The following is a 57,264-nucleotide window of genomic DNA, read 5'->3' as shown; positions in this document are numbered from 1 at the left end:
TCGGAGCTCGCGCTCTCCCCGGGCGGCAAGGGCGCCAATCAGGCCGTCGCGGCGGCCCGGGCCGGTGCGGACGTCCACCTCGTCGCCGCCCTGGGCACCGATGCCGCGGCGGCGGAACTGCGGGCGCATCTGCGAGCCAACGGCGTCGGCCTGGAGGCGACGGTCGAGGTGCCCGGCCCCAGCGGGACGGCCGCGATCATCGTTGACGGCGACGCCGAGAACTGCATCGTCGTCGCACCGGGGGCCAACGCACATCTGGCGCTCAGCTCGGCCGCCATCCGGTCGGTGATCGCCGACAGTGACGTCGTGCTCATCTCGCTGGAGATCCCGATCGCCACCGCGCTCGCCGCGGCTGGCGTCGGGCGGGAGGCGGGGGCGGTGGTCATCGTCAACGCCTCACCGGCCGTTACCGACCCGGCGGACCGCGGGCGCCTGGCCGACCACGCCGACGTCGTCGTGGTCAACGAGACCGAGGCGCCCGACTGGGCCGAGACCCGCGTCGCGCACCTGGTGACGACCCGCGGCGCCGCGGGCGTCACCTACCGCGGCGACGGCGCCGATCTCGACGTCCCCGCACCCGCGGTCGAGGCGGTGGACACGACGGGAGCCGGCGACGTGTTCGCCGGCGTGCTGGCCGCGGCGTGGACCACCGGGGTCGAGGCTGCGCTGCGGCGCGCCGCGGCAGCGGGGGCACTGGCGACGCTGGTGCACGGCGCCGGCGACTGTGCGCCCTACAGTGAGGCCATCGACGACGTCCTCGGCCAAGACATGTGACGTCCCGACCGTGAGGACGACCGCCGTGACGACCCCACCCCGCCCCCCTGACGGCGACTGGCTCGGCACGCCGTATCTGCGCTTCACCCGGGAGAAGGCGTTCGGGGTGTGCACCCTGGACCGTCCCGAGGCGCGCAACGCGATGACCCCGGCGATGTACTTCGGTATCAAGTACGCGGTCTCGCACGTCGACAGCGATCCGGATCTGGCGGGCCTGCTCATCACCGGCACCGGCGACGTGTTCGCTCCGGGCGGCGACATGGGCGGCGGCGGGGCCGACAACTGGCTGACCTTCGGGTCGGCGCTCGGCATGGACGCGCTGCCGTTCGACACGCTGCGCCAGTCCGCCAAGCCCGTCGTCGCCGCGGTCAACGGGCTCTGCCAGGGCGGCGGTCTGCAGATCGCGTTGTGCGCCGACATGGCCGTCGTGAGCGACCGGGCGACCTTCCGTGTTCCCGAGCTCTACCGCGGCATCGCCGACACGTACTACAGCCAGATGCTCGCGCGTCTGATCGGTCCGGTGCGCACCAGGGACCTGATGTTCACCGGCCGCACGCTCTCGGCGGCCGAGGCGCTGGAGTGGGGCATGGTCGCGCGGGTGGTGCCGCATGACGAGCTGCAGGACGCGGCCCGGGAGGTGCTCGCGCAGTGTTGTCGCACCGCGCCGCATGCCCGGTCGGTGATCAAGGCGAGTCTGGACAGCTATGTCGGGCTCTACGACCGCATCGGCATGCAGGCCAGCCTGGGGGCGCCCGAATCGATCGAGGGATTCCTGGCGTTCAAGGAACGCCGCTCACCCGACTGGGTGCACCCGGATCTGCGCCTCGACGGCCGACTCTGAAAGTTCAGCCTTTTCTGAATACAGAAGTCGATGTACTGTCGGCGGTATGCGGACCGCCGTCGACAGTGACGCCCTCTCCCGGTTCGGGTACGCCCTGTCCGATGCGACGCGTGCCGAGATCCTGCTGATCCTGCGCGACGGACCCGGCTACCCGTCCGACCTGGCCGACCGGATCGGAGTGTCGCGCCAGATCCTGTCCAACCACCTGGCCTGCCTGCGCGGCTGCGGCCTGGTGACCGCGACCCCGGAGGGCCGGCGCAGCCGCTACCAGCTCGCCGATCCGCGGATCGCCCACGCTCTCGGCGACCTGCTGGGCCTGGTGCTCGAGGTCGATCCTGCCTGCTGCCCCACCGCCGACGAGCAGGGGTGCTGCTGATGACGATCTCCGCCGACCGCCGGGCGGTGCTGACCCGCCGCGTACGCCTGCTCGTCGCCGCCACGATCACGTACAACGTCGTCGAAGCGGTGGTGGCGCTCGCCGAAGGAACACGGGTGTCGTCCTCGGCGCTGATCGGCTTCGGGCTCGACTCCGTGATCGAGGTGTCGTCGGCCGCCGCGGTGGCCTGGCAGTTCTCGGCGGCGGATCCCGAGACCCGGGAGAAGGCGGCGCTGCGCTTCATCGCGTTCTCCTTCTTCGCCCTGGCCGCCTACGTCACCGTCGACGCCGCCCTGTCCCTGGCCGGCATCCGCGAGCCGCAGCCCACCCTGCTCGGGATCGCGATCGCCGCGCTGAGCCTCGCGGTGATGCCGGTGCTGTCGCTGGCTCAGCGCCGCGCGGGACGCGAACTGGGCTCGCGCTCGGCGGTCGCGGATTCGAAGCAGACCCTGCTGTGCACGTACCTGTCCGCCGTGCTGCTGGTCGGGCTGGTGCTCAACAGCACCCTCGGCTGGGACTGGGCGGATTCTGTTGCCGCACTGGGTATCGCGGCGATCGCGGTCCGTGAGGGCGTCAACGCGCTGCGTGGGGACCCGTGCTGCGCATGACACCTCCGACCGTCTCCCTCGCGCTGTTCACGGTGTTTCTCGTCGTCGGATTCGGCTGGCGCAGTGTGGAGCAACGGCGCCGCACCGGTTCCACGGGGTTCCGGGGGGTGAGCGGGCGGCCGGGCAGCCTCGAGTGGTGGGCGGGTGTGGGTTTCGTCCTCGCCATCGCCTGCGCGGTGCTGGCACCGGTTCTGCAGATGGTCGGCGTGGTGTCCCCGCTCGCCGTGGCCGACCGGCCCGAGGTCGTGTTCACCGGCGTCCTCGTCGCGGCGGCGGGCATCGCCGCGACCGTGTACGCCCAACTGGCCATGGGTGATTCGTGGCGCATCGGCGTGGACCCCGGCGAGAGGACGACGCTGGTGCGCACCGGGGTGTTCGGTCTGGTGCGCAACCCGATCTTCACGGCGATGATCCTTTTCGGCTTCGGCGTCGTCCTGATCACCCCCAACTGGCCGGCGATCGTCGGGCTCGTCCTGCTGATCGCGACGATCGAACTCCAGGTCCGCATCGTCGAGGAGCCCTACCTGCTGGCCGTGCACGGGGACGACTACCGCGGGTACGCCGCAAGCGTCGGACGCTTCCTGCCGCGAACAGGGCTGCGCCGCTAGCTCTCCGGCACGCAGCGTTCGATCTCGTCGAGCCAGGTGCGTGCCGACATGTCCGACGGTGCGCGCCAGTCGCCGCGCGGCGACAGTGAGCCGCCCGCGGACACCTTGGGCCCGTTGGGCAGCGCGGAGCGCTTGAACTGGCTGAACGAGTAGAAGCGCTGGGCGAACACCTGTAGCCAGTGCCGAATCTCCTTCAGCGTGAAGGACGGTCGCTTCTCCTCGGGAATGCCGAGGGGCCAGTCCCCACGATCGGCATCGCTCCACGCGTGCCAGGCCAGGAACGCCACCCGCGAGGGCCGGAACCCGTAGCGCAGCACCTGGAACAGCGAGAAGTCCTGCAGCACATACGGACCCACCTTGTCCTGACTGCTCTGGATCTCCTCGTCTTCGCCGGCGGGCACCAGCTCCGGACTGATCTCGGTGTCGAGGACGTCGGCGAGCACCTCATTGACCGTGTGGTCGAACTGCTCCGAGGAGATCACCCAGCGGATCAGATGCTGGATCAGCGTCTTCGGCACCCCGCCGTTGACGTTGTAGTGCGACATCTGGTCGCCCACCCCGTAGGTCGACCAGCCCAGCGCGAGCTCCGACAGATCCCCGGTGCCCAGCACGATGCCGCCCCGGAAGTTGGCCAACCGGAACAGGTAGTCGGTGCGCAGGCCGGCCTGCACGTTCTCGAACGTCACGTCGTAGACCTTCTCGCCGCGCGAGAACGGATGGTCCATCTCCTTGAGCATGAGCTCGGCGGTGGCCCTGATGTCGATGGTCTCGAACGTGACACCGAGCGCCTCGGCCAGGCGGGTCGCGTTGTTCTTCGTCCGCTCGCCGGTGGCGAAACCGGGCAGCGTGTAGGCCAGGATGTCGCTGCGCGGACGCTCTTCGCGGTCCATCGCACGCGCCGCGACGATCAGCGCGTGCGTGGAATCCAGACCGCCCGACAGGCCGAGCACCACCTTGGGATAGTGGAGCGCGCGCAGCCGCTGCTCGAGCCCGGAGACCTGGATGTTGTAGGCCTCGTAGCAGTCCTGCTCGAGCCGGGCCGGATCGTTGGGCACGAACGGGAACCGCTCCACCTCGCGCAGCAGCCCGATGTCGCCCCCGGGCGGATCCAGCCGGAATCCGATGCGGCGAAACGCATCGTCATCGATCAGGTGATGACGCCGGTTGTCGTCGAAGGTGCCCATCCGCGTCCGCTCGTTGCGCAGCAGCATCAGGTCGACGTCGGCGACCGAGCGCCGCTCGCCCTTCGGGAACCGTTCGGATTGCGCGAGGCAGATGCCGTTCTCCCAGATCATGGTCTGCCCGTCCCAGGCCAGGTCCGTGGTCGACTCGCCCTCCCCCGCCGCGGCGTAGACGTAGGCCGCCAGGCATCGCGCCGACGCCGAGCGGGCCAGCAGCGCGCGGTCTTCGGCGCGGCCGATCGTGATGGGGCTGCCCGACAGGTTGGCCAGCACCGTGGCGCCGGCCAACGCGGCTTCGGCACTCGGCGGCACGGGCACGAACATGTCCTCGCAGATCTCCACGTGCAGCACGAAGTTCGGCAGGTCCTCGGCGGCGAACAGCAGATCCGGCCCGAACGGCACGTCCGAGTCGCCGATCCGGATCTCCCCGTTCTCGTCGTCGCCGGCGGCGATCTGGCGCTTCTCGTAGAACTCGCGGTAGGTGGGCAGGTAGGACTTGGGCACCACGCCCAGCACGCGGCCCCGGTGGATCACCACGGCGGTGTTGTAGACGCGGTGCCGGTGCCGCAGCGGTGCACCGACGACGAGCACCGGCAGCAGCGCCGCCGAACCGGCCGCCACCTGCAGGACCGCGTCCTCGACGGCCTCGAGCAGCGCGTCCTGCATGACGATGTCCTCGATCGAGTAGCCCGAGAGGGTCAGTTCGGGGAACACCGCCAGACCGATGTTGTCGTCATCGCAGTCACGGGCGATGCGCAGCACCGTCTCGGCGTTCGCGGCGGGGTCGGCCAGCGCGGTGTGATGGGTGCACGCGGCGATACGGACGAAGCCCTGCTGATACGCCGAGTAAAAGTCCATGCCTCATTGTGTCCCCGCGATTTTCCCGGGTATGCACGGCCCCATGAGCGACACGGTCATTCTCGTCATCGACATGATGAACACGTACCGGCACCCGGACGCCGAAACGCTGATCCCCCACGTCGAGCCGATCATCGACCCGCTGAGCCGGCTGGTCTCCGAGGCCCACGATCGTGACGACGTCGAATTGGTCTACGTCAACGACAACTACGGCGACTTCAGCGCCGAGTTCAGCGACATCGTGCGCAGCGCCCTGGACGGGGAGCGGCCCGATCTGGTCGAACCGATCGTGCCGCAGCACGGTCTGCGGTTGATGACGAAGGTCCGCCACAGCGCCTTCTACGCGACCCCGCTGGCCTATCTGCTCACGCAGCTCAAACCGGACCGTCTCGTGCTGACCGGGCAGGTCACCGAGCAGTGCGTCCTCTACACCGCCCTGGACGCCTACGTCCGGCACTTCCCGGTGGTCATCCCCCGAGACGGCGTCGCCCACATCGACCCGGCGCTGGGTGAGGCCGCCCTGCAGATGATGGAGCAGAACATGGGCGCCGAGATCATCGCGGCGGCTGACTGCCTGCCCTGAGCAGCGCGGACGCGCGGGCACCTATCCTCGACAGCGTGGAATCCCCCGAGTTGATCACCGCCCTGCGGGGCCGGCGCGTGGCCGTCCTCACCGGGGCCGGCATGTCGACGGACTCCGGGATTCCGGACTACCGCGGACCGGACTCGCCGCCGGCCAACCCGATGACGATCAGACAGTTCACGTCCGACCCGGTGTTCCGCCAGCGCTACTGGGCCCGTAACCACGTCGGGTGGCGGCACATGGACGAGCGCCGACCCAACGCGGGGCACCGCGCCCTGGCCGCGCTGGAACGCGCGGGCGTCGTGACGGGACTGATCACCCAGAACGTCGACCTGCTGCACACCAAGGCCGGCAGCCGGGCCGTCATCAACCTGCACGGCACATACGTACACGTGGTCTGCCTGGACTGCGGGCACGGCATGTCCCGGGCAGCACTCGACGAACTGCTCGAGGCGGCGAACCCCGGCTTTCGGGAGCGAGTGCGCGGCGTGGACAGCATCGCGGTCGCCCCGGACGCCGACGCGGTGGTCGGCGACACCTCGAGCTTCCGGATCATCGACTGTCCGGCGTGTGGCGGGATGCTCAAACCCGACATCGTCTATTTCGGGGAGAGCGTGCCGAAAAGCCGCGTGGACGAGGCGTATTCGATGGTCGACGACGCCGACGCACTGTTGGTCGCCGGCTCGTCGCTGACGGTGTACTCCGGTTACCGCTTCGTGCGGCACGCCGCCGCCCGGGGCGTCCCGATCGCGATCGTCAACCGCGGCCGGACCCGGGGGGACGATCTGGCGACGGTCACGATCGACAACGGGTGCTCACCGATGCTCGCGCTGCTCGCCGACGAGCTGCCCGCGCTGGCGAGTTCGGCGTAGCCGTGGTGACGTCCGTACTGCCGAGGCTGCGGCTCCCGGCCGGGCCGGTGTCGGGCCGGTGGAGCGCCGGCATCGGCGACGCCGTCGCCGGGCTCACTCGCGCGCCCGCGCCGCTGAGCAATCTGTTGCGTCTGCTCAATCACGTCGGCAGCCTGGGTATCAGCGCTGACGCGGTGGAGTTCGACGGCGACGCGGTGGACTGGAACGACGTCAAGAGCGTCGAGACCCACAGCCTGGTCGGTTACCTGCTCTCCGACGCGCTCGACGCCCAGATCGGGAAGCTGCCGCTGCCCCGCTTCCCCGGGCGAGGGCTGCTGCTCGACCTGGCGTCCGACGCGGTGCTGACGGCGCTCGTCGCGGCCGCCGGGGGCACGGTGGGGGGTCTGCTGGACGTGCGCATCCCGGCGGAGGTCAACTACCGGGGCATGATCCGCAACCGCACACTGTCGGCGGGCGTGCTCGCCACGCTGTTGATGGCCGACCCGGCCGTGCGCGACGCCCTGATCGCGACCGCGCAGGCGCATGGTGTGCCCGTCCGCCGCGCCGACGACGACGCGATCGACGCCGCCGAGCGGCGCGTGCGGCGGTGGAAAGACCGCTAGACGGCGACGAGGTCGTCGGCGTGCACCGCGGGCCGGCGCATCTCGGCGGGCAGGTCCGACGTCGACCGGCCCAGCATCGTGGCCAGTTCCGCCGCGTCGTAGGCCACCACGCCGCGGGCGACCATCGTCGAATCCTGGGCCCGCAGTTCGACGACGTCGCCGCCGTAGAAGCGGCCCGACACCGCCGTGATGCCTGCGGGCAGCAGTGAACGACGTTGCTTGACAACGGCTTTCACCGCGCCATCGTCGAGGGTCAGAGATCCGACCGCTTCGGCGGCGTACCGCACCCAGAACCGGCGTGCCGACATCCGCTCGGCACGCGGTGCGAACACGGTGCCCACCGACGCACCGTCGAGGGCCGCGGCCGCGTCGGAGGCCGCGGCCAGCAGCACCGGCACCCCCGCGTCGGCCGCCAGCAGCGCCGAGGACAGTTTGGAGACCATCCCGCCGGTGCCCAGGTGGCTGCCCCGGCCCGCGGTCACCCCCTCCAGGTCGTCCGGCCCGGCGACCTCGGAGATGTAGCGTGCGTTGCCTTTTCGCGGATCGCTGTCGTACAGACCGTCGACGTCGGAGAGCAGGATCAGCGCATCGGCGCCGACGAGATGCGCCACCAGCGCCGAGAGCCGGTCGTTGTCGCCGAACCGGATCTCGTTGGTGGCCACCGTGTCGTTCTCGTTGACGATCGCCACCGCGTGCAGCGCCCGCAGGCGGTCGAGCGTGCGCTGGGCGTTGGTGTGTTGCACGCGCATCGAGATGTCGTGCGCGGTCAGCAGCACCTGCCCGACGGTGCGCTCATAGCGTCCGAACGCCGCACTCCACGAGTTCACCAGCGCCACCTGCCCCACGCTGGCGGCGGCCTGCTTGGTCGCCAGATCGGTGGGCCGGCGGGTCAGCCGCAGCGGTTCGATTCCCGCGGCGATCGCTCCGGATGACACGATCACCACGTCCGAGCCCGACTTCATCCGCGCTTCGATCGCGTCGGCGAGGTGCTCCAGACGGCTGCGGTCGAATTCGCCTGTCGGAGTGGTCAGTGCGGTGGTACCGATCTTGACGACCACGGAGCGCGCGGTACGGATCGCGTCCCGGTGCCGGCTCATTCGTCGTGACTTTCCCGGCGCGCCTTCCGTGCCGCCTTGCGCTCGTCGGCCGACACCCGCTCGTTCTGCTCGAGTCGGATGTCGGTGCCCCGCCCGGACAGATGCACGTCGACCCCGGCCGGAGTCTGCGGCTCCCAATCGAATGTCATGTCGCCGATCGTCACCGCGCACCCGGGCTTCGCGCCGAGCTTGAGCAGTTCGTCCTCGACGCCGAGCCGGGCCAATCGGTCACCGAGATATCCGACCGCTTCGTCGTTGTCGAAGTTCGTCTGCGCGACCCAGCGCTGCGGGCGGGTACCGCGCACGACGAAGCCGCCCTCGCCGTCGGGTTCCACGGAGAACGCCGTCTCGTCGACGGGCACGGGTCGGATCACCGGCCGGCGCGGCACCACCTCGGGTTGCGCGGCACGGTAGGCCGCCACCATGTCCCAGAGCGCGAACGTCAACGGCCGCAGTCCTTCTCGGGTGACGGTGGAGACCTCGAACACGGGCCAGCCGAACCGGCGATCGATCTCCTCGCGGACGAATTCCGCCAGTTCCCGGGCGTCGGGCACGTCGATCTTGTTGAGCACCACCGCGCGCGGACGCTCCGCGAGGTCACCGAGCGTGGTGTCGCCCTGCAGGGTCGGGGTGTAGGCCGCGATCTCGGCCTCCAGCGCCTCGATGTCGGAGACCGGGTCGCGCCCCGGTTCCAGGGTGGCGCAGTCGACTACGTGCACCAGCACCGCGCAGCGCTCGATGTGGCGCAGGAAGTCCAGACCCAGGCCACGGCCCTCCGAGGCGCCGGGAATCAGACCGGGCACGTCGGCGACGGTGAACGTGTGATCGCCGGCCGAGACCACGCCGAGGTTGGGTGCCAGCGTCGTGAACGGGTAGTCCGCGATCTTCGGCTTGGCCGCCGAGATCGCCGACACCAACGACGACTTGCCCGCCGACGGGAAGCCGACCAGGCCCACGTCGGCGACCGTTTTCAGTTCAAGGGTGAGATCGCGGACCTCGCCCTTCTCGCCGAGCAGCGCGAACCCCGGGGCCTTGCGCGCGCGTGAGGCCAGCGCGGCGTTGCCCAGCCCGCCGCGCCCGCCGGCGGCGGCTTCGAAGCGGGTGCCCGCGCCGACCAGATCGGCCAGCAGACGGCCCTGTTCGTCGAGCACGACGGTGCCGTCGGGAACTTTGACCTCGAGATCGACGCCCGCGGCGCCGTCCCGATTGCTGCCGGCACCCTGCTTGCCCGAGGGCGCGACCACGTGCGGGTGGAAGTGGAAGTCGAGGAGCGTGTGCACCTGAGGGTCGACGACGAAGACGATGCTGCCGCCGCGGCCGCCGTTTCCGCCGTCGGGACCGCCGAGAGGCTTGAACTTCTCGCGGTGCACCGAGGCGCAGCCGTTGCCGCCGTTACCCGCTCGCGCGTGGATGACGACGCGGTCGATGAACCGGGTCATCGGAGTCCTCCTCTCTCAGCCGAAACCGACGTGTGGGCGCGATCGTGCGTGTGCACGGCACCGCAACGTCGATCTCGACGATGGAGAAAGAAGTCAGGCGTCGGTGCGGACGACGCGCACGACGTTGACGAACTTGCGGCCACGCTTGGTGCCGAATTCGACAGCGCCGGGGGCGGTCGCGAACAGCGTGTCGTCGCCACCGCGGCCGACGTTCACACCGGGATGGAAGTGGGTGCCGCGCTGCCGCACCAGGATCTCGCCGGCCTTGACGACCTGACCGCCGAACCGCTTCACGCCGAGCCGCTGGGCGGCGGAGTCGCGCCCGTTGCGTGAGCTGGAAGCGCCCTTCTTGTGTGCCATGTCTGTCGCTCCCGTCCCTACTTGATGCCGGTGACCTTGAGGACCGTCAGCTGCTGACGGTGCCCCTGGCGCTTGTGATAGCCGGTCTTGTTCTTGAACTTGTGGATGCGGATCTTCGGGCCCTTGGTGTGCTCGAGCACCTCGCCGGTGACCGCGACCTTCTCCAACGCCTTGGCGTCGGTGGTCACGTTGGCGCCGTCCACGACCAGTGCGACGGGCAGCGACACGGTGCCGCCGGGCTCGACGTCGAGCTTCTCCACCTTGACGATGTCACCGGCGGCGACCTTGTACTGCTTGCCACCGGTCTTGACGATCGCGTACGTGGCTGTTTGCGCTGCCATCGTTGGTCATCCTCTACTTCGCGTGCGGGCGCGCATCACCCGAGGGTGTGCGTGCGGGTCTGGGTGCGGGATCTGCAGTCCCTGCCCCGGGCCCGCCGTGGGCAGGCCCTGGAGACAACTGGTCAAGGGTACGTGACCAGCGGGGAGAGGGTCAAACCGCTCAGTCCTGGCTGGGTGGACCGGCAGGTCGTGCCGCGGCCCGCCGGCGCTGGCGGACCGGAGCGGCGACGACAGGCGCAGGCTCGTCGTCCTCGTCCGAGTCGTCCTCGTCCTCGTCGTCGTCCTCATCCTCGTCATCGTCGTCCTCGTCCGAATCGTCGTCGTCCGAGTCATCGGAGTCGTCGATGACCTCGATGTCGTCGTCGATGTCGTCGTCCTCGTCGTCCGAGTCGAGATCGATCTCCTCGGAGTCCTCATCGTCGTCCGAGTCGTCGTCGTCCGAGTCGTCGTCGTCCGAGTCCTCGTCGTCCTCGAACTCGTCGTCGGTGTCGTCGTCGTCGTCGGTGATTCCCCGGCGCACGGTGCCCGGCTCCAGCTCGACGGTCTCGTCGACGACGTCGGTCGACTCCTCGTCGTGCTCGTCGCCGTCGTCCTCGTGCTTGCCGTTGGCCGCGGCCATCGCCTTGAACATCGGGTGCTCGCCGGGCAGGTGCGCCGGCACCTTGGCCACCTGCACCTCCTGCTCGCGGGCGCCGCCGCGCTTGCCGCGCTTGCCGCGGCGGCCACCGCCGCCACCACCGCCGCCGCCATTGCTGCCCGGCTCGGACTTGCGCCCGTTGCCGGATGCGGAGTCCACCGGGTCACCGTGCAGGACGATGCCGCGGCCCCCGCAGTGCGTGCACGACGTCGAGAACGCCTCGATGAGGCCGGTGCCCAACTTCTTGCGGGTCAGCTGCACCAGACCCAGCGACGTCACCTCGGAGACCTGGTGGCGGGTGCGGTCCCGGGCCAGCGCCTCGGTGAGCCGGCGCAGCACCAGGTCACGGTTGGACTCCAGCACCATGTCGATGAAGTCGATCACCACGATGCCGCCGATGTCGCGCAGCCGCAGTTGGCGCACGATCTCCTCGGCTGCCTCGAGGTTGTTGCGGGTGACCGTCTGTTCGAGGTTGCCGCCCGAGCCGGTGAACTTGCCGGTGTTGACGTCGACGACGGTCATGGCCTCGGTGCGGTCGATCACCAGGGTGCCGCCCGACGGCAGCCACACCTTGCGGTCCAGCGCCTTGGCCAGTTGTTCGTCGATGCGGTGCACGGCGAACACGTCGGGCCCGTCGGAGCCGGCGGGCTCGTATTTCGTCATCCGCGGCAGCAGTTCGGGCGCCACCGCGGTCACGTAGTCGTTGATGGTGTTCCACGCGTCGTCGCCCGACACGATGAGGCCGGAGAAGTCCTCGTTGAACAGGTCGCGGATCACCTTGACCAGCACATCGGGCTCTTCGTAGAGGGCCACCGCGGCGCCGGCCTTCTTCGCGGTGATCTCGGCGGCCTTGGCCTCGATCTCGTTCCACCGACCCTGCAGGCGCTCGACGTCGCTGCGGATGTCGTCTTCCTTGACGCCCTCGGACGCGGTCCGGATGATCACGCCCGCATCGGAGGGAACGACCTCGCGCAGGATCTCCTTCAGGCGCTGCCGCTCGGTGTCGGGCAGCTTGCGGCTGATGCCCGTCGACGACGCGCCGGGCACGTACACCAGGTAGCGGCCCGCCAGCGACACCTGCGTGGTGAGGCGGGCGCCCTTGTGTCCGACCGGGTCCTTGCTGACCTGCACGACGACGTAGTCGCCGGGCTTGAGGGCCTGCTCGATCTTGCGCTGGGCGCCGCCGAGGCCGGCGGCCTCCCAGTTCACCTCACCGGCGTAGAGCACACCGTTGCGGCCGCGGCCGATGTCGACGAACGCCGCCTCCATCGAGGGCAGCACGTTCTGCACGATGCCGAGATAGATGTTGCCCACCAGCGACGCCGACGCTGCCGACGTCACGAAGTGTTCGACGACCACACCGTCCTCGAGCACCGCGATCTGCGTGTAGCGGGCGCCTTCGTGCGGGGGCTCGGTGCGGACCTTGTCGCGGACCACCATGGTGCGTTCGACGGCCTCGCGCCGGGCGAGGAACTCGGCCTCGCTGAGGATCGGCGGGCGGCGACGGCCGGCGTCGCGACCGTCCCTACGGCGCTGGCGCTTGGCCTCGAGCCGGGTCGAGCCGCTGATGCCCTGGATCTCGGAGTCGCTGGAGCTCTTGTTGCCCTTGCCCGACTGCCGGGGCTCGCGTTCGTGCACGACGGTGTTGGGCGGATCGTCGGGCGAGGCGTCGCCGTCGTCGCCCGAGCCGGACTTGCGGCGCCGCCGCCGGCGCCGGCGGCGGTTGCCGCCCTCCCCGCCGTTGCCGTCGTCCTCGGCGTTGTCCTCGTCGGACTCCTCACCGTTCTCGGAGGTCTCGCCCGCGTCGGCGGACTGGTCCTCGTCGTCGGCGTTGGCGTCGTCGCCGTTCTGCTCGCCCCGCCCGCGGCCGCGGCCGCGACGGCCGCGACGACGGCGCTTGGCCGACGGACGTTCGGACTGCTCCTCGTCGGAGTCCGTCTCGGTGTCGTCCTCGTCGTCGTCGGTGTCGTCGTCGTCGCTCTCGTCGCCGGCGTCGGTGTCCGGCACGAGACGCACCGGCTGCGGCGCGACGAACAGCGGCAGATAGTCGGCGGGCTCGGCCTCTGCAGGGGCGGGAGTCTCCAGGATCAGCCGCGACTCGGGCTCTTCTTCCGGCGCGGCCTCGGGCTCAGGGGCCTCGGCGACGTCGGTGACGTCGGCCGCGGGGACAGCGATCTCGGGTTCGGGGGCGGGGGCCGCGGGGGCCTCGGGCGCCGGTTCGGCGAGCGCCTCGCGCACCCGGTCGGCCTCTTCGCGGCCGATGGTGGAGTGCGCGCTGCGGGTGCGGCCGTCGAGTTCGACCAGCGCGTCGATGATGCGCCTGCTGGTGGTGCCGAGCACCCGGGCCAGGGAGTGAACCCTCAGCCGTTCGGGCGGTGGGGCCGCCGCCTCACCGGTCGAGCCAGCGGTCTGCTGGGGCTCTTCCGGGAGAGCGTGGGCGGGATCGTGCAGATTCTCATTGTCGGCCACGTATTCTCCTCAAGCCCCCGGGCGCGTCGTTGCTGACGCGGCCACGCGAGGGCTTTTGACTATTGCGCCCGGGCCAGTCACTCCCGAACTGTTGTTGGTCTCGCTCCGAGTGATCCCGGAGGATCGGTCTCGGTGCCGGTCTGAATGATGGCTGGACGGTCGGCGCCACACCGTGGGTAACGATGGTCGCAGTCGTCGAAGTCTTCATCCGGATGACCAACCCGGGTTGTCAGGCCGGTCACCCGGCCCCAGTATCCCACATCACTGCGGGTGGACCCGAAACGCGGCGTCAGCGGGTCGGCGCGCCGCTCAGCGGCCGGGGAACCAGAGCTCGATCTCGCGGGCTGCCGACTCGGCCGAGTCGGATCCGTGGACCAGGTTGTACTGCGTCTCCAGGCCGAGGTCACCGCGGATCGTGCCGGGGACGGCCTTCTCCACGGGATCGGTGCCACCGGCCAGCTGACGGAACGCCGCCACCGCCCGCGGGCCCTCGAGGATGGCCGCGACCACGGGCCCGGAGGTGATGAATTCCAGCAGTGACCCGAAGAACGGTTTGCCGTCGTGCTCGGCGTAGTGGGCGCGCGCCAGCTCGTCGTCGACGTTCTTCAGTTCCAGCGCGGCGACGGTCAGCCCCTTGGCTTCGATCCGGCTGATGATCTCCCCGACGAGGCGGCGCTGCACGCCGTCGGGCTTGATGAGGACGAGGGTTCGCTCAGACACGGCCGACAGCCTACAGTCGGGCGACGATCAAGCGGCGAGGGACGAGCCGCGTTGAGGAGCCCGACCTCTTGGCACAGTCGGGCGACGATCAAGCGGCGAGGGACGAGCCGCGTTGAGGAGCCCGACCTCTTGGCACAGTCGGGCGACTACTCGGGATCGGGCTGCTGACCCGGGAGAAGGCCGCGCTTCTGCCGGCGGAGCACCTCGGCACGCAGGTACGCGATCAGCAGCCACACGACGAGGAACAGCAGACCGATGAACCCGACTCCCGGGTAGATGAGCCAGCCGGCGACCAGCAGCAGCTGCACGCCCACGTTCGCCCAGATCGCCCAGGGTCGGCGCTGCACGCCCGCCATCAGGATCAGCACCACCGCCACCCCGACCACATACGCCGTGGACGCCGCCGTCAGGCCTCCGCCGACCGCGCCGATGACCGGGAGCGCGAGCAGCACGACGATGGCTTCGAGGATCAGCGTGCCGGCCATGACGCCGCGGAAGCTCTTCCACGGATCGGGCGGTGCGGCAGGCGTGCTCATGCCGGGTCCTTGCCGAACAGGGTGCGCGCGACCCCGGCGGTGACGACCGAACCGGTGATGACGATGCCGGCACCGCTCATGCCGCCGGCGCCGTCGACGTCACCGCCCGACTCCTCCACCAGCGCGGTGGCCGTCTCGATCGCGTCGGGCAGCGTGGCCGCGGCGACGACGCGCTCGGGACCGAAGATCTCCTCGGCCTTGACCGTCAGCGCCTCGACCTCCAGCGCCCGAGGGGAACCGTTGGTGGTCACCACGATCTGATCGAACACCGGCTCCAGCGCGGCCAGGATGCCGTCGGTGTCCTTGTCCGCCATCACCGAGACGACGCCGACCAGGAACCGGAAGTCGAACTCGTCGGTCAACGCCGACGCCAGCGCCGCAGCGCCGGCCGGGTTGTGCGCGGCGTCGATGAACACCGTCGGCGCGTTGCGCATCCGCTCCAGCCGGCCGGGCGAGGTCACCGCCGCGAAGCCGGCCCGCACGGCGTCGACGTCGAGTTGGCGCTGCGCCCCGGCGCCGAAGAACGCCTCGACGGCGGCCAGCGCCAGCACGGCGTTGTGGGCCTGGTGCTCGCCGTGCAGCGGAAGGAAGATGTCGGAATACACCCCGCCGAGGCCCTGCAGCTCGAGCATCTGCCCGCCGATCGCGACCTGGCGGCCCAGCACCGTGAACTCGGCGTCCTCGCGGGCGACCGCGGCGTCGGCGCGCACCGCGGCCGCGAGCAGCACCTCCATGGCCTCGGGAGCCTGGCGGGCGATCACCGCGACGGTGTCGGTGGGCACCAGGTCGTCGGCCTGCCGGGTGATGATCCCGGCCTTCTCGCCGGCGATCTCGGCGATCGTGTCGCCGAGGTAGTCGGTGTGGTCCATGCCGATCGGGGTGATCACGGCGACGGGTGCGTTGACCACGTTCGTGGCGTCCCACCGTCCGCCGAGGCCGACCTCGACGACGGCGACGTCGATCGGTGCGTCGGCGAACGCGGCGAACGCCATCGCGGTCACCACCTCGAACTTGCTGCAGCGCGGGCCTCCGGCGGCCTCCGACTTCCGGTCGACGAGCTCGACGAAGGGCTCGACCTCCCGGTAGGTGTCCACATAGGTGGCCGGGCTGATCGGTCTGCCGTCGATCGAGATGCGTTCGACCGCGGACTGCAGGTGCGGGCTGGTGGTGCGGCCGGTGCGGCGGTGCAGCGCGGTCAGCAGCGCATCGACCATGCGCGCCACCGAGGTCTTGCCGTTGGTGCCGGCGATGTGGATCGACGGGTAGCCCCGCTGCGGGGAGCCCAGCAGTTCCAGCAGCGCCGCGATGCGGGCCGTGCTGGGCTCGATCTTGGTCTCCGGCCAGCGCTGGTCGAGCAGGTGCTCGACCTGCAGAAGCGCTGCGATCTCGTCGGGTGCCGGTTCGGGGGAACTCACGTCAGGGCAGCCAGCCGTGCCGTGATCCGCTCCACTTCCTCTGCGGCGAGATCGCGCCGCGCCCGGATCTTGTCGACGACCTCGGCGGGGGCCTTGGCCAGGAAGGCGTCGTTGCCCAGCTTGGCCGAGGTGCCCGACAACTCCTTCTGCGCGGCGGCCAGATCCTTCTCCAGCCGGCGCCGCTCGGCCTCGACGTCGACGGTGCCCGACGTGTCGACCTCCACCAGCACGGTGCCGCCGGAGAGCCGGACCTCCACCGACGCCGAGGCCGCGAAGCCCTCGGCCGGCGGGGTGAGCCAGGCCAGCGCGGTCACCGCGGGCACGTGGGCGTCCAGGTTCGCGGCGTCGATGCCCGACAGCCGCGCCGGCACCTTCTGCCGGTCGGCCAGCCCCTGGTCGCTGCGGAACCGGCGCACCTCGGTGATCAGCTTCTGCATGTCGGCGATCCGCTGCGCCGCGGCGGCGTCGACGGGAATCCCACTGGCGGTGGGCCATTCGGCGATCACCAGCGACTCCCCACCGGTGAGCGTCTTCCAGAGCACCTCGGTGACGAACGGCATCACCGGGTGCAGCAGCTTGAGCAGCGTGTCGAGCACCGCGGCGAGCACCGCGGTTGTGTGGGAAACACCCTCGCCGAGTTGCACTTTGGCGAGTTCGACGTACCAGTCACAGAACTCGTCCCAGGCGAAGTGGTAGAGCGCCTCGCAGGCCCGGTTGAACTCGTAGCCGTCCAGTGCCGAATCCACTTCGGCGCGAACCTCTTCGAGGCGGCCGAGGATCCACCTGTCGGCGTCGGTCAGCGCCTGCGGCGGCGGCAGCGGCGCCGGGCTGGCGCCGTTGAGCAATGCGAACCGGGTGGCGTTGAACAGTTTGGTGGCGAAGTTGCGCGAGGCGCGGGCGTGGTCCTCGCCGATCGCCAGGTCGCCGCCCGGGCTGGCGCCCCGGGCGAGGGTGAAGCGCAGCGCGTCGGCGCCGAACGTCTCCACCCAGTCCAGCGGATCGATGCCGTTGCCCCGCGACTTGCTCATCTTGCGGCCGAACTCGTCGCGGATCAGGCCGTGCAGGAACACATTCCGGAACGGGACCTGCGGCCCACGGGCTCCGTTGCCGGTGATCGCGGCATCGTCGGCGACGAAGGTGCCGAACATCATCATCCGGGCCACCCAGAAGAACAGGATGTCGTAGCCGGTCACCAGCACGGTGGTCGGATAGAACTTCTCCAGCTCGGGGGTGTGGTCGGGCCAGCCCATCGTGGAGAACGGCCACAGCGCCGAGCTGAACCACGTGTCGAGGACGTCGCTGTCCTGTTCCCAGCCCTCCGGCGGCGTCTCGTCGGGCCCGACGCACACGGTCTGACCGTCGGGGCCGTGCCAGATCGGGATGCGGTGGCCCCACCACAGCTGCCGGGAGATGCACCAGTCGTGCATGTTGTCGACCCAGGCGAACCACCGCGGCTCCAGGCTGGCCGGATGGATGACGGTGTCGCCGTTGCGGACCGCGTCACCGGCGGCCTTGGCCAGCGACTCGACCTTCACCCACCACTGCAGGCTCAGCCGCGGCTCGATCGGTTCGCCGCTGCGCTCGGAGTGGCCGACGCTGTGCAGATAGGGACGCTTCTCGGCGACGATGCGGCCCTGCTCGGCCAGCGCCTCGCGCACCGCGACGCGGGCCTCGAAACGGTCCATGCCGTCGAACCGCGTTCCCGTGTCGGCGATCCGGCCCTTGGTGTCGAGCATCGACGGCATCGGCAGCTGGTGCCGCAGGCCGATCTCGAAGTCGTTCGGGTCGTGTGCCGGGGTGACTTTGACTGCGCCCGTGCCGAATTCGGGGTCGACGTGGTGGTCGGCGACCACGATGATCTGACGGTCCAGGAACGGGTGGGGCAGTGTCGTACCGACGAGGTCGCGGTAGCGGTCGTCGTCGGGGTGCACGGCGATCGCGGTGTCGCCCAGCATCGTCTCCAGACGCGTGGTGGCCACCACCAGGTGCGGCTCGTCGTCGGACATCGACCCGTACCGGAACGAGACCAGTTCGCCTTCGATGTCTTCGTACTTGACCTCCAGGTCGGAGATCGCCGTCTCGAGCACCGGGGACCAGTTCACCAATCGCTCGGCCTGATAGATCAGCCCGGCATCGAACAGCCGCTTGAAGATGGTGCGCACCGCACGCGAGAGCCCCTCGTCCATGGTGAACCGGTCGCGGCTCCAGTCGACGCCGTCACCGAGGCGGCGCATCTGGCCGCCGATGGTGCCGCCGGATTCGCGCTTCCAGTCCCACACCTTCTCGACGAACAGCTCGCGACCGAAGTCCTCTTTGGTCTTGCCGTCGACGGCGAGCTGCTTCTCCACCACCGTCTGGGTGGCGATGCCCGCGTGGTCCATGCCGGGCAGCCACAGCACCTCGTAGCCCTGCATCCGCTTGCGGCGGGTCAGCGCGTCCATCAGCGTGTGGTCCAGCGCGTGACCCATGTGCAGGCTGCCGGTGACGTTCGGCGGGGGCAGCACGATCGAGTAGGGGGGCTTCCCGCTGGCCGGGTCGGCGGTGAAATAGCCGGCCTTCACCCAGCCTACGTAGAGATCACTCTCGACCGCCCCGGGGTCCCACGACTTGGGCAGGGCGTCGAGCCCGGAGGGTCCGGTGGGGGCGAGCGGCTGGGAGGTCACCGAGCCATTCTAGGAAGACGCTGCGAGCTACTTCTTCCCGCCCAGAAGCCCGCCGAGGATGTCACCCAGCCCGCCGGCCTTGTCGCCGCCCAACACGGAGCCCAGGATGCTGCCGAGCGGGTTGTTGCCGCCGGGTGCGGTGCCCCCACCGAGGATGCTGCCCAGGACGTCGCCGATGCCGCCGCTGCCGGTCTGCCCGGGGACCTGCTGGGCCTGACCACCGGTGAGCCTCTTGCCGATGTAGGCGAGCACGATCGGCGCCAGGATCGGCAGCAGTTTCTGGATCAGGTCGCTGTTGCCTGCTCCGCCGCCGGACAGCGCGGAGGCCACCTGTCCGGTGTCGTTGCCGCCGAAGATCTTCGCGACCGCGCGGGACCCGTCGGCTTCGTCGACCTGATCGACGCTGACTCCCCCGTCGAGCAGGCCGCTGCTGGCATGCGAACTGGCCGCCGAGGCGATGCTGTCGGCGGCGCCGGGATCTTCGGCGTTGTGCCGCAGGCCGCCGACGAGGACCGGAACCAGCGTCTTGACGGCGCTGTCGACCTCGCTCTCGTCGACACCCAGTCTGCCGGCGATCTGCTGGACCGGGATCTGGCTGTACAGGTCATCGAGGCTGCTCATGAGCGTCACAGTAGACCCGGCCCGGGCGGTTCGACCCGCGTTCGGTCAGGCCAGTTTGGTGACGTCCAGCGAGACCCCGGCGGCCGGGAAGCGGGCCAGCAGCGCATCGCCCATCGCGGCCGCGGGTGTCAGCACGCCGTGCAGGTCGGGCAGCGCGTCGCGGTCGAGGGCCAGAGCCAGGCCGCTCTCCCCCAGCAGGACCGAGGTGGCCTTGTAGCCGGGGTCGCCCTTCTGCGACATCCGGGCGACATAGCGCGCCCCGGTCGTCGTCGTGGTGTAGGTCTCCACGGTGTAGTGGCCGTTTTCGCGGGTCTGCTCGCTCGGACCGGTGCCCGGCTTGGGCAGGATCCGCTCGAGGGCCCCGCGGGGCACCCGGTTGAGGAACCGGCCGCCGAGCTCGACGGCCGCCACGTTGCCGCCGGTGGCCATCGCCGCGGCCACCGGCGCGAGCACCGACTTGCCCAGGCTCATCTGCTCGGCGTAGCAGAACCGCCGGCCGTAGGCGTAGTCCAGCAGCGCGTTGCTGCGCCGGACGATGCGCGAGTTCGGGATCGCCATCGCGAACGCGCCCACCCAGTAGCCGTCGAGTTCCGGGGCGATCTCGCGCCCGCGGCGCCACCGGGCGTCGGACTGGCCGCCGAGTTCGGGCTCGGCGCCCCGGTCCGGGGACAGCGTGTAGGGATCGTTGAGCAGCCGGCGCGCCTCGGGATCGGTGGCCGCCTCCCTCGCCAGCTCGGTCATCGAGGCGATGGTGCCGCCCGACATCCCGCCGGCGAAGCTCCGCACGACGTAGTTGGTGTCGCCCAGCGCGCCGGCGCCGTCCCGTTCGGCCTGCCGGTACAGCGCGAACACCGTCATGTCCGACGGGATGGAGTCGAATCCGCAGGCGTGCACGATGCGGGCCCCGGTGTCGACGGCCTGCTTGTGGTGCAGGTCGATCGCCTTGCGGACAAACAGCGGCTCACCGGTCAGGTCGGCGTAGTCGGTGCCGGCGGCGGCGCAGGCCGCGACCAGCGGAAGCCCGTACCGCAGGTACGGCCCGACGGTGGTGATGACGACGCGGGTGCTGGCCGCCATGGCCGCCAGCGACGAGGGCTCGGACGCGTCCGCGGTGATCAGCGCCCACGACTGCGCGGCGGGCGGAAGCGTCTCCCGCACCGCGAGCAGGCGCTCCGCCGACCGGCCGGCCAGGGCGATGCGCGCGTCCCCGGCCGCGGTGGCGAGGTACCGGGCGGTCAGCGCGCCGACGAACCCGGTAGCGCCGTACAGGACGATGTCGTACTCGCGATCCGATGCGCTCATGAAATCCGACGCTACCCGAGCGTCTCCGGCAGGTCCGTGTCCTGGCCGAGCACATGACGGGCCAGGAATGCGGTCACCACCTGGTACCAGATCTTGGCGTGCGACGGGCTGAGCACCCAGTGGTTCTCCGTCGGGAAGTAGAGGAAACGGTGCTCGGTGCTGCCGTCTGCGGCGGCGGGCAGCGCCGAGGCGCTGAGCAGTTCGTACCACAGCCGCAGCGCCTCGCCGATCGGCACGCGATAGTCCTTGTCGCCGTGGATCACCAGCATCGGGGTGGCGATCTCGGCGACGAAGCGGTGCGGCGAGTTCGCGGCCGTCATCTCCGGTGTCATCTCCCTGGCCCACCAGTAGCCGCCGTCGGTGGTGGATCCGAACTGGTCGAGCGCCCACAGACTGGCGTGGGTGACGATCGCGGCGAAGCGGTCGGTGTGCCCGGCAATCCAGTTGGCCATGTAGCCGCCGAACGAGCCGCCCATCGCCGCGGTGCGGGTCTCGTCGATCCGCGGGTGTGCACACGCCGCGTCGGTCGCCGCCATCAGATCGGTGTACGGCGCGAATCCCCAGGCGCCCCAGCCACGTTGGATGAACTCCTGACCGTAGCCGGTGGACAGCGCCGGGTCGGGCAACAGCACCGCGTACCCGTGCGCGACCATCAGCCACGGATTCCAGCGCCAGTGCCAGGCGTTCCAGCTCGCCAGCGGGCCACCGTGGATCCACAGCAGCAGGGGCGCGCGGTCGTCCCCGTGGGGCAGCGCCAGCCAGGATCGCACCGGCACCCCGTCGTCGGCGACGGCGGTCAGTTCGGTCAGCGTTCCGGGCAGCTCGGGCAGCGGCACGCAGGGCAGCACCGTCACCGCGCCGTCGGCGTCGATCCGCACCGGGTGCGCCGGAGTGCGGTAGGAGCTACGCAGCGCGAACAGGGTTCCGTCGGCACCGGGATGCGCGTCGGAGTAGGTGAAGTCGTCGTCGACGAGGGTGCGCACGTGAGACGACGCCGGGTCGACGAGGAAGATCGGACCGCGACCGGCCTGGTCGGCCGTCACGATCAGCGACGCGCCATCGGGCGTCCACGTCACCGAGGTAGGCCAGCGGTCCCAGTCATCGGTCAGTTCGATCGGTGATTCGCCGAACCGCGCCAGCCACAGGGTGATTCGCGGGGCATGCGTCGGGGTGGAGAACGTCTCACGGGTGAAGGCCACCGCTGCGCCGTCCGGCGAGATCGCCGGGGAGCCGAGATCGGCGCCGGGATCGTCGACGATCGTCGTGCGCTGTCCTGTCGCGACGTCGACCCGGACCAGGGTGGAGCGCACGGCGGCCCCCGGCGCCGGCACCTGCCACGTCGTCACCACGAACGTTCCGTCGGCGCTGACGTCGAGGTGGGCGTCGCGCAGCGCCCCACCGGGATCCGGGGTGAGATCGCGGGGCCCGTCGACGGTGAACAGGTGCGGCTGGGCGGGACCGAGGTCGTGGTCCCAGTGACGCACCGGGTATCCCGTGTGCAGCACGGCGGAGATCTTCCCCTGCTTGCGGATCTCCCGCAGCCGCCGGTCCTCGTCCATCCCGGCGGCCGACGGCAGCAGTGACGACGCGACCACGGTAAGCGCGCCGGCCCGCGCCGGCACGACCCCGACGACGCCGCCGGGGAACGCGGCGACCTCGACGGCTTCTCCCCCGGCGCCGGGCAGCAGCCACAGCGACGGCGGCGGGTCGTCGTCAGTGCCGGGCCGGGCCGCGCGGAACAGCAGATCGCCGTCCGCGGTGAACGCCGGTGACGATTCCCCCTTGGCGCCGTAGGTGATCCGGCGTGCCGGCGCCTCGCCGGCAGGGTCGAGTTCCCAGATCGCGCTGACGAATTCGGCGCGCTTGTCGTCGAGTTCGCTCACGGTGGTGACCACCCGCGACCCGTCGGGCGCGACGGCCAGCCCCGACCCCCGCGGCAGCGCCAGGAAGCTGTCGAGATCGGCGAAGGGCGTGTCGGGTGACGGGTCGGGGGCCATGCCCACTTCGTAACACAGCCAACCGTTATGGTCAGCCCATGCCAGCGCAGATCATCGTCGTCGGCGCCGGCATCGCGGGTCTGGCGGCCGCCGTGGCGCTACGCGCTGGCGGCCACGAGGTGACCGTTCTGGAGCAGCGCACCGACCTGAGCTCGGGCATGGGGATCAGCATCTGGCCGAACGCGCTGGCCGCTCTGGACGAGATCGGCCTGGGCGACGCGGTGCGGGAGGCGGGCGGCGGGGTGACCGCAGGCGCGATCCGCTGGCGCGACGGCAGGTGGCTGCGGCGGCCGTCGCCGCAGCGCATCGTGACGGCGTTGGGCGAACCGCTGGTGGTGGTGCGCCGCTCGGTGTTGACCGACATCCTGCGCGGCGCGCTCCCGCCGGGGGCCGTGCAGACCGGGTCGACGGCGGCGGCGGTGACCGTCGGTCCGTCGTCGGTGCGGGTCGCCCTCTCCGGCGGGGAGGTGCGTGAGGCCGACGCGGTGATCGGGGCCGACGGCGTCAACTCCCTCATCGCGTCCGTCCTCAACGGGCCGCTGCGGAGCCGCTACGTCGGCTACACGGCGTGGCGGGGGGTGGCCGAGCACCGGCTCGATCCCGAGTTGGCCGGCGAGACGTTCGGTGCCGGGGTGGAGGTGGGCCACGTGCCGCTGGGACCCGACCACACCTACTGGTTCGCGACCGAGCGGGCGCCGGAGGGCGGCCGCTCACCCGGTGGAGAGCACCGCTACCTCACCGCAAAGCTCGCGGACTGGGCGGACCCGATTCCGAAGCTGATCGCCGCGACGGCACCGGAGAACCTGATCCGCAATGATCTCTACGACCGGGCCCAGCCCGAGCACTGGTCGCGCGGGCCGGCGGTGATCGTGGGCGATGCCGCCCATCCGATGCGCCCGCATCTGGGGCAGGGCGGCTGTCAGGGGATCGAGGACGCCGCGATCCTGGCGCGGTGCGTCGCGCTGGCACCTGATGCCGCGACTGCCTTCACCCGCTTCGCCGCCTTTCGCCGACGGCGGGTGCGCACCCTGGTGCTGGAGTCGGCGACGATCGGCCGGATCGTCAATCTGCGCCCGGCCGCGCTCAGCGGTGCGGCCAGCCGGGCCAGCGCGCTGATCCCGGAACGGGTGGTGACCCGTCACCTCGCGTCGATCGCGGCGAGGTCGGCGTTCGTGCTGCCGGACGGCTGAGGCGGGCTCAGCGCGCGGCGCGGGGGGTGAAGATCGCGGTGCACATCTTGCGCAGGTCGACGAAGCCGCCGAACGCCGACGTCGGCAGGTTCGCGCATCCCTTGGCGGTGGCCGGAACGACGCCCGGAACGTTCGCGGCCGGCGTCGGGCTGCCCCACACCTGCGCGGCGCTCATGCCCGCGGCACCGCACTTGGGCCAGGCCTTGAGCCCCTGGGTCTGCAGGACGTTCTCGGCGACGCGGATCTGCTCGGCGCGCGACGCGGTCGCCGGGCTGCCGGTGCCGCCGTTGGCCGACCAGGTGGCCTGCTTGAACTGCAGACCGCCGTAGGCGCCGTTACCGGTGTTGATGGACCAGTTGCCGCCCGATTCGCACTGGGCGATGGCGTCCCAGTTCACCGAGTCGGCGTGGGCGGTCGCGGTGGAGCCGTCCATCGCCATCGGCACGACGGCGAGCGCTCCGGCGATCCCGGCGGCCATCAGGCCCTTGCTGATCATCTTCTGAACGTTCATCTCTGCGGTCCTTCCCCGACCGTTGTGACCCAAGGCCCGCATGTGACGGTGACGCTGTCTCACGCTGCGGCTGTCCGGTCTGTCGGGTGACGCACATCACCTGTTACGGAAGCGATGAAAGTTTTAGTCGTTACTTATCTGGTGTAAGAGGCCTCTGAGAACAACGAGGCGGTACCGGCATCATGCCGGTACCGCCTCGGAAGCAGGTTTGGGGTGGTCAGCCGCGGCGACCGCACACCGGCCAGGCGCCGATGCCCTGCGAGTCCAGCACGTTCTCGGCCACACGGATCTGCTCCTCGCGGCTGGCGTTGTGCGGCGAGCCCGTTCCACCGTTGGCGGTCCAGGTGCTCTGCGTGAACTGCAGGCCGCCGTAGTAGCCGTTGCCGGTGTTGATCGCCCAGTTGCCGCCCGACTCGCACGCTGCGACGGCATCCCAGTTGACGCTGTCCGCATTCGCGGTGCCGGCCCCCAGGATCATCGGTGCCACAGTGAGCGCCCCGGCGATGGTGGCCAGCCCAAACGTTGTGCGGATGTTCTTCAACTTCATTCCTTTCGCCTAGCGCGCGCCGATATCGCCGTGCGAAGACACGGCAGTGCTGCCTGCAAGCAGGCGGGATCTGTCGGGTCGCACCGTCTCGGTCGGGTGCGACTGGGGAGATCGGAGACGACCTCACCGGGATCGACCCGGTGGCCGGCGGAGGCTGATGCGCCTCCCGTGGCCCCACACACACGCTGGTTCGTGGTTTTGAGTTATTTGCTCCGTAAGAAGCTGTTTGGGACCGTACAAACCTGGTTACGCAAAGTCATCTTGATGTCGGCGTGATCGCGGGTAGATCACGGAACGATCACGACGCGAATGGGCTCGCGTCTGCGCAGGTCATTCGGGGGTTTCCCGGGATCGACGGCCGCAACCGACCCCCCGTATTTCGTGAGCCAAATCACGATCATTTTGTGAGCTGGGCCACGGGCAAAACCCAGGCGGCGCCGGCATCGATGCGGCGAAAAGCCTTTTCGGAGCCAGTATCGGACGTCTGGGACTCCATCAGCACACCGTCTTCGCTGGTTCGGGTGCCAGCATTCCGCCTGGGAGACAGTCGAAATCCGCTGCGGGTGAACAGTAATGGAGATCAGTGACTGTTACTGCCTGTATCGGGTGGTCCGAATAACCTTGCGGGAGATCGTGTTACGGATCCAAGGGGCGGGCGGCGTCCGACAGACAGCCCGACTGACGGCGTTCCGCCACCGTCATTGGTCAGAGTGACGAATGCAAGCACCTGGTACAGCGAGCGAAAAAGTGTTATTCACCCGCCTTTTCCACGTGCATGAACATCAGAGACGTTGCGGTCCAGACGCTTTCACGCCGACCTGCGGCCCGCGAGATCCGAAGCCGCGTGCCGGACGGCGTGACAATTCACGGTCGTGTCCATCACCGAAGGGTGTCGAAATTCAGTGCCGGCAATTCGCGGAATTCGCGGAGTTATTCCGAGCGAAATTTCTTCGAATTTGCTAGTGCAATCGCGGCGGGACGATCGCCGCCAGATCCGCCTCGGTGTTGACGTTGGTCAGCGCCACCTGCTCGGCCATGACGATCCGCTGGGTGTCGACCGCGTCGACGAGCGCGCGCATGCTGCGCGCACCGGCGGTGACCAGCTGGTCGACCACCGGAGACAGCCCGGTGCGGTAGATGCCGGCCAGATAGTGGTCCCGGCCGTCCCACGGCAAGACGATGTCGGTTCCGAGCCGCTCCGCCGGCCCGGCCAGCATGTCGATGACGTCGGTGGTGAGTTCGGGCATGTCGACCGCGCACACGAAGGCGTGGGCGACACCGGCGTCGGCGGCCGCGCGTAATCCGCGTCCGGTGGCCAACAGCGGCCCCACGCCGCGCACCTCGTCGCGCAGCACCGTGGCCCGCAGTTCGGGCAGCGCCTGACCGGGCGCGGCGATGACGAACACCGGCTCGCAGCGGGTCCGCACGATCGACACCACCCGCTCGACCAGCGTGGTCGGCCCGTCCGGGCCGTCGAACGGCAGGGTGGCCTTGTCCCGGCCCATGCGCCGGGACGCGCCTCCGGCGAGGATGACAGCGGCCAGCGGCAGCGAAGACGTCACAGCCGTGACGTTAGTCCAGCGCGCGCCGTCCGAGCCGGAGAAACGTCAGTCGACCGACCAGGTGTCCTTGCCACGCAGCAGCGCCTGCAGCGCCGCGGTGTCGTGCGGCCTGGCCTCGCGGGCCGCGATGAGCTGCTGACGCGCCGCGTCGTCGTAGGTCGGCTTGCTGACCTGGCGGAAGATGCCCATGACCATGTGATCGAGGTTCTGCTCCGAGAGCCGCGAGAGCGCGAACGCGTAGGCGGGATCCTGCAGGTGCGCATCGTGCACGACGATCTGGTCGGCCGGCACGTCGGCGGTCTTCGCGACCTCCAGCCCGTAACCCGACTTGACCACGCAGTACTCGGCGTCCGCGCCGAACGTGATCGGCTCGGAGTGGCGCAGGTTGATCAGTCGCTCCTCGGCGCCTTCCTTGCGCAGCGCGTCGAACGATCCGTCGTTGAAGATCGGGCAGTCCTGCATGATCTCGACCAGTGCGGCGCCGCGGTGCTCGGCGGCACCGCGCAGCACCTCCGACAGGCCCTTGCGGTCGGAATCGAGCGCACGCCCGACGAACGTCGCCTCGGCGCCCAGGGCCAGTGACACCGGGTTGAAGGGGTAGTCCAGTGAGCCCATCGGCGTCGACTTGGTGACCTTGCCGACCTCGGAGGTCGGCGAGTACTGCCCCTTGGTGAGGCCGTAGATGCGGTTGTTGAACAGCAGGATCGTCAGGTTCACGTTGCGGCGCAGCGCGTGGATCAGGTGGTTGCCGCCGATCGACAGCGCATCGCCGTCACCGGTGACCACCCAGACCGACAGGTCTTCGCGGGCCAGCGCGAGTCCGGTGGCGATGGTCGGGGCGCGACCGTGGATGGAGTGGAAACCGTAGGTCTCCAGGTAGTACGGGAACCGGCTCGAGCAGCCGATGCCGCTGACGAACGCGATGTTCTCCCGCCGCAGTCCCAGCTCGGGCAGGAAATTGCGGATCGTGTTGAGGATGACGTAGTCGCCGCACCCCGGGCACCAGCGCACTTCCTGATCGCTGGTGAAGTCCTTGGCCTTCTGGGGCTCGTCGGTGGTCGGCACCAGGCTGGTCTTGGTCAGCGGCGTCAGCCCGAGGTCGTTGCCTATCACGTCCGTCATGCGTTCACTCCAGTCTCGACCGTGGCCGCTGCCAGCCGCGCGAACTTGGCTTTCTCGTTTTCCTTGTCGCCGAGCGTCCCGTCCAGCGCGGCGTCGATGATGCCCTCGACCTCGTCGGCCAGGAACGCCATTCCCTCCACCTTCGTCACCGACTGCACGTCGACGAGGTAGCGCCCGCGCAGCAGCAGCGCCAGCTGCCCGAGGTTCATCTCCGGCAGGACGACGGTGGAGTACCGGGCGAGCACCTCACCGAGGTTGGCCGGGAACGGGTTCAGGTGACGCAGCTGGGCGTGGGCGACCTTGATGCCCTTGCGCCGGGCGCGGCGGCAGGCCTCGCCGATCGGGCCGTAGCTGCTGCCCCAGCCCAGCATGAGCAGGTCCGCGTCACCGGTGGGGTCGTCGACCTCAAGGTCCGCGACGTCGATGCCCGCGATCTTCTCCTGCCGCAGTCGCACCATCAGATCGTGGTTCTTGGGCTCGTAGGAGATGTTGCCGGAGCCGTTCGCCGACTCGAGCCCACCGATGCGGTGCGCGAGCCCCGGGGTGCCGGGCACCGCGAACTGGCGGGCCAGCGTCTCGGGGTCACGGGCGTAGGGCTGGAACGGCTCACCTTCCTTGGCGAAGGTGTGCTCGATGGGCGGGTACGCCGACGTGTCGCTGATGTCGGGGATGCGCCACGGCTCCGAGCCGTTGGCGATCGCGCCGTCGGACAGGATCATCACCGGCGTGTGGTAATTGATCGCGATCCGCACCGCCTCCACCGCGACGTCGAAGCAGTCCGACGGGGAGCGGGGGGCCAACACGGCCACCGGCGACTCACCGTTGCGACCGAACATCGCCTGCAGCAGGTCGGCCTGCTCCGTCTTGGTGGGCAGACCGGTCGACGGGCCGCCGCGCTGGACGTCGATGACGATCAGCGGCAGCTCGGTCATCACGGCCAGGCCGATGGCCTCCGACTTCAGCGAGATGCCCGGTCCCGACGTGCTGGTGACGCCGATGGCGCCGCCGTACGACGCGCCGATCGCGGCGCCGATGCCGGCGATCTCGTCCTCGGCCTGGAAGGTCAGCACGTTGAAGTTCTTGTGCTTGGACAGCTCGTGGAGGATGTCCGACGCCGGGGTGATCGGGTAGGTGCCGAGCACGACCTGCAGGTCGGCCAGTTGGCCGGCGGTCACGATGCCGTAGGCGAGTGCGGTGTTGCCCGAGATCTGGCGGTATTCACCGCTCTTGAGCTTCGCCGGCGCCACCTCGTAGGTGGTGCCGAAAGCCTCGGTCGTCTCGCCGTAGTTCCAGCCGGCCTTGAGCGCCAGCACGTTGGCCTCGGCGACATCGGGCTTGCGCGCGAACTTCTCGCGGATGAACGCCTCGCTGTGCTCCAGTTCGCGGCCGTACATCCACGACAGCAGGCCGAGGGCGAACATATTCTTCGCGCGCTGGCCGTCCTTCTTGCTGGCCCCGATCGACTCGACCGCACCGAGGGTCAGCGTGGTCATCGCGACGGCCTGCACGACGTAGTCGGACAACTCGTCGGACTCCAGCGGGTTGGCGTCGTACCCCACCTTGGCGAGGTTGCGCTTGGTGAACTCGTCGGAGTTGGCGATGATCAGCCCGCCGCGGGGCAGATCGGAGACGTTGGCCTTCAGCGCGGCGGGGTTCATCGCGACGAGCACGTCGGGGCGGTCGCCCGCGGTGAGGATGTCGTAGTCGGCGATCTGGATCTGGAACGACGAGACGCCCGGCAGGGTGCCCTGGGGCGCGCGGATCTCGGCGGGGTAATTCGGTTGCGTCGCAAGGTCGTTGCCGAACAGCGCGGCCTCGGAGGTGAACCGGTCGCCGGTCAGCTGCATGCCGTCGCCGGAGTCGCCGGCAAAACGGATGACGACCTTTTCGAGCTTCTGCCGAGGGGTGGCGCCGGTAGCGGCGTCACTGCCGTTTTGACCCACGACCCTGCCTTTCACGTCTGGTGGAGCGGCTCCGGTGCGTCGCGAGACGAGGCTGCGAGGTCACGGCGCTCCGACCGAGTTGTCTGCCAACTCGATTTTCCTGTCACTGGCAGTACCGATTATTGCACTTCTCTTAGGTTGCCCTGCACGCGAGGCGCGGGCTACCACCGAGTAAAGAACCGCGAACAGCCCAGTTCAAGCGCGTGCCGGCGCGCGGCATGAGACATCTTTGTGGTTTTCGTCACGTTTTCGGCGCCGGAATTTTCTAAGACTCTGGTTACCGGTCAGTAGCTGACAGCTAGCACTGAGTTCGCCTCGGCCGGCGCCGGCGGAGCCGCTCAGCCGAGCGACACGGACTTGACCCGGCGGCGCTTCTCGAGCTCTTTGGCGACGAGCTCGCTGGCCTGCTCGGCGGCCCGGCGGGGAACGTCGCCCATGGCGCGGTGGGCCGCGTAGCACGCGGTGAACATGTCCCCGGCGCCCGTGGTCTGCACGTCGAGCACGCGCCACGCCGCGGGAACGCGATCGACGTCGCCGTCGGTGTAGATGTCGCAGCCCTCGGAGCCGTACGTCACGACGATCTCGGGCACCCCGAGCCGTTCGGCCGCTGCGGCGTCGAAGGGGCCGTCGGCCACCACGACCGCTTCGTCTTCGGCCAGCTTCAGGACATCGAGGTGCGTGAGCAGGTCGGGCGGGAAGTGGCGGTCCTCGAGCAGCGGTCCCAGGCGATCGGCCCGCACCAGCCCCTGCCCGTCGTAGACGACGCGGTGTCCACGGGCGGACAGCAGCGCCAGCGTCTCGGCCGGGAAATCGGTGCGCAGCAGCGGCGCGAGGTGCACCCAGGTGGTGTCGGGGTCCGCGGCCGCAATCTCGGCCGCACCCCAGACCGGGCCGATCGCGTCGACCGACATGTGGCGGTGGTCGACGTCGTCGTAGTCGAGACGGAACGCGCTCGTGCGGTCCGCGGGCAGGACCCGGACGAGATCACCGAACCGGTCGAGCAGCGGGTCGAAGAGCTCGTGGTCCTGTTCGGCGCCGAGGGCGACGATCCGGCCGGGACAACCGGAGGCCTGCAGCGCCACCCCGGCGAACGACGCGCAGCCGCCCGGGCTCTTGTCCGCACCGTTGATGACGTCGATCGCCAAATTGCCCAGCACGGTCACACCGTTGACGAGTTCTCGCGGCACCGATCGATCTCCCGGGTCTTCATCGGCGCGTTCTCGACACCGTGGGGCGAAATGGTATCCGGGATTACCCGCTTTCTCCGATTCCTGCGCGTCAGACAGGGAGGTTGTAGGGCGTCACGACCTGGATGGGTGCGGGCCGGACGGGCTCGGCGGGCAGCGCGCCGTGCCACTGCAACAGGGACCGGATCGCCGATCTGGCGTCGGCACGCAGGTCGTTGTGCAGCACGACCGAGATGCGGCCGTCGCGCAGCAGCCGCCGGTTGTCGGCGTCCAGGTCGTGGGCGACGAAAACGTGACATCTCCGGCCCAGCCGCTCGAACGCCGCCACGGTGGCGGTGTTGCCGCCACCCGGCGAGTAGACCGCCCCGATGCCCGGATTGCGCTCGAGCGCCTCCAGGACGAGCCGTTCGTTCGCCGCGTCGATGCCGTCGCTGTCGCTCACCTCGACGATCGCCCGGCCCGACCCGCGCAGACCGCTCCTGAATCCGACCTCACGTTCGCCCTCACCGCGAAACACCGCGCGGCTCAAGGTGATCAGCACGTCGGAGGGGGCATCGCCGAGCCACTGGTTCACCAGGTAGGCGGCGGTCACGCCGGCTCCGTGGTTGTCGATCCCGACGTAGGCGCAGCGTGCGCTCGACGGGACGTCGGTCGCGTAGGTCACCACCGGGACTCCCCCGGCGACCAGGCGGTCCACCGCCTCGGCGACCTCGGGTTCGTCCTGCGCCTTGAGCACGACGCCGTGACTGCCGCGGATCCTGCTCAGCGCATCGACCATCTCGGGCACCGAGCCCGACTCCCACAGATGGAATCGGGCCCGCACCATGGCGGGCGCGAACGCCGGGAGCTCGGCCTCGACGGCCGCCCGGAACGCGTCGGAGAACCGTTGCGGCGTCTGCATCACCACGTCGACGAGGTAGCGGCGGCCGTTGAGCCGCAGTTGTGTGCGCTGTTTGTCGAGGTCGGCGATCGCCTGGTTGACCTCGGCGACGGTGGTCTCCCGCACGCCCGGGCGGTTGTTGAGCACCCGGTCGACCGTGGCCTCGCTGAGCCCGCTCTGCTGAGCGATCTCGCGAACCTTGTAGCGGTGCGCCATCTGCCGCCCTTCCGCCGCGTCGCTTTGAGGTGTTTTTGATGGATTTCTGCCGTTGATTGCGACTCCGATCACAGCAAGACTAACGGCCATGGCAACACCACTGCACACAGCGTCGGCGCCGTGGCTCAGCGAGTCCGACTTCGACCTGCGGGACTTCCGCGCCGAGGTCGAACGCGACACTGACCTCGCCGACTACCCGTATGCCGCCGAGGTGCGCAGCAATGTGCTCGTGTACTCGGCGTCGGCCATGGCCCGCGTGTCTGACCGGCGCGCCCTGCAGGCCGAGTTGATCCGCGCGCTCGCGGACGGGCCGGGCGTCGTGGTGTTCACCGAGGCGTTCGACGCCGGCATCACCGACCGGGCCAGTGAGGCGTTCTTCGCGATCATCGAGGCGCAGCGGGCCGCGGGCCAGGCTGCCGGGGACCACTTCGGCAAGCCCGGCGCCAACGACCGCATCTGGAACGCCGCGCAGAAGCTGGCGCTGCACGATCCCCAGGTGTTCGCCGAGTACTACGCCAACGACGCCCTCGGCCTCGTGTGCCAGGCCTGGCTGGGCCCGCGCTACCAGGTGACCTCGCAGGTCAACGTCGTCAACCCCGGCGGCACGGCGCAGGTGCCGCACCGCGACTACCACCTCGGCTTCGTTCCCGAGGACCACCTGCTCGGTTACCCCGCCCATATCCACCGCACGTCGCCGACGCTGACGCTGCAGGGCGCAGTCGCGCACTGCGACATGCCGGTCGAGAGCGGGCCCACGATGCTGCTGCCGCATTCGCAACGCTTCGCCGGCGGCTACATCGCCTTCAACCGGCCCGAGTTCATCGACTACTTCGCCCAGCACCACGTGCAGCTGCCGCTGCGCAAGGGCGACGCGGTGTTCTTCAGCCCCGCGCTCTATCACGGTGCGGGATCGAACATCTCGTCAGGAGAGTCGGCGATCAAGCGGATCGCGAACCTGATGCAGATCAGTTCGCCCTTCGGACGGGCCATGGAGGCGATGGACCGCACCGCGATGGTGCGCGCCGTCTATCCCGCCCTGCGGGCGATGCGCGCCGCCGGCCGGTCACCACAGGAACTGGAGAACGTCGTGGTGGCCACCGCGGAGGGCTATGCGTTTCCCACCAACCTCGACAGCGATCAGCCGATCGGCAGCCTGGCCCCGGCCAGTGAGGTCGACATCGTGCTGGGCGCGCTGGCCGACAACCTGACCGACGAAGAACTCGACGTCGCACTGCGCGACCGGAACGAACGGAGAAACCCATGACCACCCTCGGCCTGATCGGACTCGGCCGGATCGGCGCGTTCCATGCCGACACGCTGACGAACCTGCCGGAGGTGTCCGGCCTTGTCGTCACCGACGAGCGGCCCGACGTCGTCGCTGCTGTCGCCGCGAAATACGGTGCCACGCCGGCAGATTCGGTGGACCAACTGCTCTCGTCGGGCGTTGACGGCATCGTCGTCGCGGCGGCCACACCGGCCCACGCCGAGCTGGCGCTGGCCGCCGTCGAGCGGGGTCTGCCGACCTTCTGCGAGAAGCCGATCGCGTCCACCGCCGCCGAGAGTGCGCGCGTCGCCGAGATCATCGCGCGTTCCGGCGTCCCGGTGCAGGTCGGCTATCAGCGCCGCTTCGACGCGGCGTTCGCCGCCGTCAAGGAGGCCGTCGACAGCGGATCACTGGGTGCGGTGCACACCGTGCGCAGCACGACGATGGATCCGGCTCCCCCGCCGATGGACTACATCAAGGGGTCCGGCGGGATCTTCCGCGACTGCGCCGTGCACGATTTCGACGTGATCCGCTGGGTGACCGGGCAGGAGGTCGTCGAGGTGTACGCCACCGGCAGCGTCCAGGGCGACCCGCTGTTCACCGAGTACGGCGACGTCGACACCGCCGCGATCGTGGTGCGCTTCGACGGCGGGGCGCTCGGCGTGGTCTCGGCGGCGCGCTACAACGGACGCGGTTACGACTGCCGGCTCGAGGTGCACGGCTTCGACGACACCGTCGTCGCGGGCTGGGACCAGGGAGCGCCGGTGCGCAATGCCGACCCGGCCACGGACTTTCCGAACGGCCAGCCGCACCACTTCTTCATGGACCGCTTCACCGAGGCATTCCGCACGGAGCTCGGCGAATTCGTCAAGGTCGTCCAGGGCGGCCCGGTTCGGGGTGCGACGGTCGCCGACGCGGTCGAGGTCGCCTGGATCGCCGAAGCCGCCACCGAGTCCCTGCGCCGGGGTGCGCCGGTGAGCATCAAGGAGGTCCAGCAGTGAAGATCGCCGGAGCGCCGATCTCGTGGGGCGTGTGCGAGGTACCCGGCTGGGGTCACCAGCCCGCGCCGGAGCGCGTGCTGTCCGAGATGCGCCAGGCCGGCCTGACCGCCACCGAACTCGGTCCCGAAGGGTTCCTGCCCTCGGACACCTCCGAGTTGGTGGCGACGCTGGACGGGCATGGGTTGAGTTGTGTCGGCGGATTCGTGCCGGTGGTGCTGTTCGACGAGGACCACGACCCCGTCGAGGATCTCGCCGGGCCGCTGGAATCGTTGGTCGCGGCCGGTGCCGGCGTGGTGGTGCTGGCCGCCGCCACCGGCGCCGACGGGTATGACGCGCGCCCGGCGCTGTCCGAGAAGCAGTGGCAGACACTGCTGTCGAATCTCGATCGGCTCGCCGACGTCGTCGCCCAGCGTGGCCTGGTCGCCGTGTTGCACCCCCATGTCGGGACGATGGTGGAGAACAGGGCCGACGTGGACCGGGTGCTCACGGGTTCGCGCATCCCGCTGTGCCTGGACACCGGCCACCTGTTGATCGGCGGCACCGATCCGCTCCAACTCGCCCGCGAGGTGCCCGAGCGGATCAGGCACACGCACCTCAAGGACGTCGACGCGGCGCTGGCCGCCAGGGTGCAGGCCGGTGAGCTCACCTACACCGAGGCCGTCGCGGCCGGCATGTACGTGCCCCTGGGCGCAGGTGACGTCGACATCGCCGGCATCGTGAAGGCGTTGGAGGACAGCGGTTTCGACGGCTGGTATGTGATGGAGCAGGACACCATTCTCGACGGTGAACCCGACGGCGAGGGACCACTGGCCGATGTGCTCGCCAGTGTGGCCTTCCTGACGGGTGCCGCGTCGGGCGTGTCCGCGTGACCCTGCGGATCGGCGTCCTCGGGGCGTCGCGGATCGCCGAGAACGCGATCATCGGCCCTGCCCAGGAGCTCGGGCATCGGCTGGTCGCGGTGGCTGCCCGGGACCCGTTGCGCGCCAAGGCGTTCGCCGACAAGTACGGCGTGGAGCGGGTGCTGACGTCCTATCAGGACGTGATCAGCGACCCGGGGGTCGACGTCGTCTACAACCCGCTGGCGAACTCGCTGCACGCTCCGTGGAACCTGGCCGCGGTGGAGGCGGGCAAGCCCGTGCTCACCGAAAAGCCCTACGCCCGCGATCGCGCCGAGGCGGCGCGCGTCGCGGCTGCCGCCGAGGCGTCGGGCGTCACGGTCATGGAGGGCTTCCACTATCTGTTCCATCCCGCGATGCGGCGCGTGCTCGAGCTGACGGGCGAGGGAGCCCTGGGCGAGCTCCGCCGCGTCGAGGTCCGAATGGGGATGCCCGAGCCGGCCCCCGACGATCCGCGATGGTCGCTGGACATGGCCGGCGGCGCGTTGATGGACCTGGGCTGCTACGCCCTGCACATCATGCGCCGGTTCGGGTCGCCCCGGGTCGTGTCGGCGACCGCGGTGGAGCGCACACCCGGCGTCGACGAGCGCCTGGACGCCGAACTCGTCTATCCCTCGGGCGCAACGGGATTGACGACGAACTCGATGGTCGAGCAGGAACACTCGTTCACGCTGCGCGTCATCGGCACGCACGGGGAGGTTGCCGTGCCCAATTTCATCAACCCGCCCGCCGACGACGGCCTGACCATCACCATCGGGGACACCACGACCGTGGAGCGTGTCGGGAAGAGGCCGTCCTACACCTATCAGCTCGAGGCCTTCGCAGCGCACGTCGAACTTGGCGCCGCGCTGCCGCTGGATCCCGCGGACGCAGTGGCGAACATGGCGTTGATCGACGAGACCTACGTGGCCGCCGGCATGCAGCCACGCTGACGCCGGCGGGTAGGCCCCCGCGGCGCGCGGGGGCCTACCCTCGGAACTACTCGCCGGCCGCGCCGTCCGAGCCGGACGCGGCGCCACCCGGGTCTCCGGATCCCGCTGCGTCACCGGCGCTGTCGGTGCCGCCGGCCGGATCGGGATCACTGGTTTCGGCGGCCGGGTCGTCGCCATCCGTTCCGCTGTCGTCACCGACGGTCACGTCGTCGGCTGCGGCCTCGTCGTCGACGACGTCAGCGTCGCCGGAGGTGTCGTCGTCGACGGGCGTCTCCGCGGGATCCTCGGCGGGCCGCTCCTCGGTGTCCGCATCCGCCGCCGTCTCCGCCGCGTCTGCCGTGCCGGGTGCCGGTGCCGGTGCGGGCTCCGGTTCGGTTGTCTCCGAGGCGCTGTGGCTCGCAGGCACGGTCAGCGTCACCGTCGCCGCCGCGTCGATCGACGCAGTGGCGACCGCGTCGGCAGAGGCCGTCTTGGCCGTCTTGGCCGTCGTGGCGGGCGTCTCGGCGCCCAGTGCCGCCGCGATCGCCCTGGGCAGGTTGACGAACACGCTCTGCAGCAAGCCGGCGTTGAAGGGATTGTCACTGACCGAGAGCAAACCGGGGGCGAAGGTGCCGTTGACGTCGGTGTAGCCGTTCAACACGGCGCCGACGAGTCGGGCGGGCACGTTAATCACCGCCGTGAGGGCGTCGAGGAGGTGGCCAGCGCCGAGGGCCTGGACGACGTCTTGCACGGATTCGCCGAAAGCGTTGATGGGAGCGATGATCGGCGAGATCGCCGCCGTCAGCAGCGGCACGATGTTCGTGTTGTCGAACAGCGCGCCCACCGCGGCCGCCACGTTCTGCGCGATCTTCACCGGTACCTGCAGCAGTCCCGAGGTCAGAAGCGGGAGTCCGACACCGACCACGAGAGGTCCGGCGATGATGGTCGAGGTCAAGGTGGCGAAGCCGGCCGCAATCTGGCCGACCTTGATCTGCGCGACCGCGTCCCGGATCCCGGCCTGCAGGCCGAATGGATTGTCCGGTGAGAAGTACTCGGCCAGCCCCTCGATGATGCCCTTACCCGCGTCGCCGACGGTGCCCAGGTAGCCCAACTGGTTCTTCAGGAGCTGGCGCAGCACGGGCACCGGGTCCGACAGCACCTCCTGCCCCAGGCCGCCGGCGTTCTGGATCGCACCGGCGATCACCTCCGACCACAGGGCGAGCGGATTCGGCTGCGCGACGAGGTGGACGGCCGCCTCCGACACCCGGACGGCCGCGACATCCGGGAGCGGTGGCTGGATCGGACTCAGCGCGATGGCGCCGGCCCCGACCAGTGCGACAGCGGTTGCCAGAGGCGGCCTGACAGCGACGTGCATGGACTCTCCTTCGTTGAAAGTTCAAACATGAACGGCGGTAATTTACTCAGCAGTAAGTTGACATGTCCGCGTTTTGCGTCAAGAAGTTGCACGCGTCAAGCCGGAATGTCCAGGCCAGCAAAAGACTGTTGTTCAGACCAGGAGCCTCGGCTTCGTACCTGGTCAAACGTCTGTGAGAATCATCGGCAAAGGCCTGGAGGCGGATGGCGCCCGCGGATTGTGGTACGTCCGTCCGACACGGGGCCAGTGGACGTGATCCTCTGAGTTCGCTGGTGAAAGGGTTCGCAACGCTACGCCCCGTTGCGGAATTGAGAAGGTTGCTGGCGACCTGCGCAGGGACAGCAGTCCGAATGCGGCAACGGCTGACGACCACGACTCGACGGGCTGCGATTATCCAGATAGCGAAGATCTGGCAACCAGGTCGCGATGCCGATTATTTTTTCGATCCCCGCCCTCCGCCGACGACGGTGACGGTCGCCGACAGCGCCGCGCGCCGTACTGCCCGACAGAACGGGCGCAGGCGCCCCGATTCATCGCCTCAGCCGCGGTCGGCCTGATCCGCGCCCGCCGACCGCCGCTCGTGCCAACGCAGGCGCAGCATCAGCAGGCTCCGGTGAGCGCGCCATCCAGCCGACAGCGGGTCACGCCAGACGGGAACATCCGTCCGGTTGTCGAAAACACTGTCCATGAATTCATTGTGCCGCCCGGCCCGCCATCCGGCCCGCCGACGCGGCAAGCGTCACCATGTCGAGACCGTGAACGTTCGTCGACGCGGTGATGCTCCCCCGCGGGCATTGTGCGGGATGACGGGTGTCCTATGGCCCTAGCCCGCGATCTCCGCGGTGCCGAAGTGTGGGCGATACCGAGTCAAGCGCTCTACCTGCGGCGAAAGGCCACCTGGTGACGAACGCACCGAACATTCTGGTCATCTGGGGCGACGACATCGGGCAGAGCAACCTGAGCTGCTACAGCAACGGTGTGATGGGCTACTGCACCCCGAACATCGACCGGATCGCCGATGAAGGTGCGTTGTTCACCGACTACTACGGCGAGCAGAGCTGCACTGCGGGACGCGCGGCGTTCATCACCGGCCAGAACCCTTACCGCACCGGCCTGACCAAGGTCGGCCTGCCCGGCGCCGAACTCGGCCTGCAGGCCGCGGACCCGACAATCGCGACCGCGCTCAAGACTCGCGGTTACGCGACCGGCCAATTCGGCAAGAATCACCTGGGCGACCGCGACGAGCATCTACCCACGATGCACGGTTTCGACGAGTTCTTCGGAAACCTGTACCACCTCAATGCGGAGGAGGAACCCGAGGAACCCGACTACCCGAAGGATCCGGAGTTCCGGAGGAAGTTCGGACCCCGCGGAGTGCTGCACAGCTGGACCAACGGCGACGGCACGCAACGCATCGAGGACACCGGGCCGCTGACCAAGAAGCGGATGGAGACGGTCGACGAGGAATTCCGTGATGCCGCCGTTGAATTCATCCACCGCCAGCACCAGGAGCAGACCCCGTTCTTCGTATGGTTCAACTCCACCCACATGCACTTCCGCACGCACCCCAAGCCGGACAGCGTCGGTCGCTCGGGGCGATGGCAGTCCACTTACCACGACACGATGATGGATCACGACGATCTGGTGGGCAGTCTGCTCGACACCCTCGACGAGCTCGGGATCGCTGACGACACCATCGTCATGTATTCGACAGACAACGGCCCGCACATGAACTCGTGGCCCGATGCGGGCATGACGCCGTTCCGTAACGAGAAGAACTCGAACTGGGAAGGCGCCTACCGTGTCCCGGCAATGGTGCGCTGGCCCGGCCACATCAGCGCGGGCACGGTTCTGCGCGGCATCGTCAGCCACAACGATTGGTTCGTCACTCTGCTGTCGGCCGCCGGCGTCCCGGACATCGCCGCGCAGCTTCGCACCGGTGTCGACCTGGGCGGCACGACCTACACGGTGCATCTCGACGGGCACGATCAACTGCCGTACCTGATCGGCCAGACCGCCACGAGTCCGCGCCAGCACTTCTTCTACGTCTCCGACGACGGTGATCTGACCGCTCTGCGCTTCGACAACTGGAAGATCGTCTTCCTGGAGCAACGCTGCCAGGGCACGATGCGAATCTGGGCCGAGCCCTACACCGCGTTGCGCGTCCCGAAGATCTTCAATCTGCGCACCGACCCCTACGAGCGGGCCGACCTGACGTCGAACACGTACTACGACTGGCTGCTGTCGCACGCGTACCTGCTCGTGCCGGCGCAGGCCTACGTCGGCCGCGCGCTGGCGACGTTCGCGGAGTTCCCACAGCGGCAGAAGTCGGCCAGCTTCAGCCTCGAGCAGGTCATGGACAAGCTCCGGGACGGCGCCGCCGCCAGCAGCTGAGCCGCAGGAACCACCACGATGGGTCGAAACCGTATGACGCTGAACGAGTATCCGCCAGGCACCGCCTTCACGGGTGTGATCGGGCGGACGCCGGCCGAGTCCGTTCCCGCGTGGCCGGCGCCGGTGCGTACGGATCCGTCCGCCCCCAACGTCGTGTTCATCGTCATCGACGACATGGGCTTCGGTCATCTGGGGTGTTACGGAAGTCCCATCGCCACGCCGACTATCGACCAACTCGCCGCCGATGGTCTGCGCTACGCCAACATGCACACCACGGCACTGTGCTCCCCGTCTCGGTCGTGCATCCTCACCGGACGCAACCATCATTCGAATCACCTGGCGTGTCTCACCAACGGTTCGACGGGATTCCCCGGTTCGGACGGGTACATCCCGTTCGAGAACGGATTTCTCTCCGAGATCCTCAAGTCGGTCGGCTACAACACGTACTGCGTGGGCAAGTGGCACCTGGCGCCGGAGGAGACGATGACCGCCGCGGGACCGTACGACCGCTGGCCGCTGGGACGAGGTTTCGAGCGGTACTACGGGTTCCTCGGCGGCGACACCCACCAGTACCATCCGGAACTGGTCCGCGACAATTCGCAGACCGAACCCGAGACCACGCCGGAGCACGGGTACCACCTGACTCCCGACCTGGTCGAGAAGGCCACAGCGATGATCGCCGACGCCAAACAGGTCGCGCCGGACAAACCCTTCTTCCTGTACTTCGCTCCGGGGGCGATGCATTCGCCGCATCACGTGCCACGGGAGTGGGCGGACAAGTACACGGGCGCGTTCGACGAGGGCTGGGATGTCTACCGCGAGCGGGTGTTCGAGCGGCAGAAAGACCTCGGTGTGGTACCCGGGGACACCACGCTGTCGCCGCACGATCCCGATGTGCAGTCATGGGGGTCGTTGTCCGCCGACGAGCGCCGCCTCTACGCCCGGATGATGGAGGTCTTCGCCGGATTTCTCGAACACACCGATCACCACCTCGGCCGGCTCATCGAATTCCTCAGGGAGATCGGCGAGTACGACAACACGCTGATCATGCTGGTCTCCGACAACGGCTCCAGCGCCGAAGGCGGACCGACGGGGTCAGTGAACGAGACCCGTTTCTTCAACAACGTCCCCGACACGGTCGCCGACGGTCTGGCCCGCATCGACGACCTCGGCGGCCCAGCGCTCTTCAACCACTTTCCGTGGGGCTGGACCAATGCCGGGAACACGCCGTTCCGGCGATGGAAGCGGGAGACCTACCGCGGCGGCACCACCGATCCGTTCATCGTGAGCTGGCCGCGAGGCATCACCGCTCACGGCGAGACGCGGATGCAGTACACGCACATCGTCGACATGGTCCCGACGGTGCTCGACGCGCTCGGCCTCGAACCGCCCGCCGCCATCGCCGGTGTGACCCAGTCCCCGATCGAGGGGGTGAGCTTCCGCCACACCTTCGCCGACGCGGCAGCGCCGAGCCGCCGCGTGACGCAGTACTTCGAGATGCTCGGCCACCGCTCGCTCTACCATGACGGCTGGCGTGCGGTATGTCCCTGGCCGGGACCGTCTTTCACCGAATCGGCCCACCGGTTCGGTGACGTGATCACCGCCGACATGCTCACCGAACTCGACGCGACCGGATGGGAGCTTTATCACGTAGAAGCGGACTACGCCGAGACGACGAATCTCGCCGGACCGGAACGCGCACGGCTGATCGCGATGATCGCCATGTGGTACACCGAGGCCGGCCGCTACCACGTCCTGCCCATCGACAGCCGCGCCACCGCCCGCATCGCCGACGAGCGCCCGCAGATCGCCGCGAGCCGCGACCGCTCCGTCCTCTACCCGGGTACACAATCGATTCCGGCTGCCGCCGCGCCGAAGATCCTCAATCGCCCCTACTCGATCAGCGCCGAAGTCGACGCCGGCGCCAGTGTCGAGGGGGTGCTGCTCAGCATGGGCGGCAACGACGGAGGGATCTCGTTCTACGTTCAGAACGGTCTGCTGTGCTTCGCGCACAACTACGTCGCCAAGGAGATCTTCTCCGTCAGGTCGGCGACGGCCGTTCCGGCCGGCCACCATGTCTTGCGCATGGAGTTCGAACCCACGGGACCCCCGGATGTGAAGAATGGCAGAGGAACTCCGGGACGGGTGCGGCTTCTCGTCGACGGAACCGAGACCGGTCGCGGCGACCTGCCGGTGACCACACCGATCCGGCTGGCCCAGGGCGGCGCCATGTTGGTCGGTGCCGACTCGGGATCGACCGTGACACCGGAGTACACGGCGCCCTTCGCGTTCACCGGCCGGATCCGCCGGGTGATCGTCGACGTCAGCGGCGAACACGTCGAGGACCACGAGGCCCAGTTCGCGATCGCGCTCGCGAAGCAGTAGCACGGGTCGGCTGTGGATCTGAAGCATCTCGTCGTCGTCGCATTCCAGGTCAGCCTGTTCGTCATCGTCTTCGGCTACGGACTGCGGGCCGAATTCGTCGATCTGCGCTACCTGTTCGCCCGCCCGGCACTGCTCGGCCGATCCGTGCTCGCGGTCCTGGTGGTGATGCCCGCGCTCGCGGTGGCGCTGGCCCGGTGGTTCGACTTCACCCCGACCGTGGAGATCGCGCTGGTGGCTCTGGCCATCTCACCGCTACCGCCGCTGCTACCGACACGCGAGGCGAAGGCGGGCGGCGGTGAGCGTTACGGACTGGGCCTGATGGTCGTGCTGGCGGTGCTCTCCATCGCCGTGGTTCCGGCGGCCGTGCAGCTGATCGGCGTGGCCTTCGGCCGTGTCTACGTCACCACGCCCGCGGCGATCGCCGACGTGGTGTCGGTATCCATCCTGGTGCCCCTGGCGCTCGGCATGGTGACCCGTGCCGTCGCAGCCCGATTCGCCCAGGCAGTCGCCATCCAGGTGGAGCGCGCCGGCAAGATCTTCATGCCCCTCGCCGCCGTCGTGCTGCTCGCCGCCGCGGCGCCCGACGTGTGGCGCCTGATCGGGAATGGCACCGTGGTCGCCATCGCGGTGTTCGTGGTGACCGGGTTCGTCATCGGACATCTGCTCGGCGCGCCAGATCCGCACCACTCGGCGGTGCTGGCGTTTTCGGCGGCGTGCCGCCACCCCGGCACCGCTCTGGCTGTGGCCGCCGCGAACTACCCCGATAAGAATTTCAGGGCTGCGATCCTGATCTACCTCGCTGTCAATGTCGCGGTGGGCCTTCTCTACGCCTACTGGCACCGGAACAGCCTGCGGCGCCTCAATATCCCCGTGAAGGAGGAGCCCGATGACGAACACCGTGCCGGCTGACGGATCGGTTCTGCCGTTCCCGTCCACCGAGTCGGCGAGTACGGCGGGTTTCACCCTCGCCGAATCGACTCACCAGCGCCGAGTCGAGAACCCGCGGCTGCCCGCCGATGCGCCCAACATCCTCATCGTCCTGCTCGATGACGTCGGTTTCGGATTGTCCGATGTGGTGGGCGGAGAAGTCAGCACGCCCGCGTTCCGGCGGGTGGCCGAACAGGGATTGGCGTACAACACGTTCCACACCACCTCGATCTGCTCACCGACTCGGGCGGCGCTGCTGACCGGCCGCAACCATCACCGCGTGCATTCCGGCACGATCGCCGAACGCGCCGTCGACTGGGACGGCTACACCGGTGTGATCGGCAAGGACACCGCCACCGTCGCCGAGGTGCTCCAGCACTACGGTTACACCACCGCGGCGTTCGGGAAGTGGCACAACTCGCCGGCCACCGAGACGACGGCGATGGGCCCCTTCGACCGCTGGCCCACCGGCCACGGCTTCGACTACTTCTACGGGTTCATCGCGGGTGAGACCTCGCAGTGGGAGCCGCGTCTCTACGAGAACCTGAATCCGATCGAGCCACCGCACGACGAGAACTATCACCTGTCCGAGGATCTGGCCGATCGCGCCATCTCCTGGCTGGGCAGGCATGAGTCGTTCGCACCCGATCGCCCGTTCCTGATGTACTGGGCGCCGGGCGCCGCGCACGGCCCCCACCACATCTTCGGCGAATGGGCGGACAAGTACGCGGGCAGGTTCGACACCGGGTGGGACGACTACCGCGAGCGGGTCTTCGCCCGGCAGAAGGAACGCGGCTGGATTCCCGCGACCGCGCAACTCACCCCGCGCGCCGACAGCATGCAGGGCTGGGCAGAAGTCCCCGAAGCGCAACGACCCTTTCAGCGGCGGCTGATGGAGGTCTTCGCCGGCTTCGTCGAACACGTCGACGTTCAGGTCGGCCGAATCCTCGACGAGATGGACCGACTCGGCAAGACCGAGAACACGATCGTCTTCTACATCTTCGGCGACAACGGTTCCAGCGCCGAGGGACAGAAAGGCAGCATCAGTGAGCTGTTGGCGCAGAACAACATTCCGGTCACCGTCGAGGAACAGCTGGCCGCCCTCGAGCGACTCGGTGGACTCACGGCGTTGGGCACGCCGAAGACCGACAACATGTATCACGCAGGATGGGCATGGGCAGGCAACACCCCGTTCCACCACACCAAACTGGTCGCCAGCCACTTCGGTGGCACCCGCAACCCGATGGCGGTGTCGTGGCCACGGCGCATCACCCCCGACGGTGCGATGCGCACCCAGTTCCACCACGTGAACGACATCGTCCCCACCCTCTACGAGATTCTCGGCATCCCGCATCCGACCGTCGTCGACGGACACGAGCAGAAGCCGATGGACGGCGTCAGCATGGCGTACACCTTCGACCATCCGAATCAGGCCACCCGCAAGACGGTGCAGTACTTCGAGAACAGCGCGAGCCGCGGCATCTACTCCGACGGCTGGTTCGCGTGCGCCTTCGGACCGTTCGTGCCGTGGGACACCCCTGGCACGGCCCAGCGGCTGGCGAACTGGGACGCCGACACCGAGCCGTGGGAGCTCTACCACCTCGACGAGGACTTCTCCCAGGCCGACGATCTCGCGGCCACCCATCCCGGCAAGCTGGCGGAACTGAAGGCGTTGTTCAAAGAGGTGTCCAGGGACAACCTGGTGTGGCCGATCGGGGCGGGGTTGTGGCTGCGCATCCATCCGGAGGATCGCGTGGCCTCGCCGTACACGAAGTGGCGGTTCGACGGCACCTGTACCCGGATGCCCGAGTTCACTGCCCCCGGGCTGGGGCGACAGGACAGCCACGTCGTTATCGCGCTGACGGTGCCGGAATCGGCCAGCGGTGTGGTCTACTCGCTCGGCGGGTTCTCGGGTGGTGTGACGCTGTTCTTGGACGCGGGAGTTCTCGTCTACGAGTACAACATGCTGATCATCGACCGCTTTCAGGCGCGCAGCGCGGTACCCGTTGCCCCGGGTGCCCATGTCATCACCGTCGACACGGCCTTCTCGTCACCGCAGCCGATGGCGCCGGCCACGGTGACGCTGGAGGTCGACGGCAGCGAGGTCGCCACGGTCGTGGTGGCCAGAACCGTGCCCGCAGCATTCACCGCGAGTGAGACCTTCGGCGTCGGCGTCGATCTCGGCTCGCCCGTGTCACCGGACTATTTCGACCGGCGTCCCTTCCGGTTCTCGGGAACGATCGCGAGCGTCGACGTCGAGGTCTTCCCGCCGGGCTCACGCACCCCGGCGGTCGACGGCCCCTCCGCCACCGGCGGTTGACCTCAGCCCTTGGCGCTGCGCAGCTCGTGCGACAGCGCCTCGAGTTCGTCGCCGCCGGCCATCTGCTGCGTCAGGTGTTCGAGCGTGATGTCGTCATAGGCGCAGTCCAGCTTCTGCCTGCCACGGTTGAGCAGGACGAAGTGGTCGCCGACGAGGTGCGCGTGGTGCGGGTTGTGCGTGATGAACACCACGCCGAAACCGGCCTCCTTGGCCGCGGTGATGTATTTGAGCACCACACCCGACTGTTTGACGCCCAGCGCGGCGGTGGGCTCGTCGAGGATCAGGACGCGCGCCCCGAAGAACACCGCCCGCGCGATGGCCACGCACTGGCGCTGGCCGCCCGACAGCGAGCCGATCGGCGCGTCGACGTCGGGCAACTCGATGCCCATCTTCGCCAGCTCCGTCAGAGTGGTGGCCCGCATTGCGTTGGCGTCCAGCGAGAACGGGAACGACTTCTTGCGCAGCTCCTGGCCGAGGAAGAAGTTGCGCCACACCGGCATCAGCGGCACGACAGCCAGGTTCTGGTACACCGTGGCAATGCCTTTGGCCAGTGCGTCGGCGGGCGAACCGAACCTCATCGGTTCACCGTCGACGAGCAGCTCCCCCTCCGTCTGCTGATGCAGCCCGGAGATGATCTTGATCAGCGTGGACTTGCCGGCACCGTTGTCGCCGAGGATGCCGGTCACCTCACCGGCGTGCACCCGCAGGCAGATGCCCTTGAGCGCGGTGATGTTGCCGTAGGACTTTCCGACATCCTTGAGCTCGACCAGCGGAACCTTGCCGCCGGACGGTGCGTCGCTGCTGGGCTTTTCCATGGAGATGGTCATCAGATCACTTCTTTGCGGCGTAGTTGCGGAAGGCGTTGTTGGCGATCACCGCGAACAGCAGCATCGCGCCGAGGAAGAACTTGAACCAGTCGGGATCCCAGCCGGCGTAGACGATGCCCTGGTTGGTCATGCCGAAGATGAACGCACCGATGGCGGCGCCGATCGCGGTGCCGTAACCACCGGTCAGGAGGCACCCACCGATGACGGCGGCGATGATGTAGAAGAACTCGTTGCCGATGCCCTGCCCGGACTGCACGGTGTTGAACGCGAACAGCAGGTGCATGCCCACGAACCAGGCGCAGAAGCCGACGAACATGAACAGTCCGATCTTGACCTTGGTGACCGGAACACCCACGGCGCGAGCGCTGTCGGCGTCACCGCCGACGGCGAAGATCCAGTTGCCGATCCTGGTCTTGAACAACACCCACGTCGCGATCGCGGTGAACACCAGCCACCACACCACCGTGATGCGGATGCTGACGCCGAACAGGGTGAACGACGACGCGAACACCTTCTGCGCGGAATCCCAGCCCTGCATGTCGCTGACGCTCTGAGTGGCGACCTGGCCCGAAACCAATTTGGTGACAGCGAGATTGATGCCGGCGAGCATGAAGAACGTGCTCAGCGTGATCAGGAAGCTGGGGATCTTGGTCCTCATCACCAGGAAACCGTTGAAGAAGCCAACCGCCAACGCAAGGATCAGCGACAGGAGCGCGCCCACCCACAGGTTGAGATGCAGGTTGTAGGCCAGCATCGACGCCGCCAGCGAGCTGAACGTCACCGCCACACCGGCCGACAGGTCGAACTCGCCGCCGATCATCAGTACGGCCACACCGCATGCCATGATGCCGATGGTCGAGCTCGCGTAGAGCACCGTGGCCAGTGACCCTGCCTCACGGAACGGGGCCGCCACGATCAGAAAGAAGACGAAGATCCCGATCGCGCCGATCGCTGCACCCATCTCGGGCCGGATCAGCAGCCGCTGCAGTCGATTCCGTTCCTTCACCCGCTCGTCGCGCACCACCTTGTGGTCAGCGACGTCGAGGTCTGCCTGTGTTGTCATGTCAGTCTCCCCCAGTGCTATCGGGTGCCGCCCTTGGCCAGTTCGGCCACGGCGTCGATGTTGGACTTGTCGATGAACGACGGTCCGGTCAGCGTGGCCTGGCCTCCGCCGATCAGGTTCTTGTTGTTCAGGTACAGCCACAGCGCGTCGACGGCGAGATAGCCCTGCAGGTAGGGCTGTTGGTCGACGGCCCACTGGACGTCACCGCTCTTGATGGCGTCGACGAGCGCGGCGTTGGTGTCGAAGGTGACGATCTTGGCGTTGCTGCCCGCGTTCTTCTTCGACTGGACCGCGGTCAGGGCGATGGGCGCGCCGAGCGCGACGATCGTGTCGACCGACGGATCCTGCTGCAGCTTGGCGGTGATCGTCGATTCGACCGACGGCATGTCCTTGCTGTTGACGTTCAGCAGTTCGGTCTGACCCTTGAAGCCCTGCGTCACGCCGGCGCACCGGGACTCGAGCGCGACCTGGCCCTGCTCCTGGATGACGCAGACGACCTTCTTGGCGCCGTCGGCGTTGAGCTTCTCCCCCGCCGAGACGCCGGCCAGCTTCTCGTCCTGGCCGAAGTACTCCTGCACGCCCATCGACTTCCAGTTGTCGAATCCGGAGTTGAAGGCGACCACCGGAATCCCCTTGTCGGTCGCCGCTTTCACCGCGGGCGCCATCGCGTCGGGCTTGGCCAGCGTGAGCGCGATGCCGTCGACGCCGCTGTCGAGTGCGCTCTGCACCAGGTTGGCCTGGTTGGGCGCCTCGGGGTCGTTGGAGTAGCGGAGTTCGATGTTGTCCTTCTTGGCCGCCGTCTCGGCGCCCTTGCGGATCAGATCCCAGAACGAGTCACCCGGCACCTCGTGGGTGATCATCGCGATCGTCATCCGCGGCGTGTCGACGGTGCCACCGCCACTGCCGCCGTCACCCGAGCCCGCGGGCTTGCCGCCGGTCGATGAGCACGACACGATCCCCACCGCCAGAACGCCCGCCCCGGCGAGTGCCGCAAGCCGCTTGAACGTCATCACATCTCCTTGTCCTCGAGATCCCGCGCCGCCCTCACCGAACCCTGAGGGGCTGTGCCGGGCGACACGCCTCAGAAGTGATGTAATACGGCTCACAACGGAAAGTCAAGACTTTGTCCTGACATTAGGACTGCAAGTCATATCCGGTTACGATCGCCGCAGATCACGCGAGTACGCCGTGATCGCGTCGACGATCCGCTTCTCTCTGGATGGGGAACTGCAATGAGCTTTCAGCTGGCCGTGTGCTCGGAGATGGTGTTCCGCGACCTGCCGATCGTCGATCGCGTGAGGCGGATCCACGACCTCGGATTCGCGGCGGAGATCTGGAGCTGGCACGACAAAGACCTCGACGCGCTGGCCGCGACGGGTGCGGTGTTCACATCGATGACCGGATATCTGCACGGCGATCTCATCGATCCGGACAGCTGCGACGAGGTGGTCCGCACCGCGGATCTCAGTATCAAAGCCGCTGCGACACTGGGTGTTTCACGCCTGAACGTGCACACCGCCGAACTGGTGGACGGGCAGGCGGCCAGGCCGCGACAGCGGGCGACCGGTCAGATGTGGCTGACGGCCGCCCGCACGCTCGAGCGCCTCGGTGAGCTGGGCGCCGCGGCCGGCGTGACGTTCGTCGTGGAGAACCTCAACACGATCGTCGACCACCCGGGCGTCCCGCTGGCGCGCGCCAAGGACACGCTCGCACTCGTCGAAGGCGTCGGGCACCCCAACGTGAAGATGATGCTGGACCTCTACCACGCGCAGATCGGCGAGGGGAACCTGATCGAGTTGCTGCGCCGCTGCGGGCCGTCAATCGGCGAGATCCAGGTGGCCGATGTGCCGGGCCGGCAGGAGCCGGGCACCGGCGAGATCAACTATCCCGCGATTGCTGACGCGCTGCGCGAGATGGGCTACGGCGGGACGATCGGCATGGAGGCCTGGGCGGCCGGCGCAGGCACCGCGGGCAGCGAAGCCGCGCTCCAGGCCTTCCGCGCCGCGTTCTCCTAGCGGTCGACGAGCGTGGTGTCGAAGTAGTACCGCGACGCGCGATAGCAGTGGTTGCCGAACTCGACCGCCGCGCCCGAGTCGTCGAACGCGGTGCGCGCCATCGTGAGCAACGGCGCGTTCGGCTTCTCGTCGAGCAACTGCGCCTCGGCGCGCGTGGCGCCGCGGGCCCCGATCCGCTGGCGTGCCAACCGGATGTGCACGCCCCGCGCGCGCAACGACTGATAGAGCCCACTGCTCTCGAGTTCCTCGGCGTCGGGGGCGATCTCGACGGGCAGGTAGTTCGTCATCACCGCGAGTGGCTCGCCGTTGGCGCACCGCAATCGGCGAATCGACACCACCTCGCGGTCCAGCGCCAGATTGAGCTCGCGCGCGACATCTTCCTCGGGCGGCCCGACCTGGTAGTCGAGGAGCGTGGTGGTCGGTTCCTGCCCCGCGCGGGCGAGGTCGTCGAACAGGCTGGTCAGTTCCACACGGCGGTGCACCGGGTTCTGCACCACCTGCGTGCCGACGCCGCGTTTGCGCACCAGCAGACCCTTGTCGACGAGTTCCTGGATGGCGCGCCGGGTCGTCGGCCGCGACAGCGAGAGTCGTTTGGCCAGCGCCAGTTCGTTTTCGAAGCGGTCGCCCGGGGCGAGCTCACCGTCCCTGATGGCGGCCTCGATGGCCTGCGCGAGCTGATAGTAGAGGGGGACAGGACTGGACCTGTCGAGCTCCACGGTCAGAGGCACGGCGGCTCCGATCTCGAGTTTGCCCTGGGCTTGCCAGAGGAAGCGTAACACCCGATTGACAACAAGATAGAATGTCAGGACAAAGTATTGACATGATGGTGTGGCGGGAGGCACAGTCATAACAGCCACCCACACCTATCCGTCGGAGTGACTTGTGATGACCAATCAGCCATATGACGTGCTCGCCATCGGGCGCAGCGGCGTCGACGTGTATCCCCTTCAGGTCGGCGTCGGCCTCGAAGACGTCGAGTCCTTCGGCAAGTTCCTCGGGGGCAGCGCCGCCAACGTCGCCGTCGCCGCGGCCCGGCTGGGCAACCGCACGGCCCTGATCTCGGGAGCCGGCGACGACCCGTTCGGCCGGTTCGTGCGCAACGAGCTCGCCCGCCTGGGGGTGGACAACCGGTTCGTCTCCACCCACGGTGAGTTCCCGACGCCGGTGACGTTCTGCGAGATCTTCCCTCCCGACGACTTTCCGCTGTACTTCTACCGCAAGCCCAGCGCACCTGACCTGCAGATCCGCCCCGACGAGATCGACGCCGACGCGGTGCGCTCGGCGCGCCTGTTCTGGGCCACGGTCACTGGGTTGTCCGAAGAGCCCAGCCGCAGTGCACATTTCGCGGCCTGGGAGGCGCGCGAACGCCGCCCTCTCACCGTGCTGGATCTCGACTTCCGGCCGATGTTCTGGGACTCCCCCGCCGCCGCCACCGAACAGGTGCGCAAGGCGCTGTCGCACGTCACCGTCGCCGTCGGCAACCGTGAGGAGTGCGAGATCGCCGTCGGCGAGTCGAATCCGCACAAGGCGGCCGACGCGCTGCTCGACCTCGGCGTCGAGCTGGCCATCGTCAAGCAGGGTCCGCGGGGCGTACTCGGCAAGAGCCGCCGGTCGTCGGTGACCGTGGCACCCAACGAGGTCGACGTCGTCAACGGCCTCGGCGCCGGCGATGCGTTCGGCGGCAGCCTGTGCCACGGACTGCTCCACGGTTGGTCGCTCGAGAAGACCCTGCGCTACGCCAACGCCGCGGGCGCCATCGTCGCCGGCCGGCTCGAATGCTCGACCGCCATGCCGACGGCCACCGAGGTCGCCGAACTGGCCGAACAAACCGCAGAGGAAGCCGTCAATGTCTGAAACCGCCCTCTGCCGCGACTATTCGGCCATCACCGATCTGCGGGCCACCGATCCCGGCGCCGTCGCCCGGGCGTGGCAGAGCCGCACCACCCGGCCGACGACGCGCGGCAACGGCCGCCTGATGATCGTCGCCGCCGACCATCCCGCGCGCGGCGCACTGGCCGTCGGCTCGCGTCCGACCGCGATGAACAGCCGCACCGATCTGCTCGACCGGCTGCGCGCGGCGCTGGCCGATCCGGGGGTGGACGGGGTGCTGGCCACCGCCGACATCCTCGATGACCTGGTGCTGCTCGGCGCGCTCGAGGACAAGGTCGTGTTCAGTTCGTTCAACCGCGGCGGTCTGGCGGGTTCGTCGTTCGAGCTCGACGACCGGATGACCGGTGCCACGGCCGCGTCCACCGCAGCGGCCAACATGAACGGCGGAAAGATGCTGTGCCGCATCGATCTCGACGACCCGGGCACCGTCGCCACGCTGGCATCGTGCGCCCAGGCCGTCGACGAGCTCGCCGCGCACGGGCTGATCGCCATGCTGGAGCCGTTCATGTCGTCGCGCGTCAACGGCAAGGTCCGCAACGACCTGTCGCCGGATGCGGTGATCAAGTCGGTGCACATCGGTCAGGGCCTGGGCTCCACGTCGGCCTACACGTGGATGAAGCTCCCCGTGGTCGACGAGATGGACCGGGTGATGGACTCCACCACCATGCCCACCCTGCTGCTCGGCGGCGACCCGACGGACCCCGACGAGGCGTTCGCGAGCTGGGAGAAGGCGCTCGCTTTGCCGTCGGTGCGCGGGCTGATCGTCGGCCGCACCCTGCTGTACCCTCCCGACGACGACGTCAGCTCGGCCGTCGCGACCGCGGTGGCGATGGTCCGATGAACTCGAAGCTCTACATCCCCGCCAACAGCGCCGCCGCGCCGTTCACGGTCGCGATCACCCCCGAAGATGCGGGCTGGGCCGAATCCTCCCTGCACGTGCTCGATCTCGGTGACGGTGGCGAGGTGTCGCTGGCCACCGAGGGCACCGAGGTGATGATCCTGCCACTCGCCGGTGCCGCGACCGTCGAGTGCGCCGGTGAGACGTTCGCGCTGTCGCCACGGGTCTCGGTGTTCGATGGACCCGCCGACATGGTCTACCTCGGCATCGGTCAGGAGTACACCCTCTCGGGCCGCGGCCGGATCGCGATCTGCGGCGCCCGGGCATCGGCGTCGTTCCCGAACCGGCGGGTGGCCGCGGCCGACGTGCCGGTCGAGCTGCGCGGTGCAGGCAACTGCAGCCGCGAGGTGCACAACTTCGGTACCGCGACGACGTTCGAGGCGGATTCGCTGATCGCGTGCGAGGTGCTCACGCCCGGCGGCAACTGGTCGAGCTATCCCGCGCACAAGCACGACGAGAACACCGACGTGGAGACCCAGCTCGAGGAGATCTACTACTTCGAGATCGACGACAGCCCCGCCGGCACAACGGGATTCGGTTATCACCGCGTCTACGGCACACCTGAGCGGCCCATCGAGGTGCTCGAGGAGGTGCGGACCGGCGACGTCGTGCTGGTGCCGCACGGCTATCACGGCCCGTCCATCGCCGCGCCGGGGCACCACATGTACTACCTCAACGTGATGGCCGGCTCGGGACCCACCCGCGCCTGGATGATCTGTGACGACCCCGCCCACACCTGGTTGCGCGGCAGCTGGGAGCACCAACAGGTGGACCCGCGCCTTCCCTTCACCCCGTCCTCCGCCACTGAACACGCCGGCTCCGCCGGCTGGATAGGAGACTGAACCGTGGTTTCCACCGCGCCGAAGTCGACCGAGAAGCTCGCCGACACCGAACCGACGGTGCGACTCACCGTCGCCCAGGCGACCGTCCGCTTCCTGGCCAACCAGTACGTCGAGCGGGACGGGCAGCGGCACAAGTTCTTCGCCGGATGCCTGGGCATCTTCGGGCACGGCAACGTGGCCGGCATCGGGCAGGCTCTGCTGCAGGATGAGGTCGAAGCCCACGAGGCCGGCGTCGAGCCGGGACTGAAGTACGTGCTCGGCCGCAACGAGCAGGCGATGGTGCACACGGCGGTGGCCTATGCCCGCCAGCAGGACCGGCTGCAGGCCTGGGCGGTCACCGCCAGCATCGGCCCCGGCTCGTCCAATATGCTCACCGGCGCGGCCCTGGCCACGATCAACCGGCTACCGGTGCTGCTGCTGCCGTCGGACACGTTCGCGACGCGGGTGAGTTCGCCGGTGCTGCAGGAACTGGAGTTGCCCTCGAGCGGCGACGTGACGGTCAACGACGCGTTCAAGCCGCTGTCCCGGTACTTCGACCGGGTGTGGCGTCCCGAGCAGCTGCCCGCCGCCCTGCTCGGTGCGATGCGGGTGCTGACCGACCCCGCCGAGACGGGCGCGGCGACGGTGTCGCTGCCGCAGGACGTCCAGGCGCAGGCCCACGACTGGCCGGAATCGCTGTTCGCCGAACGCACCTGGCACATCGCCCGGCCGCCGGTCGAGCGGTCGGTGATCGCCCGTGCCGCCGAGGTGGTGCGCTCGGCGCGCAAGCCGCTGATCGTGGCCGGCGGCGGCGTCATCTACTCCGGCGCCGATGACGCTCTGGCGCAGTTCGCGGCGCAGACCGGAATCCCGGTGTGCGAGAGCCAGGCCGGCAAGGGATCGCTGCTGCACGAGCATCCGCAGTCGGTCGGTGCGGTCGGATCCACCGGCACGACGGCCGCCAACGCGTTGGCCGGCGAGGCCGACGTGATCATCGGCATCGGCACCCGCTACAGCGACTTCACGTCGGCATCGCGGACCGCCTTCAACAACCCCGACGTGCGGTTCGTCAACGTCAACGTCACGTCGCTGGACGCGGTCAAGCAGGGCGGCATCAGCGTCGTCGCCGACGCCCGCGAAGCCCTCGAGGCGCTCGCCGCCGCGGTCGGCGACTACACCGTCGGCGACGAATACCGGTCCCGGACAGCCGAACTGATGGCCGAGTGGAACGACACGGTCTCGGGGGTGTACCGCACCGACGACGGCGCCGCGCTCAACCAGAATCAGGTGATCGGCCTGGTGAACACCCTGTCCGACCCGCGCGACGTGGTGGTGTGCGCGGCCGGATCGATGCCCGGGGATCTTCACAAGCTGTGGCGGATGCGCGACCGCAAGGGCTATCACGTCGAGTACGGCTACTCCTGCATGGGCTACGAGATCGCCGGAGGTATCGGGGTGCGGATGGCTGCGCCCGACCGCGACGTGTTCGTCATGGTCGGCGACGGCTCCTATCTGATGATGGCCACGGAGATCGTGACCGCCGTGCAGGAGGGCGTCAAGATCATCCCGGTGCTGGTGCAGAACCACGGGTTCGCCTCGATCGGCGGGCTGTCGGAGTCGTTGGGCTCTCAGCGATTCGGCACCGCCTACCGCTATCGCAGCGAGGACGGCCGGCTCGACGGCGACACCCTGCCGGTCGATCTGGCTGCCAACGCGGCGAGCCTGGGCGCCGAGGTCATCAAGGTGACGACGGCTGCCGAGTTCGCCGATGCGGTCAAGGTCGCCAAGGCCGCCGACCGCATCACGGTGATCTACGTCGAGACCGACCCGCTGATCTACGCCCCCGACAGCCACTCCTGGTGGGACGTCCCGGTCAGCGAGGTGTCCTCGCTCGAATCGACGCAGCAGGCCTACCAGCGGTACGCGGACTGGAAGAAGGTCCAGCGTCCGCTGATCAGGCCGTCGGAGTGACGGGCATGTCCGACCTCAGGGTCGCCGTGCTCGGTGTCGGAGTGATGGGCGCCGACCACGTCGCCCGCATAACGTCCCGGATCTCCGGGGCGCGGGTGACGGTCGTCAACGACTTCGTCGCGGAGAAGGCCGAACAGATCGCGTCCGAGATCGACGGCTGCCGTGCGGTGTCCGACCCGTTGGACGCCATCGCCGACGCCGACGTGGACGCCGTGGTGCTGGCCACCCCGGGCAGCACCCACGAGAAGCAGCTGCTGGCGTGCCTGGAGCACGGCAAGCCCGTGATGTGCGAAAAGCCCTTGACCACAGACGTTTCCACGTCGCTGGAGATCGCCAGGCGGGAGGCCGAGCTGCAGCGCCCGCTGATCCAGGTCGGGTTCATGCGGCGGTTCGACGAGGAGTACATGGCGCTCAAGGCGCTGCTCGACGGTGGCGAGCTGGGCACTCCGCTGGTGATGCACTGTGTGCACCGCAACCCGAGCGTGCCCAGTTACTTCGACAGCTCGTTGATCGTCAAGGACTCGTTGGTGCACGAGGTCGATGTGACCCGGTTTCTGTTCGGCGAGGAGATCGCCAGCGTGCAGATCGTCCGCCCGGCGTCGAATCCCGGTGCGCCCGACGGCGTCATCGATCCGCAGATCGCGATCCTGAAGACGGTGAGCGGCCGGCACGTCGACGTCGAGTTGTTCGTCACCACCGGCGTGGCCTACGAGGTGCGCACCGAGGTGGTCGGCGAGCGCGGCAGCGCGATGATCGGTCTGGACGTCGGGCTGATCCGCAAGTCCGCACCCGGAACCTGGGGCGGCCGGATCACCCCCGGATTCCGCGAACGGTTCGGCCGCGCCTACGACACCGAGATCCAGCGGTGGGTCGACGCGGTGCGCAGCGGGCGCAACGTAGACGGGCCCACCGCCTGGGACGGCTACGCGGCGGCCGCGGTGTGCGCCGCGGGCGTCGAATCCCTCGACACCGGTCTGCCCGTCGACGTGCAGCTCGCAGACCTCAAGCCCTGAGACAGAAGGAACAACGACATGACCAACACGATTTCCCATTGGGCCGACAACGCGGTGTTCACCGGAAGTAGCGAAGCTTCTGCGCCGGTGACGAATCCGGCGACGGGGGTGGTGACCGGGCAGGTGGCGTTGGCGTCGGTCGCTGACGCGCGCCACGTGATCGACGCCGCCGCCGCGGCGTTCCCCGCCTGGCGGGACACCTCGCTGGCCAAACGCACCCAGATCCTGTTCCGATTCCGCGAACTNCGCGCGCCACGTGATCGACGCCGCCGCCGCGGCGTTCCCCGCCTGGCGGGACACCTCGCTGGCCAAACGCACCCAGATCCTGTTCCGATTCCGCGAACTGCTCAACGAGCGCAAAGGTGAACTCGCCGAGATCATCACCGCCGAACACGGCAAAGTCGTCTCCGACGCCCTCGGCGAAGTGAGCCGTGGTCAGGAAGTCGTCGAGTTCGCCTGCGGCATCCCNGCCGAGATCATCACCGCCGAACACGGCAAAGTCGTCTCCGACGCCCTCGGCGAAGTGAGCCGTGGTCAGGAAGTCGTCGAGTTCGCCTGCGGCATCCCCCACCTGCTCAAGGGCGGCTACACCGAGAACGCCTCCACCAAGGTCGACGTCTACTCCCTGCGCCAACCCCTCGGCCCGGTCGCCATCATCTCCCCGTTCAACTTCCCCGCCATGGTCCCGATGTGGTTCTTCCCCATCGCCATCGCCACCGGCAACACCGTCGTCCTCAAACCCAGCGAGAAAGACCCCTCCGCGTCGCTGTGGATCGCCAACCTGTGGAAAGAAGCCGGCCTGCCCGCCGGGGTGTTCAACGTCCTGCACGGCGACAAAACCGCCGTCGACGAACTCCTCACCAACCCGAAGATCAANACCTGTGGAAAGAAGCCGGCCTGCCCGCCGGGGTGTTCAACGTCCTGCACGGCGACAAAACCGCCGTCGACGAACTCCTCACCAACCCGAAGATCAAATCGGTGTCGTTCGTCGGGTCGACCCCCATCGCGCAGTACGTCTACGCCACCGGCACCGCCGCCGGCAAACGCGTCCAAGCCCTGGGCGGGGCCAAGAACCACGCCGTGATCCTGCCCGACGCCGACCTCGACCTGGCCGCCGACGCCATGGTCAACGCCGGGTTCGGCTCGGCCGGGGAACGCTGCATGGCCATCTCCGCCGCCGTCGCGGTCGGCCCCATCGCCGATGACCTGGTCGCCAAAATCGCCGAACGCACCAC

49 protein-coding genes and 4 pseudogenes (1 of these 53 only partly in view) are annotated in these 57,264 nt (G+C 68.9%); 27 read left to right on the top strand and 26 right to left on the bottom strand.

Translation table 11 applies throughout. The features are described 5' to 3' along the window. The 5 genes in view from MCHLDSM_RS00245 to MCHLDSM_RS00225 are tightly spaced (at most 46 nt apart) and all read left to right on the top strand, a layout consistent with a single transcriptional unit that may run on beyond the window. Window positions 1–774 carry the 3' portion of a PfkB family carbohydrate kinase gene (locus MCHLDSM_RS00245; RefSeq protein WP_048468318.1) on the top strand. Its footprint begins 90 nt before the window's first position, so the window shows 774 of its 864 coding nt (coding positions 91–864); the start codon falls outside the window, past its left edge; the stop codon is at window positions 772–774. 25 nt (window positions 775–799) lie between these two features. Continuing rightward, window positions 800–1,615: an enoyl-CoA hydratase/isomerase family protein gene (locus tag MCHLDSM_RS00240; RefSeq protein ID WP_048468450.1), complete on the top strand. Its 816-nt coding sequence runs from the start codon at window positions 800–802 to the stop codon at window positions 1,613–1,615. A 46-nt stretch (window positions 1,616–1,661) separates the two neighbouring features. Beyond that, a complete protein-coding gene (locus MCHLDSM_RS00235) occupies window positions 1,662–1,991 on the top strand; it encodes an ArsR/SmtB family transcription factor (protein ID WP_048468317.1) in 330 nt (109 codons plus the stop codon). Continuing rightward, entirely contained in the window at window positions 1,991–2,599 is a 609-nt protein-coding gene (locus MCHLDSM_RS00230; protein ID WP_048468449.1) for a cation efflux transmembrane domain-containing protein, read from the top strand. Before MCHLDSM_RS00235 ends, MCHLDSM_RS00230 begins: the two co-directional genes overlap by 1 nt. Beyond that, the gene (locus MCHLDSM_RS00225) at window positions 2,596–3,207 is read left to right on the top strand and encodes a methyltransferase family protein (protein ID WP_048468448.1); all 612 of its coding nucleotides are present in this window, start codon (window positions 2,596–2,598) and stop codon (window positions 3,205–3,207) included. Before MCHLDSM_RS00230 ends, MCHLDSM_RS00225 begins: the two co-directional genes overlap by 4 nt. Here the strand turns inward: MCHLDSM_RS00225 and MCHLDSM_RS00220 are convergent. Next, a complete protein-coding gene (locus MCHLDSM_RS00220; protein WP_048468316.1) occupies window positions 3,204–5,246 on the bottom strand; it encodes an NAD(+) synthase in 2,043 nt (680 codons plus the stop codon). The two genes, MCHLDSM_RS00225 and MCHLDSM_RS00220, sit on opposite strands and share 4 nt — an antisense overlap. Window positions 5,247–5,289: 43 nt before the next feature. Between MCHLDSM_RS00220 and MCHLDSM_RS00215 the strand changes: the two genes are divergently transcribed. The 3 genes from MCHLDSM_RS00215 to MCHLDSM_RS00205 are packed head-to-tail and all read left to right on the top strand — an operon-like array spanning window position 5,290 to window position 7,303. After that, on the top strand, window positions 5,290–5,829 hold the full coding sequence (locus MCHLDSM_RS00215) for a cysteine hydrolase family protein (RefSeq protein WP_048468315.1): 540 nt from the start codon (window positions 5,290–5,292) through the stop codon (window positions 5,827–5,829). A gap of 35 nt (window positions 5,830–5,864) precedes the next feature. After that, complete coding sequence (locus MCHLDSM_RS00210) at window positions 5,865–6,701, top strand: NAD-dependent protein deacetylase (protein ID WP_048468314.1); 837 nt, start codon at window positions 5,865–5,867, stop codon at window positions 6,699–6,701. A 5-nt stretch (window positions 6,702–6,706) separates the two neighbouring features. Beyond that, on the top strand, window positions 6,707–7,303 hold the full coding sequence (locus MCHLDSM_RS00205; RefSeq protein ID WP_063840591.1) for a hypothetical protein: 597 nt from the start codon (window positions 6,707–6,709) through the stop codon (window positions 7,301–7,303). Here the strand turns inward: MCHLDSM_RS00205 and proB are convergent. The 12 genes from proB to MCHLDSM_RS00145 form a co-directional block, all read right to left on the bottom strand. After that, window positions 7,300–8,400 carry a glutamate 5-kinase gene (gene proB / locus MCHLDSM_RS00200; RefSeq protein WP_048468312.1) on the bottom strand — a complete coding sequence of 367 codons (1,101 nt, stop codon included), beginning with the start codon at window positions 8,398–8,400 and terminating at the stop codon, window positions 7,300–7,302. The two genes, MCHLDSM_RS00205 and proB, sit on opposite strands and share 4 nt — an antisense overlap. After that, entirely contained in the window at window positions 8,397–9,839 is a 1,443-nt protein-coding gene (gene obgE / locus MCHLDSM_RS00195) for a GTPase ObgE (protein WP_048468311.1), read from the bottom strand. The genes proB and obgE overlap by 4 nt, the downstream gene beginning before the upstream one ends. 93 nt (window positions 9,840–9,932) lie before the next feature. After that, complete coding sequence (rpmA, locus tag MCHLDSM_RS00190; RefSeq protein WP_048421410.1) at window positions 9,933–10,199, bottom strand: 50S ribosomal protein L27; 267 nt, start codon at window positions 10,197–10,199, stop codon at window positions 9,933–9,935. 17 nt (window positions 10,200–10,216) lie between these two features. Further along, window positions 10,217–10,540, bottom strand: coding sequence for a 50S ribosomal protein L21 (gene rplU / locus MCHLDSM_RS00185; RefSeq protein ID WP_048421411.1), 324 nt, complete (start codon window positions 10,538–10,540; stop codon window positions 10,217–10,219). 160 nt (window positions 10,541–10,700) lie between these two features. Beyond that, window positions 10,701–13,646 carry a ribonuclease E gene (gene rne / locus MCHLDSM_RS00180; RefSeq protein WP_048468310.1) on the bottom strand — a complete coding sequence of 982 codons (2,946 nt, stop codon included), beginning with the start codon at window positions 13,644–13,646 and terminating at the stop codon, window positions 10,701–10,703. A gap of 309 nt (window positions 13,647–13,955) precedes the next feature. Then, window positions 13,956–14,366: a nucleoside-diphosphate kinase gene (gene ndk, locus MCHLDSM_RS00175; protein ID WP_048468309.1), complete on the bottom strand. Its 411-nt coding sequence runs from the start codon at window positions 14,364–14,366 to the stop codon at window positions 13,956–13,958. Window positions 14,367–14,512: 146 nt separating this feature from the next. Then, complete coding sequence (locus tag MCHLDSM_RS00170) at window positions 14,513–14,902, bottom strand: DUF4233 domain-containing protein (protein WP_048468308.1); 390 nt, start codon at window positions 14,900–14,902, stop codon at window positions 14,513–14,515. After that, window positions 14,899–16,317 (bottom strand): bifunctional tetrahydrofolate synthase/dihydrofolate synthase, encoded by a 1,419-nt coding sequence (gene folC, locus MCHLDSM_RS00165; RefSeq protein ID WP_048468307.1) that lies wholly within the window; start codon window positions 16,315–16,317, stop codon window positions 14,899–14,901. The genes MCHLDSM_RS00170 and folC overlap by 4 nt, the downstream gene beginning before the upstream one ends. Further along, the gene (locus MCHLDSM_RS00160) at window positions 16,314–18,980 is read right to left on the bottom strand and encodes a valine--tRNA ligase (RefSeq protein WP_048468306.1); all 2,667 of its coding nucleotides are present in this window, start codon (window positions 18,978–18,980) and stop codon (window positions 16,314–16,316) included. Before MCHLDSM_RS00160 ends, folC begins: the two co-directional genes overlap by 4 nt. A gap of 27 nt (window positions 18,981–19,007) precedes the next feature. Further along, on the bottom strand, window positions 19,008–19,601 hold the full coding sequence (locus MCHLDSM_RS00155; RefSeq protein WP_048421417.1) for a DUF937 domain-containing protein: 594 nt from the start codon (window positions 19,599–19,601) through the stop codon (window positions 19,008–19,010). 45 nt (window positions 19,602–19,646) lie between these two features. Beyond that, window positions 19,647–20,903: a saccharopine dehydrogenase family protein gene (locus tag MCHLDSM_RS00150; RefSeq protein WP_048468305.1), complete on the bottom strand. Its 1,257-nt coding sequence runs from the start codon at window positions 20,901–20,903 to the stop codon at window positions 19,647–19,649. A gap of 11 nt (window positions 20,904–20,914) precedes the next feature. Beyond that, complete coding sequence (locus MCHLDSM_RS00145) at window positions 20,915–22,900, bottom strand: S9 family peptidase (RefSeq protein WP_048468304.1); 1,986 nt, start codon at window positions 22,898–22,900, stop codon at window positions 20,915–20,917. Window positions 22,901–22,938: 38 nt separating this feature from the next. On the opposite strand from MCHLDSM_RS00145, the gene MCHLDSM_RS00140 reads away from it, so the two are divergent. Further along, window positions 22,939–24,090, top strand: a complete 1,152-nt coding sequence (locus MCHLDSM_RS00140; protein ID WP_048468303.1) for an FAD-dependent oxidoreductase — start codon at window positions 22,939–22,941, stop codon at window positions 24,088–24,090. Window positions 24,091–24,097: 7 nt separating this feature from the next. Here the strand turns inward: MCHLDSM_RS00140 and MCHLDSM_RS00135 are convergent, their stop codons facing one another. The 7 genes from MCHLDSM_RS00135 to MCHLDSM_RS00105 all read right to left on the bottom strand — a co-directional run bounded on the left by MCHLDSM_RS00135 (window position 24,098) and on the right by MCHLDSM_RS00105 (window position 32,058). Beyond that, window positions 24,098–24,601, bottom strand: coding sequence for a transglycosylase family protein (locus MCHLDSM_RS00135; protein WP_048468302.1), 504 nt, complete (start codon window positions 24,599–24,601; stop codon window positions 24,098–24,100). Between the two features lie 217 nt (window positions 24,602–24,818). Beyond that, window positions 24,819–25,142, bottom strand: a complete 324-nt coding sequence (locus MCHLDSM_RS00130) for a transglycosylase family protein (protein ID WP_048468447.1) — start codon at window positions 25,140–25,142, stop codon at window positions 24,819–24,821. 965 nt (window positions 25,143–26,107) lie between these two features. Continuing rightward, a complete protein-coding gene (gene mobA, locus MCHLDSM_RS00125) occupies window positions 26,108–26,710 on the bottom strand; it encodes a molybdenum cofactor guanylyltransferase (protein ID WP_082168606.1) in 603 nt (200 codons plus the stop codon). Between the two features lie 45 nt (window positions 26,711–26,755). Then, a complete protein-coding gene (locus MCHLDSM_RS00120) occupies window positions 26,756–27,832 on the bottom strand; it encodes a 2-oxoacid:ferredoxin oxidoreductase subunit beta (RefSeq protein WP_048468301.1) in 1,077 nt (358 codons plus the stop codon). After that, window positions 27,829–29,775, bottom strand: a complete 1,947-nt coding sequence (locus MCHLDSM_RS00115; RefSeq protein WP_048468445.1) for a 2-oxoacid:acceptor oxidoreductase subunit alpha — start codon at window positions 29,773–29,775, stop codon at window positions 27,829–27,831. The genes MCHLDSM_RS00120 and MCHLDSM_RS00115 overlap by 4 nt, the downstream gene beginning before the upstream one ends. Window positions 29,776–30,113: 338 nt before the next feature. Then, window positions 30,114–30,938, bottom strand: a complete 825-nt coding sequence (locus tag MCHLDSM_RS00110; RefSeq protein WP_048468444.1) for a PfkB family carbohydrate kinase — start codon at window positions 30,936–30,938, stop codon at window positions 30,114–30,116. 115 nt (window positions 30,939–31,053) lie between these two features. Next, a complete protein-coding gene (locus MCHLDSM_RS00105) occupies window positions 31,054–32,058 on the bottom strand; it encodes a LacI family DNA-binding transcriptional regulator (RefSeq protein ID WP_048468300.1) in 1,005 nt (334 codons plus the stop codon). An 88-nt stretch (window positions 32,059–32,146) separates the two neighbouring features. Between MCHLDSM_RS00105 and MCHLDSM_RS00100 the strand changes: the two genes are divergently transcribed. The 4 genes from MCHLDSM_RS00100 to MCHLDSM_RS00085 are packed head-to-tail and all read left to right on the top strand — an operon-like array spanning window position 32,147 to window position 36,151. Further along, a complete protein-coding gene (locus MCHLDSM_RS00100; RefSeq protein ID WP_048468299.1) occupies window positions 32,147–33,322 on the top strand; it encodes a phytanoyl-CoA dioxygenase family protein in 1,176 nt (391 codons plus the stop codon). Next, window positions 33,319–34,323, top strand: coding sequence for a Gfo/Idh/MocA family protein (locus tag MCHLDSM_RS00095; RefSeq protein WP_048468298.1), 1,005 nt, complete (start codon window positions 33,319–33,321; stop codon window positions 34,321–34,323). The genes MCHLDSM_RS00100 and MCHLDSM_RS00095 overlap by 4 nt, the downstream gene beginning before the upstream one ends. Further along, the gene (locus tag MCHLDSM_RS00090) at window positions 34,320–35,192 is read left to right on the top strand and encodes a sugar phosphate isomerase/epimerase family protein (protein ID WP_048468297.1); all 873 of its coding nucleotides are present in this window, start codon (window positions 34,320–34,322) and stop codon (window positions 35,190–35,192) included. Before MCHLDSM_RS00095 ends, MCHLDSM_RS00090 begins: the two co-directional genes overlap by 4 nt. Next, window positions 35,189–36,151, top strand: a complete 963-nt coding sequence (locus MCHLDSM_RS00085; RefSeq protein ID WP_048468296.1) for a Gfo/Idh/MocA family protein — start codon at window positions 35,189–35,191, stop codon at window positions 36,149–36,151. The genes MCHLDSM_RS00090 and MCHLDSM_RS00085 overlap by 4 nt, the downstream gene beginning before the upstream one ends. Window positions 36,152–36,197: 46 nt before the next feature. On the opposite strand, the gene MCHLDSM_RS00080 is transcribed toward MCHLDSM_RS00085, so the two are convergent. After that, window positions 36,198–37,505, bottom strand: coding sequence for a hypothetical protein (locus MCHLDSM_RS00080; protein ID WP_063840590.1), 1,308 nt, complete (start codon window positions 37,503–37,505; stop codon window positions 36,198–36,200). Window positions 37,506–38,043: 538 nt separating this feature from the next. Next, a complete protein-coding gene (locus tag MCHLDSM_RS37975) occupies window positions 38,044–38,193 on the bottom strand; it encodes a hypothetical protein (protein WP_156090908.1) in 150 nt (49 codons plus the stop codon). 209 nt (window positions 38,194–38,402) lie between these two features. Between MCHLDSM_RS37975 and MCHLDSM_RS00075 the strand changes: the two genes are divergently transcribed. The 4 genes from MCHLDSM_RS00075 to MCHLDSM_RS00060 are packed head-to-tail and all read left to right on the top strand — an operon-like array spanning window position 38,403 to window position 45,531. Continuing rightward, window positions 38,403–39,899, top strand: coding sequence for an arylsulfatase (locus MCHLDSM_RS00075; protein WP_407661916.1), 1,497 nt, complete (start codon window positions 38,403–38,405; stop codon window positions 39,897–39,899). Between the two features lie 33 nt (window positions 39,900–39,932). Continuing rightward, on the top strand, window positions 39,933–42,284 hold the full coding sequence (locus MCHLDSM_RS00070) for an arylsulfatase (protein ID WP_048468294.1): 2,352 nt from the start codon (window positions 39,933–39,935) through the stop codon (window positions 42,282–42,284). Window positions 42,285–42,296: 12 nt separating this feature from the next. Further along, window positions 42,297–43,193 (top strand): bile acid:sodium symporter family protein, encoded by an 897-nt coding sequence (locus MCHLDSM_RS00065; protein ID WP_053082787.1) that lies wholly within the window; start codon window positions 42,297–42,299, stop codon window positions 43,191–43,193. Continuing rightward, window positions 43,171–45,531 (top strand): arylsulfatase, encoded by a 2,361-nt coding sequence (locus tag MCHLDSM_RS00060; RefSeq protein WP_048468293.1) that lies wholly within the window; start codon window positions 43,171–43,173, stop codon window positions 45,529–45,531. Before MCHLDSM_RS00065 ends, MCHLDSM_RS00060 begins: the two co-directional genes overlap by 23 nt. 2 nt (window positions 45,532–45,533) lie before the next feature. On the opposite strand, the gene MCHLDSM_RS00055 is transcribed toward MCHLDSM_RS00060, so the two are convergent. Genes MCHLDSM_RS00055 through MCHLDSM_RS00045 form a run of 3 tightly spaced genes read right to left on the bottom strand, consistent with a single transcriptional unit; the run spans window position 45,534 to window position 48,431 of the window. Then, window positions 45,534–46,358, bottom strand: coding sequence for an ATP-binding cassette domain-containing protein (locus MCHLDSM_RS00055; RefSeq protein WP_048468292.1), 825 nt, complete (start codon window positions 46,356–46,358; stop codon window positions 45,534–45,536). Window positions 46,359–46,362: 4 nt separating this feature from the next. Continuing rightward, entirely contained in the window at window positions 46,363–47,421 is a 1,059-nt protein-coding gene (locus MCHLDSM_RS00050; protein ID WP_048468291.1) for an ABC transporter permease, read from the bottom strand. 17 nt (window positions 47,422–47,438) lie between these two features. Beyond that, entirely contained in the window at window positions 47,439–48,431 is a 993-nt protein-coding gene (locus MCHLDSM_RS00045) for a sugar ABC transporter substrate-binding protein (protein WP_048468441.1), read from the bottom strand. A gap of 222 nt (window positions 48,432–48,653) precedes the next feature. Between MCHLDSM_RS00045 and MCHLDSM_RS00040 the strand changes: the two genes are divergently transcribed. Next, window positions 48,654–49,436: a TIM barrel protein gene (locus MCHLDSM_RS00040; protein WP_048468290.1), complete on the top strand. Its 783-nt coding sequence runs from the start codon at window positions 48,654–48,656 to the stop codon at window positions 49,434–49,436. On the opposite strand, the gene MCHLDSM_RS00035 is transcribed toward MCHLDSM_RS00040, so the two are convergent. After that, entirely contained in the window at window positions 49,433–50,164 is a 732-nt protein-coding gene (locus MCHLDSM_RS00035; protein WP_048468440.1) for a GntR family transcriptional regulator, read from the bottom strand. The two genes, MCHLDSM_RS00040 and MCHLDSM_RS00035, sit on opposite strands and share 4 nt — an antisense overlap. A gap of 157 nt (window positions 50,165–50,321) precedes the next feature. Between MCHLDSM_RS00035 and iolC the strand changes: the two genes are divergently transcribed. From iolC to MCHLDSM_RS37575, 9 genes and pseudogenes are all read left to right on the top strand, one after another. Next, window positions 50,322–51,290, top strand: coding sequence for a 5-dehydro-2-deoxygluconokinase (gene iolC, locus MCHLDSM_RS00030; protein WP_048468289.1), 969 nt, complete (start codon window positions 50,322–50,324; stop codon window positions 51,288–51,290). After that, window positions 51,283–52,167, top strand: a complete 885-nt coding sequence (locus MCHLDSM_RS00025) for a Cgl0159 family (beta/alpha)8-fold protein (protein WP_048468288.1) — start codon at window positions 51,283–51,285, stop codon at window positions 52,165–52,167. Before iolC ends, MCHLDSM_RS00025 begins: the two co-directional genes overlap by 8 nt. Then, window positions 52,164–53,066, top strand: a complete 903-nt coding sequence (iolB, locus tag MCHLDSM_RS00020) for a 5-deoxy-glucuronate isomerase (protein ID WP_048468287.1) — start codon at window positions 52,164–52,166, stop codon at window positions 53,064–53,066. The genes MCHLDSM_RS00025 and iolB overlap by 4 nt, the downstream gene beginning before the upstream one ends. A 3-nt stretch (window positions 53,067–53,069) precedes the next feature. After that, entirely contained in the window at window positions 53,070–55,016 is a 1,947-nt protein-coding gene (iolD, locus tag MCHLDSM_RS00015; RefSeq protein ID WP_048468286.1) for a 3D-(3,5/4)-trihydroxycyclohexane-1,2-dione acylhydrolase (decyclizing), read from the top strand. A gap of 5 nt (window positions 55,017–55,021) precedes the next feature. Next, window positions 55,022–56,029: a Gfo/Idh/MocA family protein gene (locus MCHLDSM_RS00010; protein ID WP_048468439.1), complete on the top strand. Its 1,008-nt coding sequence runs from the start codon at window positions 55,022–55,024 to the stop codon at window positions 56,027–56,029. 18 nt (window positions 56,030–56,047) lie between these two features. Continuing rightward, window positions 56,048–56,274: pseudogene (locus MCHLDSM_RS38875) on the top strand (aldehyde dehydrogenase family protein); the annotation flags it as partial. A 1-nt stretch (window position 56,275) separates the two neighbouring features. After that, a pseudogene (locus MCHLDSM_RS38870) lies at window positions 56,276–56,497 on the top strand (aldehyde dehydrogenase family protein); the annotation flags it as partial. A gap of 1 nt (window position 56,498) precedes the next feature. Continuing rightward, window positions 56,499–56,905 (top strand): annotated as a pseudogene (locus MCHLDSM_RS38865) (aldehyde dehydrogenase family protein); the annotation flags it as partial. An 81-nt stretch (window positions 56,906–56,986) separates the two neighbouring features. Then, a pseudogene (locus MCHLDSM_RS37575) lies at window positions 56,987–57,264 on the top strand (aldehyde dehydrogenase family protein); the annotation flags it as partial.

The sequence above is a fragment of the Mycolicibacterium chlorophenolicum genome, from assembly GCF_001044235.1.
Taxonomy (GTDB): domain Bacteria; phylum Actinomycetota; class Actinomycetes; order Mycobacteriales; family Mycobacteriaceae; genus Mycobacterium; species Mycobacterium chlorophenolicum.
Note: the sequence above shows the minus strand (reverse complement) of the source record. Positions and strands in the feature narration are given on the sequence as shown.

What these genes read in the sequence shown, in the direction of transcription:
- MCHLDSM_RS00235 (WP_048468317.1), top strand. Translation starts at nt 1,662, where the DNA reads ATGCGGACCGCCGTCGACAGTGACGCCCTCTCCCGGTTCGGGTACGCC.
- MCHLDSM_RS00230 (WP_048468449.1), top strand. Translation starts at nt 1,991, where the DNA reads ATGACGATCTCCGCCGACCGCCGGGCGGTGCTGACCCGCCGCGTACGC.
- MCHLDSM_RS00225 (WP_048468448.1), top strand. Translation starts at nt 2,596, where the DNA reads ATGACACCTCCGACCGTCTCCCTCGCGCTGTTCACGGTGTTTCTCGTC.
- MCHLDSM_RS00220 (WP_048468316.1), bottom strand. Translation starts at nt 5,246, where the DNA reads ATGGACTTTTACTCGGCGTATCAGCAGGGCTTCGTCCGTATCGCCGCG.
- MCHLDSM_RS00215 (WP_048468315.1), top strand. Translation starts at nt 5,290, where the DNA reads ATGAGCGACACGGTCATTCTCGTCATCGACATGATGAACACGTACCGG.
- proB (WP_048468312.1), bottom strand. Translation starts at nt 8,400, where the DNA reads ATGAGCCGGCACCGGGACGCGATCCGTACCGCGCGCTCCGTGGTCGTC.
- obgE (WP_048468311.1), bottom strand. Translation starts at nt 9,839, where the DNA reads ATGACCCGGTTCATCGACCGCGTCGTCATCCACGCGCGAGCGGGTAAC.
- rpmA (WP_048421410.1), bottom strand. Translation starts at nt 10,199, where the DNA reads ATGGCACACAAGAAGGGCGCTTCCAGCTCACGCAACGGGCGCGACTCC.
- rplU (WP_048421411.1), bottom strand. Translation starts at nt 10,540, where the DNA reads ATGGCAGCGCAAACAGCCACGTACGCGATCGTCAAGACCGGTGGCAAG.
- MCHLDSM_RS00170 (WP_048468308.1), bottom strand. Translation starts at nt 14,902, where the DNA reads ATGAGCACGCCTGCCGCACCGCCCGATCCGTGGAAGAGCTTCCGCGGC.
- MCHLDSM_RS00155 (WP_048421417.1), bottom strand. Translation starts at nt 19,601, where the DNA reads ATGAGCAGCCTCGATGACCTGTACAGCCAGATCCCGGTCCAGCAGATC.
- MCHLDSM_RS00150 (WP_048468305.1), bottom strand. Translation starts at nt 20,903, where the DNA reads ATGAGCGCATCGGATCGCGAGTACGACATCGTCCTGTACGGCGCTACC.
- MCHLDSM_RS00145 (WP_048468304.1), bottom strand. Translation starts at nt 22,900, where the DNA reads ATGGCCCCCGACCCGTCACCCGACACGCCCTTCGCCGATCTCGACAGC.
- MCHLDSM_RS00140 (WP_048468303.1), top strand. Translation starts at nt 22,939, where the DNA reads ATGCCAGCGCAGATCATCGTCGTCGGCGCCGGCATCGCGGGTCTGGCG.
- MCHLDSM_RS00135 (WP_048468302.1), bottom strand. Translation starts at nt 24,601, where the DNA reads ATGAACGTTCAGAAGATGATCAGCAAGGGCCTGATGGCCGCCGGGATC.
- MCHLDSM_RS00120 (WP_048468301.1), bottom strand. Translation starts at nt 27,832, where the DNA reads ATGACGGACGTGATAGGCAACGACCTCGGGCTGACGCCGCTGACCAAG.
- MCHLDSM_RS00105 (WP_048468300.1), bottom strand. Translation starts at nt 32,058, where the DNA reads ATGGCGCACCGCTACAAGGTTCGCGAGATCGCTCAGCAGAGCGGGCTC.
- MCHLDSM_RS00100 (WP_048468299.1), top strand. Translation starts at nt 32,147, where the DNA reads ATGGCAACACCACTGCACACAGCGTCGGCGCCGTGGCTCAGCGAGTCC.
- MCHLDSM_RS00095 (WP_048468298.1), top strand. Translation starts at nt 33,319, where the DNA reads ATGACCACCCTCGGCCTGATCGGACTCGGCCGGATCGGCGCGTTCCAT.
- MCHLDSM_RS00080 (WP_063840590.1), bottom strand. Translation starts at nt 37,505, where the DNA reads ATGCACGTCGCTGTCAGGCCGCCTCTGGCAACCGCTGTCGCACTGGTC.
- MCHLDSM_RS37975 (WP_156090908.1), bottom strand. Translation starts at nt 38,193, where the DNA reads ATGGACAGTGTTTTCGACAACCGGACGGATGTTCCCGTCTGGCGTGAC.
- MCHLDSM_RS00070 (WP_048468294.1), top strand. Translation starts at nt 39,933, where the DNA reads ATGACGCTGAACGAGTATCCGCCAGGCACCGCCTTCACGGGTGTGATC.
- MCHLDSM_RS00060 (WP_048468293.1), top strand. Translation starts at nt 43,171, where the DNA reads ATGACGAACACCGTGCCGGCTGACGGATCGGTTCTGCCGTTCCCGTCC.
- MCHLDSM_RS00055 (WP_048468292.1), bottom strand. Translation starts at nt 46,358, where the DNA reads ATGACCATCTCCATGGAAAAGCCCAGCAGCGACGCACCGTCCGGCGGC.
- MCHLDSM_RS00050 (WP_048468291.1), bottom strand. Translation starts at nt 47,421, where the DNA reads ATGACAACACAGGCAGACCTCGACGTCGCTGACCACAAGGTGGTGCGC.
- MCHLDSM_RS00045 (WP_048468441.1), bottom strand. Translation starts at nt 48,431, where the DNA reads ATGACGTTCAAGCGGCTTGCGGCACTCGCCGGGGCGGGCGTTCTGGCG.
- MCHLDSM_RS00040 (WP_048468290.1), top strand. Translation starts at nt 48,654, where the DNA reads ATGAGCTTTCAGCTGGCCGTGTGCTCGGAGATGGTGTTCCGCGACCTG.
- iolC (WP_048468289.1), top strand. Translation starts at nt 50,322, where the DNA reads ATGACCAATCAGCCATATGACGTGCTCGCCATCGGGCGCAGCGGCGTC.
- MCHLDSM_RS00025 (WP_048468288.1), top strand. Translation starts at nt 51,283, where the DNA reads ATGTCTGAAACCGCCCTCTGCCGCGACTATTCGGCCATCACCGATCTG.
- iolB (WP_048468287.1), top strand. Translation starts at nt 52,164, where the DNA reads ATGAACTCGAAGCTCTACATCCCCGCCAACAGCGCCGCCGCGCCGTTC.
- MCHLDSM_RS00010 (WP_048468439.1), top strand. Translation starts at nt 55,022, where the DNA reads ATGTCCGACCTCAGGGTCGCCGTGCTCGGTGTCGGAGTGATGGGCGCC.